Consider the following 54,899-nt stretch of genomic DNA (forward strand, 5'->3'; position numbering starts at 1 on the left):
CACTGCGCCTCCCCCTTGGAAAGGGGGCGCTCTACTACTGAGCTACACCCGCGCGACCATCCACCTGATCCACTTGCGTGGTCGGTAAACGGTGAGAGCGGGTGACAGGAATCGCACACTGCGCCTCCCCCTTGGAAAGGGGGCGCTCTACTACTGAGCTACACCCGCGCGTTCCGGGGAGTCCGGCCTCTTGGCCTCGCCCCTCGGCGTGCTCCAGACTCTAGCGGATCATGGGGGGTGCAACGCAAATCCGGTTCCGGCGGAGGCAGTCGGGAGGGACTGCCCCCGGCCGACTGCTCAGTTCGCGGCGCTGAACGCCTCGTACACCTTCTTGGGGATCCGGCCGCGCGGCGGCACGTCCATGCCGTGCGAACGGGCCCAGGCGCGAACCGCCGCCGGGTCGGGTGCCACGGCGGTACGGCGGTACGCCTTGCCGGAGCGGGACCGCTTGCGGCCCGCCTCCAGGTAAGGCGCGAGTACGGCCCGGAGTTTCTTGGCATTGACCGTGCTGAGGTCGATCTCGTACGACTTGCCGTCGATGCCGAAGGTGACGGTCTCCGCGGCCTCTCCGCCGTCGATGTCATCAAAGAGCGTGACCACTACGCGCTGCGCCACGGAAAGGGTCCTTTCAGCCTGCATCGCCGCGCTGACCTGCGGCGATGTAAGGGGTGCGATGGTTCTGGGGCAATGCTTATTCATTTGTACAACAAAGGGCATTGCATGGTGAAGCCCAGTTAATTCCGTCAGTGTGCCCCGGTGCAATCGGAACCGTGTGTTCTTCAGGTGTTTTTGCCGGGGATTTTCCGGCCGGGTTGCCGGTTGTTGCCCGATTCCGGGTGGGTGTCATGGCATGGCCGCCGGATATCTATGCGCGTAGATTTTTTGGGACGGTACGCTGGCGGCACCGCTTCAGCTCACGCACCACACCACCGGGAGTGCCAGTGGCACGCGTCGTAGTCGACGTCATGCTCAAGCCGGAGATCCTCGACCCGCAGGGCCAGGCGGTGCAGCGCGCACTGCCACGCCTGGGTTTCGAGGGGATCGCCGACGTCCGTCAGGGCAAGCGCTTTGAACTCGAGGTGGAGGGCCCGGTCGACGAAGCCGCCCTCGCCCGAATCCACGAGATGGCGGAAACGTTTCTCGCCAACACCGTGATCGAGGACTTCACCGTGCGAGTGGACTCGTGACGGTCCGCGTAGGAGTCATCACCTTCCCCGGCACCCTCGACGACCGCGACACCCAGCGCGCGGTCCGCATCGCCGGCCTCGAACCCGTGCCGCTGTGGCACCGGGACAAGGACCTCAAGCAGGTCGATGCCGTCGTACTGCCCGGCGGTTTCTCCTATGGCGACTATCTGCGGGCGGGCGCCATCTCCCGCTTCTCGCCGGTCATGGGGACCGTCATCGACCAGGCCAGGGGCGGGATGCCCGTCCTGGGCATCTGCAACGGCTTCCAGGTGCTCACCGAGACGCACCTCCTCCCCGGCGCGATGCTGCGCAACAACCACCTGCACTTCGTCTGCCGCGACCAGCGGCTGCGGGTGGAGAACGCGGAGACCGCCTGGACCTCCGACTACATGGCGGGCGAGGAGATCTCCATCCCGCTGAAGAACATCGACGGCCGGTATGTGGCCGACGAGCGCACCCTGGACGAGCTCGAGGCCGAGGGCCGCGTCGCCTTCCGCTACCTCGACGGCAACCCCAATGGCTCGCTCCGCGACATCGCGGGCATCACCAACGCGGCGGGCAATGTCGTCGGCCTGATGCCCCACCCCGAGCACGCGGTCGAGCCGCTGGTCGGCACCGGCCGCACGGACGGCCTCGGATTCTTCACCTCGATCCTCAAGAGGCTGGTCAACGCATGAGCCTGGACACGGTCAAGCACGCGGCCGAGACGCCCGACACCCCCCAGCCCTGGGCCGAACTCGGCCTCAAACAGGACGAGTACGAGCGCATCCGCGCCATCCTGGGCCGCCGCCCCACCGGCGCCGAGCTCGCCATGTACTCCGTGATGTGGTCCGAGCACTGCTCATACAAGAGCAGCAAGGTCCACCTCCGCCAGTTCGGCGAGAAGGCCCCGGAAAACGACGCGCTGCTGGTCGGCATCGGCGAGAACGCGGGCGTGGTCGACGTCGGCCAGGGCTATGCGGTGACCTTCAAGGTCGAGTCGCACAACCACCCCTCCTACATCGAGCCCTACCAGGGCGCGGCCACCGGCGTGGGCGGCATCGTCCGCGACATCCTCGCCATGGGCGCCCGCCCGGTCGCCGTGATGGACCCGCTGCGGTTCGGCGCCGCCGACCACCCCGACACCAAGCGGGTACTCCCCGGGGTGGTCGCGGGCATCGGCGGCTATGGCAACTGCCTGGGGCTGCCCAACATCGGCGGCGAGGTCGTCTTTGACCCCTGCTATCAGGGCAACCCGCTGGTCAACGCGCTGTGCGTGGGCGTGATGAAGCACCAGGACATCCACCTGGCGAAGGCCTCCGGGGCGGGCAACAAGGTCATCCTCTATGGCGCCCGTACCGGTGGCGACGGCATCGGCGGGGTCTCCGTCCTGGCCTCCGAGACCTTCGACGCTGACAGTCCCGACGGGGTCTCGGCCAATCGTCCGGCCGTCCAGGTCGGCGACCCCTTCCAGGAGAAGCTCCTCATCGAGTGCACCCTGGAGATCTTCCGCGAGGACCTGGTGGACGGCATCCAGGACCTCGGCGGCGCAGGCCTGTCCTGCGCCACCAGCGAGCTGGCCAGTGCTGGTTCCGGTGGCATGCGGGTGGAACTCGACACGGTCCCGCTGCGCGATGCGACCCTCTCGCCCGAGGAGATCCTCATGAGCGAGTCGCAGGAGCGCATGTGCGCGATCGTCGAGCCGGACAAGGTGGCACGCTTCCTGGAGATCTGCGAGAAGTGGGATGTGATCGCCACCGTCATCGGTGAAGTCACCGACGGCGAGCGGCTGGAGATCTTCTGGCACGGGGAACAGATCGTCGACGTGCCGCCGCGCACGGTCGCCCATGAGGGCCCGGTGTACGAGCGCCCGTACGCCCGCCCCGACTGGCAGGACGCCCTCCAGGCGGACGACGCGGCGAAGCTGCCCCGCCCGGCGACCCCGGACGAACTGCGCGCACAGGTCCTCAAGGTCATCGCCTCCCCCAACCAGGCGTCCAAGTCCTGGATCACCGACCAGTACGACCGTTTCGTCCAGGGCAATACCGTCCTCGCCCAGCCGGAGGACTCCGGCATGGTCCGCGTCGACGAGGACACCAACCTCGGTGTCGCCATCGCCACGGACGGCAACGGCCGTTACACCAAGCTGGACCCCTATGCGGGCGCGCGGCTCGCGCTGGCCGAGTCGTACCGCAATGTGGCCGCCTCCGGCGCCCGCCCGCTGGCCATCTCCAACTGCCTCAACTTCGGCTCGCCCGAAGACCCGGCCGTGATGTGGCAGTTCGCCGAGGCCACCCGCGGTCTGGCGGACGGCTGCCTGGAGTTGGGCACCCCGGTCACCGGCGGCAATGTCTCGCTCTACAACCAGACCGGCGAGACCGCCATCCACCCGACCCCCGTGGTCGCCGTGCTGGGCGTCATCGACGACGTCAACCGCCGTACGCCGATGGCCTTCTCGGAGGAGGGCCAGCTGCTCTATCTGCTGGGTGACACCCGTGCGGAGCTGGGCGGCTCGGCCTGGGCCCAGGTGATCCACGACCACCTGGGCGGGCTGCCGCCGGCCGTGGACCTGGAGCGCGAGAAGCTGCTCGGCGAGATCCTGATTGCGGCCTCCCGCGACGGCATGGTCGACGCCGCCCACGACCTGTCGGACGGCGGGCTGGTCCAGGCCCTGGCGGAGTCCTGCCTGCGCGGCGGACGGGGCGCGCGGATCGTCGTCCCGGACGGCCTCGACCCGTTTGTCTTCCTCTTCTCGGAGTCCGCGGGCCGCGCGGTGGTCGCGGTGCCGCGCAGCGAGGAGCTGAGGTTCGGCGACATGTGCGGGGCGCGGGGTCTCCCGGCGGTGCGGATCGGGGTCGTGGACGGTTCTGTGCTTGATTCAACTGCGGTCGTAGACATCCAGGGCCAGTTCACCCTCCCGCTGACCGAGCTGCGGGAGGCGTACGAAGCTACGCTCCCGGCGCTGTTCGGGTAGCCGGTTCACCTTGCCGGACGGGCCGACCAGCCGGCCCGTCCGGCTCCTCCGCGGCAGCGGCCGGCACCCGCAGCCGGAGCGCCAGCACCACCGCGATCACCATCGCCCCCGCCGCACAGGCGAACACCGTGTCCACCGAGGTCACGAACGCCCGTACCGCGTGGGCGTGTTCCGCACCCGCCAGCGCGGCGATCCCGCTGGTGGACCCGCCCGGTACCTTGGACTCGTACATCCGGCTCAGCACCGTGCCGAAGAGGGTGGTGCCCAACGCGCCGCCCAGGCTCTGGAAGAAGCGGATGCCGGTGGTCGCCACCCCCAGCTGGTGGCGCGGCGCCGTCTCCTGGGCCAGCCGGATGAGCTGTCCCAGCAGCTGCCCGAACCCCACGCCCAGCAGCAGCAGTTCGGCGCCGACGAGCCACAGTCCGGTGTGGACGCCCGTGGTGGCGAGCGCCCCCAGGGCGACGGTCACACAGCTCGTCCCGCTGATCACAAACGTCCGCGTCGACCAGCCGCGCCCGGCCAGCCGGCCGGAGAGCAGACCGACGATGGTGAGTCCCGCCGCCATGGGGATCATAAAGAGGCTGGCGGAGGTGGCCGCGATACCCCGGGCCACCTGCAGATAGAGGATGACATAGACGATCGACCCCAGCATGGCCACGCCCATGAGTCCTTGCAGGGCAAATGCCTTCACCAGCACCGGGTTGCGGAACATCGACAGCGGTAGCACGGGCTCGGCCGCCGTGGCCTGCCGCCAGACGAACAGGACCAGCAGCAGCACGGTCGCACCGATCAGCCCGAGGACGGCCGGTGAGCCCCAGGCGTACTCCTTGCCGCCCCACTCGGAGATCAGCAAGAGGGTGACGGCGAACGCGGCGGCGAGCCCGGCGCCGAGGAAGTCGATGCGGTGCCGGGTGCCCTGACGGGGGATCCTGATGAGCACGGCCGCCAGGGCGAGCACGGCCACGCCGATGGGCAGGTTGACGTAGAACACCCAGCGCCAGTCGGCGTGGTCGGCGAGCAGCCCGCCGAGTACCGGACCCAGTGCCATGCCCGCGCCCGCGATGATGCCGCCCATGGCGGTGCTGTTCCCTCTGCTTTCCCCGTCCGGCCTCGGCAGTTGAGCCATGACGACCATGGTGACGCTCATCAGCCCGCCGCCGCCGAGCCCCTGCACCGCGCGGAACACGATGAGTTGGTTCATGGACTGCGCGGCGCCGCACAGCGCCGAGCCGAGCAGAAACACGGCGATCGCCCCGAGGAAGACCCGTTTGGCACCCAGGGTGTCGCACAGCTTGCCGTACAGCGGCAGGGCGGCGGTCGCGGCCAGGGCGAAGGCACTGATCAGCCAGGGGATCCGGTCGATGCCGTGCTCGGGATCCAGCTCGCGGGCGATGGGGACGGTGGCGGCCGACACGATGTTCTGGTCGATCACCGCCAGCAGGATCGTGGCCATACAGACCAGAAGGGCGGCCCTGAACCGCCTCTGCTCACTTCGTTCGCTCATGGGTTCCCCCTTGAAAGACCGGCGGGCGGACGGGAATCGGCGCCCGGCACATCTTGCCCACCAAACATGTACTGAGTCAATTCTTGATCCGAGTAAGTTTAATATCTCGGTCAAAAAATCGCCTTGGTACAGTCGTGGCATGACCGATGGGCGGGGCCTCCGTGAACGCAAGAAGGAACAGACTCGGCGCGCCCTGTGGAGGGCCGCCAGGGAGCTGGCCCTCGAGCGCGGCTACGACAAGGTGTCCGTCGCCGAAATCGCCGCCGCGGCCCAGGTCTCAAAGATGACCGTCTTCAACTACGTATCCTCCAAAGAGGACTTGATCCTCGGCCCGATGGAGGAGCACCTCGAGGACGCCGCCCGCGCCGTACGCGACCGGCGGCCCGGAGAGTCGATGGTGGCCGCGGTTCGCAGGCAGTTCATTGCGGCCCTCGCCGCCCACGACCCCTCGGTGGCGCTGAGCGGCGCACCCGAAATCGCCGCGGTGCGCCGCTTGATCGAGGACACTCCCGCCCTGCGGGCCCGCGCCCTGCAATTCTCCGCGCGGGCCCAGAAGCTGCTCACCGAGGAGATCGCTGCGGCCGTCGGCCCCGAGGAAGCCGAGCTGGCACCGGTCGCCGCGGGGCTGTTGATGGGCACCCGCAATGCGCTGATGGCCTACAACCACCAACGGCTGCTGGCCGGGGACACCCCCGAAGAGGTCCACCCCGACGCGGTCGCCCTTGCCGAGCGGGCGTTCGCGATGCTGGAGTCCGGGCTCGGGACCTTTGGATCGGCGCCGCAGCCGGGTTCAGGCGCTCCGGATTAGTCTCGGCGGCATGACAGCCGCCCAACGCAAGCCCCGCGCCCGCACCTACGAGCCCGCCAGGACGAGGGCCGCCCTGGCGAGCCAACTCCGCGCCCTGCGCGAGACGGTGGACGGGCTCTGTGCCGCACCCGACGCCCCCGCGCGCCTCGCGGCCCCCACCCGGCTCGGGACCTGGACGGTCCGCGAACTGATCGTCCACATCGCCGCCACCCTGGAACAACTGCCGCTGCGCCTCGCCGAACCGCGCCCCGCCCCGGCCGAACCGAGGGTCGGCCTGCCCAACTACCCGGGCCTGCTGCGCGATTACGCGGAGGTCGTCGCGACCACGGTGACCTCGGCCGCGGCGGCCCTGGGCGGGGAACCGAGGGCCGTGGCGGCCCGCTTCGCCGCGGCCTCGGACACGGCGGTCGAGGCTGCGGACGGGACGGACCCGGCCACCGTGATCGCCACCCGGGTCGGCCCCATGACCGTGCTCGACTTCCTGGTGACCCGGCTGCTGGAAACCGTGGTGCACGGCGACGACCTGGCCGCCGCCACCGGACTGACCGTCTCCCATGACCGGCAGGCCCTGGCCGCCGTGACCCGGCTGCTGGCCGACGCGCTGGCCGCCAAGGCCCCCGGCGGCTCGGTCGAGGTCCGTATCCCGCCGTTCGCCGTGGTGCAGTGCGTGGCGGGCCCCCGGCACACCCGCGGCACCCCGCCGAACGTGGTCGAGACCGACCCCCTCACCTGGATCCGGCTGGCCACCGGCCGGACGGACTGGGCCTCCGCCGTCGACGACGCACGGGTCTCGGCCGGCGGTGAACGCGCGGACATTTCCCCGCAACTTCCGCTGCTCGGCTGAGCCGGGAACAGCCGCGCGGTGATTCGCTGTAGACACCAAGTGGCTGTGCGTGGTGTGAGACATCCCTGGTCGTCCCCGGTTCGGATGAACCTCGCGGCTGCCATAGACTCAAGGTGTGCCTCGTGGTGACGGACGACTCAACCACGACCTGCTCCCCGGCGAGAAGGGCCCCCAGGACGCTTGCGGCGTCTTCGGTGTCTGGGCGCCGGGCGAAGAGGTCGCCAAACTCACCTATTTCGGACTGTATGCGCTGCAGCACCGTGGACAGGAGTCCGCGGGCATCGCAGTGAGCAACGGCTCCCAGATCCTCGTTTTCAAGGACATGGGCCTGGTCTCCCAGGTCTTCGACGAGACCTCGCTCGGCTCGCTCCAGGGCCATATCGCGGTGGGCCATGCCCGCTACTCCACCACCGGTGCCTCGGTGTGGGAGAACGCCCAGCCCACCTTCCGGGCCACCGCCAACGGGTCCATCGCCCTGGGCCACAACGGCAACCTGGTCAACACGGCCGAGCTGGCCGAGCTGGTCGCCGCGCTCCCCAAGGAGAACGGCCGGGCCACCCAGGTCGCCGCGACCAATGACACCGACCTGGTCACCGCCCTGCTGGCCGGGCAGGCCGTCGACGGCAAGCCGCTGACCGTGGAAGAGGCGGCCACCAAGGTCCTGCCCGTGGTGCAGGGCGCCTTCTCGCTCGTCTTCATGGACGAGCACACCCTCTACGCCGCCCGTGACCCCCAGGGCATCCGCCCGCTGGTCCTCGGCCGGCTGGAGCGCGGCTGGGTCGTCGCCTCCGAGACCGCCGCCCTGGACATCGTCGGCGCCACCTTCGTCCGTGAGGTGGAGCCCGGCGAGCTGATCGCCATCGACGAGAACGGCGTCCGCAGCAGCAACTTCGCCGAGGCCCGCCCCAAGGGCTGTGTCTTCGAGTACGTCTACCTCGCCCGGCCCGACACCGACATCGCGGGCCGCAATGTCTACCTCTCCCGGGTGGAGATGGGCCGCCGCCTCGCCGCCGAGGCCCCGGCCGAGGCCGACCTGGTGATAGCGACTCCGGAGTCCGGCACCCCCGCCGCCGTGGGCTATGCCGAGGCCAGCGGAATCCCCTACAGCTCCGGGCTGGTCAAGAACAGCTATGTGGGCCGTACCTTCATCCAGCCCAGCCAGACCATCCGCCAGCTCGGCATCCGCCTCAAGCTCAACCCGCTCAAGGAGGTCATCCGGGGCAAGCGCCTGGTGGTCGTGGACGACTCCATCGTCCGCGGCAACACCCAGCGCGCCCTGGTGCGGATGCTGCGCGAGGCCGGCGCCGCCGAGGTGCACATCCGGATCTCCTCCCCGCCGATCAAGTGGCCCTGCTTCTTCGGCATCGACTTCGCCACCCGTGCGGAGCTGATAGCCAACGGGATGACCGTCGAGGAGATCGGCAAGTCCCTGGGCGCCGACTCCCTCGCCTATATCTCCATCGACGGCATGATCGAGGCGACCACGATCGCCAAGGGCAACCTCTGCCGTGCCTGCTTCGACGGCGAGTACCCGATGGAACTGCCCGACCCCGAGCTGCTCGGCAAGCACCTGCTGGAGACCGAGCTCGCAGGCGGCCCCGACGCCGCGGACGCCCTGCGCCGCCCGTAAGCAACCCGCCGCTCATCCACTACAGGGAAAGTTCTCAGGACCCATGTCATCCGAGACAACCGGTGCCAGCTACGCAGCCGCGGGCGTCGACATCGAAGCGGGCGACCGCGCCGTCGAACTCATGAAGGAATGGGTCAAGAAGGCGACCCGCCCCGAGGTGGTGGGCGGCCTCGGCGGCTTCGCCGGCCTCTTCGACGCAAGCGCCCTCAAGCGCTATGAGCGCCCGCTGCTCGCCTCCGCCACCGATGGCGTCGGCACCAAGGTCGACATCGCCCGCCGGCTGGGCGTCTACGACACCATCGGCCACGACCTGGTCGGCATGGTCGTCGACGACCTGGTGGTCTGCGGTGCCGAACCGCTGTTCATGACCGACTACATCTGCGTCGGCAAGGTCCACCCCGAGCGGGTCGCCGCCATCGTCAAGGGCATCGCCGAGGGGTGCGCGCTCGCGGGCTGCGCCCTGGTCGGCGGCGAGACCGCGGAGCACCCCGGGCTGCTCGGCGCCGATGAGTTCGATGTCGCCGGTGCCGGTACGGGCGTGGTCGAGGCCGACCGGGTGCTGGGCGCGGATCTCATTCGCACGGGTGATGCCGTCATCGCGATGGCCTCGTCCGGACTTCACTCGAACGGGTACTCGCTGGTTCGTCATGTGCTGTTCGACCGGGCCGGCTGGAAGCTGGACCGAGAGGTTCCGGAGTTCGGCCGCACCCTCGGCGAGGAGCTGCTCGAGCCCACCCGGATCTACTCGCTGGACTGCCTGGCCCTCACCCGCACGGCCAGGGTGCATGCCTTCTCGCACATCACCGGTGGCGGACTCGCCAACAATCTGGCACGAGTGATCCCGGATCACCTCCAGGCGAGCATCGACCGGTCGACCTGGGCACCGGGCGCGGTCTTCGACCTGGTCGGCCGACTCGGCGAGGTCGAGCGGCCGGAGCTGGAGAAGACCCTGAACATGGGCGTCGGCATGATCGCCGTCGTGCCGCCGGAATCCGTGGATGTGGCGCTGGCCACCTTCGCCGACCGGGGCGTGGACTCCTGGGTCGCGGGGGAGATCACCGAGCGCGGCGACCACCCCGAGCCGGTGACCCTGACCGGTGACCACTCAGCCTGAGTCGCTCCGGGCAGCACAGAACCCGGTCCGGGGCGAGGCCCCGGACCGGGTCGGTGAGAGTCTTCGCGTCAAGCGCGGCGACGGTATGCGGACTGATCGGACGCGGAGTGCTCGTCCTCGTCCTCATCGTCGTTGTAACGCGCCGCGTACTGAGCGTACGGGTCGTCGTCCAGCTCGTCGTCGAGCGGCTCGCTGTTCGGCGGCTGCTTCGTCGGCGATGTTGCGCCCAGCTCGTCGGCCAGACGTGAGAGGTCCGTCCCGCCGCTGCTGTACTTCAGCTGGCGGGCGACCTTTGTCTGCTTGGCCTTAGCCCGGCCGCGCCCCATGGCTCGACCCCCTCAATGACGGGGCTCGACGGCCCCAGAGTCTTGACACGCGTTCACGATCATGATCAGAGCGGACCCCTGCTTAGGGATCCGTCCTGTAGGACTTCAACGGTACCTGCTTCCGCCGTCATACGGTACGTCGCCCGCATGACGTGCCACGGAGCACAACCCGCGAGGCGCCCCGTCCCCGCTGGTCAGCTGCGATTTTAACCCGTCCTTCGCGGCGACCCGCCGAGGGGTGGTGAGCGATCTCTCGCTTGCCACCCCCCGGCGGCGTGTCTGTGGGGACCGCTGTGCGGGTCCCGTCCACCAGATCGGAGACCGCTTAGCGCCGGGTCTGCCGGGGCACGGCGGCCGAACGGGCCTCGGCCATGCGCTGTTCGGCGAGCCGGTCGGCTGCCGCGGCCGGCGGGATGCCGTCCAGCCGGGCCCGGTCGAATATGGCCAGAGTCGTGTCGAAGATCCTGGTCGCCTTCGCCTTCGCCCGGTCGAAGTCAAAACCGTGCAGCTCCTCCGCGACCTGGATCACGCCGCCGGAGTTCACCACATAGTCCGGGGCGTAGAGGATGCCGCGGTCGGCGAGGTCCTTCTCGACCCCGGGGTGGGCGAGCTGGTTGTTGGCCGCGCCGCACACCACGGTGGCGGTGAGGGCGGCCACGGTTTCGTCGTCCAGCGCGCCGCCGAGGGCGCAGGGGGCGTAGACGTCGAGCGGGGTGCGGACCAGCGCGGCTGCGTCCGGCACGGCGGTGACCTGCGGATGGCGGGCGGTGATCTGCTCCACGGCGGCCGCCCGCACATCGGTGACCACGACCTCGGCGCCATCCTCGATCAGATGCCCGACCAGGTGGTGGCCGACCTTCCCGATCCCCGCGACGCCCACCCGGCGGCCGCGCAGCGTCGGCTCGCCCCACTGGTTCTGCGCCGCCGCCCGCATGCCCTGGAAGACACCGAACGCGGTGAGCACCGAGGAGTCCCCGGCGCCGCCGTGCTCGGGCGAGCGCCCGGTGGTCCAGCGGCACTCGCGGGCGACGACGTCCATGTCCCGCACATAGGTGCCGACATCGCAGGCGGTGACATAACGGCCGCCGAGAGAGGCCACGAACCGACCGTAGGCGAGCAGGAGTTGCTCGGTCTTGATCTCGTCGGGATCACCTATGATCACGGCCTTCCCGCCGCCGTGGTCAAGGCCCGCCAGGGCGTTCTTGTAGGACATTCCGCGCGAGAGGTTGAGCGCATCCCGGACGGCCTCCTCCTCGGAGGCGTACGGGTAGAAACGCGTGCCGCCGAGGGCGGGGCCCAGGGCGGTGGAGTGGAGGGCGACGACGGCCTTGAGCCCGCTCTCGCGGTCCTGGCAGAGCACGACTTGCTCATGGCCGCCGAGGTCGGACCGGAAGAGGGTGTGCAGCACGCTCTCCGTGCCTGGGGGTACCCCCTGCACGGAGTGCTTGGGGGAGGTGGGACGTACGTCAGTCACGGTGGTGACTCCATATGTCTCGCGGAGGTCGCCCTCCGGGGGTGAGGGAGGGCCGGTTGGGACGAGCGTAGGGCCTGTGGGCCCGCCGCACCGGCCCGGTGCCGAGGATCACCCTCCCGGGCTCCGGCGTCATGGGACGATTTGGACGGTGGAACGGTCCGGAAGGGGAGGGCAGCGGCAACTCCCCGGTGGCCGCCAATGGCTTGAGGGAGCGAGCGTGGGTCTGGCGTCGTCGGTGACCGTCCCGTACGCGGCATATCTTCGGGTCTATGAACCGCTGGGTGCCTTCCCCGAGCCGGAACGTGCGCACTGGGCGGGCTATGCGCGCCGGGCGGATCTGCCGACGGCGCAGGACGAACTGCGGCGTTCGCTGGCCGACTTGCTGCCCACCCCGCCGGTGCCGGTGCCGGTGCACGAGAGCGCCGACGCCTTTGTGACGGTGGTGGACGGCGTCGTCTGCGTCTGCCCCTGGCGCACCCGGCTGCGCGGCTGGCTGGCGCTGGAGGAGCTCTCCGAGCGCTTCGCGGAGCCGGTGCTGGATGCGGTGCTGCCGCCGGTGGTGCGCCGCCAGGCCGAGGCCGACTATGTGCGCTGGCTGGAGTGCAACCCGGACGCCCGGCCGTGGATCCGGACCGCGACCTGGCAGGTGCCGCTGCGCTGGTTCGTCCTCTTCGCCGACGGGGAGCGCGAGTACGGCAAGGCCCCGGAGGGGGAGGGGCTCGTCCTGCGCTATCGCACCCCCATGGTGCAGGCCCGGCGGCGGGTCGCCCGGGGGCTGCGCACGCTCCGGGATGCCATCGAGGAGGGGCCGCTGATCGACGGCCTGGTGGATGTGGGGCGTTGGCTGGAGGAGTTCCACCCGCGCTCGCTGGTGGAGCTGGACTACGGCGGGCTGGTGCACATGGTGCCGGAGGCGCAGCTCGCCGACGACCGCTCCGCGGCCGACACGGCGGAGGGACTGGCCGCCCTGCGGGCCGGGGACGGAGCGCGGGCGAGCGAGGCGTATGAGCGGCTGACGGAGCGCTGGCGGGCGGTAAGGGACCGTCAGTTCGCCAACTGAGGCCTCGGGAGGCCACTCTGGGATGACGCGGGTTCGGGATAAGGGACCTAGGTCCCGATCCGGGCCATTGGAGCAACCGTGATCTAACGCACTTACGTTAGGTCTTGCGCCCATCGCCCACCCTCGTGGCAAAATAGGACAAGGAGTCCGGGAAGGACTCCTTCCGTCCGAGTAAGGGTGGATTGATCGGTATTGCACTCCTTGGCGGGTCTGATGACCCCTGATCCCACTGTGACTGATCGTCACGGTGACGTGACTGTCCGCTATGGCATGGTCCATCGGCTTCCGTTGAGGTTGAACACCTGAGAGGGCAATTCCGTCGGTTTGGCCGACGTGGCTGGACAGATGGTGTAGTTGTAGTGCCGAGGACAAGCCGTTCGTCCTATAACCGACTCGGCCCGCGTCTGCCATTTCGGGCAACGTGGGTCAAGGTGCAGAATTTAGAGGAAAGAACCGATCCTGAACTCGGTTCTCCCGAGGAGGCCGCTCATGACCGCTCGCACCCCTGATGCCGAGCCGCTGCTGACCCCGGCTGAGGTTGCCACGATGTTCCGCGTGGACCCGAAGACGGTCACGCGGTGGGCCAAGGCAGGCAAGCTCACGTCCATCCGTACGCTCGGAGGGCACCGCCGTTACCGCGAAGCGGAGGTCCGCGCACTGCTGGCGGGCATTCCGCAGCAGCGCAGCGAGGCCTGAACTACCGCATGACCGGGCATTTTCCGGGGCCCCCAACCCGGTGACCGCCCAACCCCCAAGCTCCACCTGATTCACCGGCGACGGATACCTGCCCCCAACGGGATCCATGCCCGTTTCCCGGGCACGTCGCCGGCCGGGTCGTCGATCGCGCTGGACTCCGCCGGGTCCAGCGCGATCTTTTTATGCCCGATTTCGGGCCGGGCGGCCGGCCGCAAGTCCCGGAGGGCCGGTCGGGGGTGGGGTGGTTCCGGCCGGGTTGAGAGCTTTGGGGGTTGGTTGAACGGTCGGTGCAATTGCACATATTAAATTGACCCATGAGGAGCGGAGTGCCAGTTCCCCCCGCTCGGAAACTCCTTCGGTGACTCCCGTCACAGCCCGGCGCGCTTGTCGCTCCGCGCGCCGCTGCGGTAGAGCGGGCGACAGAAGGACGTCCGCTGCCAGCCTGACAGCCGACTGCCGTGGCGGAGACCGCCGTTGGTCACCACGCGGCGGGACTTTCGTCCCGGCGTGTCTTCCGCGGGCCCTGGGCGCCCTCGGCCGCCAGAGCGGTGTCCAGGGTCCGCGGGGAAGGCACCGGGGCCTCCCCGGCCGCGGACTCCTGGACGAGCCGCAGCAGCCGGTGGCAGACCGGACAGTGTCTGGTCAGGTGCCGGTAGCCGACGGCGGCCGAGAGATGAGCACGCAGCAGTGCCCGCGTCTCGTGCCGGATGCCGTTTGCCCGTTCGGTGGTCGTCATCGAGCACAGCACCTCCTCTTGACTGGGTACCCCTGGCACGTGTCGCAGTCAAGGCGGGTGACGGGAAGGCCCGGCTCCCTCGAGGGAATCCGGGCCTTCAACTACTGCCGTTTTGAGGTGACTTGCCGAAGCCGGGCAACAGCAAGGCCCGCACCGGCGTACCGGGTGCGGGCCTCAATCTAGTGCGGTCCTGACGGGATTTGAACCCGCGGCCTCCACCTTGACAGGGTGGCGAGCACTCCAAACTGCTCCACAGGACCTTGCTTCGCGCTCCGCCTCCGCGGGGCTGCGAAGCAAGACTCTACAGCAGGTCAGGGGGTGCGGTCGAACCCGATCTCCAGGTCAGGGCGCGAGCCGGTCGATGGCCTTGACGATCCGCTTGTCCGAGACCGGATAGGCGGTGCCGAGGGCGTGCGCGAAGTAGCTCACCCGGAGCTCCTCGATCATCCAGCGGATGTCCCGTGCCTCCTGGGGAACCGGGCGGCCCGCGGGGAACTGCTCCAGCAGCCAGGCGTACTCGTCCCGCATCTCCTCGACCTTTGCCATCCGTGCCCGGTCCCGCTCGGCGTTGGTGGGCAGCTGGGTCAGCCGCCGGTCGACGGCCACCAGATAGCGCAGCAGATCGGGGAGCCGGTGCACCCCGTGAGCGGTCACAAAGCCGGGCTTGACCAGCTCCGCCAGCTGTTCCTTGACATCCGTGACGGACGTGAGCAGGACCGGGCTGGTGGTGGCCTTCAGCCGCCGCTCGCACGCCTGCCAGGCGGCCAGCACCTCCTGCACCTTGCGGATGGTGTCCAGCGTCACATCCGTGATGTCGGCCCGCACCTCGTCGAAGAGCTTGCGGAAGGACTCCTCGTCCCAGACCACCCCGCCGTGCACGGCGATCAGCTTGTCCGCCGCACCCGAGACACAGTCCTCGAAGAGCGCCTGGATCGAGCCGTGCGGATTGCGGGAGAGGGCGAGCTTCTGCGGGTTGCCGAGCTTGGACTGGGCGAATTTCGCGGGGTTGGAGGGCAGGTTGAGCAGGATCAGCCGACGGGTGCCGCGCCACATCGCCTCGCGCTGCTCCGGCTCGGTGTCAAAGAGCCGTACGGCCACCGAGGCGCCCTCGTCGACCAGTGCCGGGTAGGCCTTGACCGGCTGGCCCGCTCGCCGGGTTTCGAAGGTGCGCGGAAGCGCGCCGATCGTCCACCGGGTCAGTCCGGAGCGCTGCTCGGGGCCCGCGGCGGCGCCGGGGGAGGACTCGGCGGCCTTCTCGAAGGCCTTGGTGATCGCGGCCTGTGTCTTCGGCTTGAGCCGGATCCGCAGCGCCTCGAGGTCCTTGTCCTCGGCGATCTTCCGCTTGCGCTCGTCGACGACCCTGAAGGTGATCTTCAGATGGTCCGGGACCCTGGCGAGGTCGAAGTCCTCGGCCTCCATCCGTACGCCCGTCATCCGCTGCAGCTCGCGCGCCATGGCGGACGTCAGCGGCCCCTGGAGGGGCACCACGCCGTCGAGGAAACGCGCGGCGTAGTCCGGCGCCGGTACGCAGTTGCGGCGGATCGGCTTCGGCAGCGAGCGGATCAGCTCCGTCGCCAGGCCCTCGCGCAGGCCGGGGATCTGCCAGTCGAAGCCCTCGGACGTGACCTGGTTGAGCACCTGGAGCGGGATGTGGACGGTCACGCCGTCCGCGTCCGCACCCGGCTCGAACTGGTACGTCACCTTGAACTTCAGCCGGCCCTGCCGCCAGGAGTCCGGGTAGTCGGCCTTGGTGACCGCCTCCGCGTTCTCGTTGATGAGCATGGAGTGCTCGAAATTGAGCAACTCCGGCTCTTCGCGCCGCTTGTGCTTCCACCACGAGTCGAAGTGCGCACCTGAAACGACGTGTTCGGGCAGTCGCTGATCGTAGAAGTCGAACAGCGTCTCGTCGTCCACGAGGATGTCGCGGCGGCGGGCGCGGTGCTCCAACTCCTCGACCTCGCCGAGCAGTTTGCGATTGTCGTGGAAGAACTGGTGCTGCGTGCGCCAGTCGCCCTCGACCAGGGCGTTGCGGATGAAGAGCGCCCGGCTGGTCTCCGGGTCGATCCGCCCGTAATTGACCTTCCGTTGGGCCACGACCGGGATGCCATAGAGCGTCACCCGCTCATAGGCCATCACGGCCGCCTGCTTCTGCTCCCAGTGCGGCTCGCTGTAGTTCCGCTTGACCAGGTGCTGGGCGAGCGGTTCGATCCACTCCGGTTCGATACGGGCATTGACCCGCGCCCAGAGCCGGGAGGTCTCGACCAGCTCGGCGGACATGACCCAGCGGGGCTGCTTCTTGAAGAGCGCCGAGCCCGGGAAGACCGCGAATTTGGCGCTGCGGGCGCCGAGATACTCGTTCTTATCGGTGTCCTTCAGGCCAAGGTGCGAGAGCAACCCGGCGAGCAGCGACTGGTGCACCCGCTCCGGCGCCGCGTCCTCCTCGGAGAGGTGGATGCCCATGCCCTTGGCGACCGTGCGCAGCTGTGAATAGATGTCCTGCCATTCGCGTATGCGCAGATAGTTCAGGAACTCCGACCTGCACATGCGCCGGAACGCGGACGAGGACAGCGTCTTCTGCTGCTCGCGCACATAGCGCCAGAGGCCGAGGAAGCCGAGGAAGTCACTGGTCTCGTCCTTGAAGCGGGCGTGCTGCTGGTCGGCCTGCTGCTGCTTGTCCGCGGGCCGCTCGCGCGGATCCTGGATGGACAGCGCGGCCGCGATCACCATGACCTCGCGCACACAGCCGTTGCGGTCCGCCTCCAGCACCATCCGGGCCAGCCGGGGGTCCACCGGGAGCTGGGCGAGCTTGCGGCCGAGCTGGGTGAGCCGCTTCTTCGCGTCCTTCTGCTGCGGGTCGATCGCCCCGAGCTCCTGGAGCAGGTCGATGCCGTCCTTGATGTTGCGCCGGTCCGGCGGGTCGATAAAGGGGAACTTCTCGATGTCACCCAGCCCGGCGGCGGTCATCTGGAGAATGACGGAGGCCAGGTTCGTCCGGAGGATCTCCGCGTCGGTGAATTCCGGGCGGACCAGGAAATCGTCCTCCGAGTACAGCCGGATGCAGATGCCGTCGCTGGTACGGCCGCAGCGGCCCTTGCGCTGATTGGCACTGGCCTGGGAGATGGGCTCGATCGGCAGCCGCTGCACCTTGGTGCGATGGCTGTAGCGGGAGATGCGGGCGAAACCGGGGTCGATGACATACCGGATGCCGGGCACGGTCAGTGAGGTCTCCGCGACATTCGTGGCGAGCACGATGCGGCGGCCGGTGTGCCGCTGGAAGACCCGGTGCTGCTCGGCATGCGAAAGCCGCGCGTACAGCGGCAGGATTTCCGTCAGCCGGAGTTTCTTCTTCTCCAGCGCATCCGCCGTGTCCCGGATCTCCCGCTCGCCGGAGAGGAAGACCAGGATGTCGCCGTCGCCCTCGCGCTGCAGCTCGTCCACCGCATCGCAGATCGCGGTGACCTGGTCGCGGTCGGCGTCGGTGGAATCCCCCTCCAGCAGCGGCCGATAGCGCACCTCCACCGGATAGGTGCGCCCGCTGACCTCGACGATCGGTGCCTCGCCGAAATGCCGGGAGAAGCGTTCCGGGTCGATCGTCGCGGAGGTGATGACGACCTTGAGGTCGGGGCGGCGGGGGAGGAGCTGGGCGAGGTAGCCCAGGATGAAATCGATGTTGAGGCTGCGCTCATGGGCCTCGTCGATGATGATCGTGTCGTACTGGCGCAGCTCGCGGTCGGTCTGGATCTCGGCGAGCAGAATGCCGTCGGTCATCAGCTTGACCATGGTGTCACCGCCGACCTGGTCGGTGAAGCGGACCTTCCAGCCGACCGCCTCGCCCAGCGGCGTCCGCAGCTCCTCGGCGACCCGCTCCGCGACCGTGCGGGCGGCGATCCGGCGAGGCTGGGTGTGCCCGATCAGCCCCTTGATTCCCCGGCCGAGTTCCAGACAGATCTTGGGGATCTGGGTGGTCTTGCCGGAGCCGGTCTCGCCCGCGACGATCACCACCTGGTGGTCGCGTATCGCCGCCAGGATCTCGTCCTTCTTCTGGCTGACCGGCAGCTGCCCCGGGTAGCTGACCGCGGGGACGGCGGCCCGGCGGCCCTCGACGCGCAGTTCGGCCTCGGCGATCCCGTCGGTGATCTCGGCCAGGACGGCAGCGCGGGCTTCGGGCTTGCGGATACGGCGTGCACCGTCGAGCCTGTGCCCCAGCCGCTGCTGGTCGCGCAGCATCAGCTCGGGCAGGCGCTCGGCGAGGTCGGCGAAGGTGGCGAGGGCAGGCTGCGTAGACATACGGATTCCAGGATCGCACCAGCGGCCGCGAAGCGGCGAATGCATTTAGCGGCGACCAGGGGGCTGCCGCGATCGCGGGAAGTCACGGCGGCGCCGCGGTCCGGCGGTGCCGCCGTGGGCCGCACCCGGGACACAAAACAGCGCCCCCCATCGGAGATGGGGGGCGCACCGTGGCTGGGGCCGGGGTCGAACCGGCGACCTTCCGCTTTTCAGGCGGACGCTCGTACCAACTGAGCTACCCAGCCAGGCGATCCAAGAAAGATCGCGGCGGTCCTGACGGGATTTGAACCCGCGGCCTCCACCTTGACAGGGTGGCGAGCACTCCAAACTGCTCCACAGGACCTTGCAATGTGCGAGCACTAGTCTCGCACATGGTTAAGCGTGCCCCCAACGGGATTCGAACCCGTGCTACCGCCTTGAAAGGGCGGCGTCCTGGGCCACTAGACGATGAGGGCTGATGGCCCACCTGGGCGCTTTGCGGCGCCTCGGGGACGTGAGAAGCATATGGGATGCGGGGAGGTATCGCCAAAACGGTTTCCCGGACCGGTCCGGGCGGTCCCCGCGGCCCGGCGCGCGAGGGGCGCTTGCCGGACAATGGCCAGCGTGCTGGAGATGACGCGCGAGGAGTTCGAGGAACTGGTCGCCGAGGCCCTGGACCGGATCCCGCCGGAGCTGACGCGGCTGATGGACAACGTCGCGGTGTTCGTGGAGGACGAGCCCGCGGCGGACGATCCGGAGCTGCTCGGGCTCTATGAGGGGACACCGCTGACCGAGCGCGGCGAGTGGTACGCGGGCGTGCTGCCGGACCGGATCACCATCTACCGGGGGCCGACCCTGCGGATGTGCGCGACCAGGGAAGAGGTCGTGGCGGAGGCCGAGGTGACGGTGGTTCATGAAATCGCCCATCACTTCGGGATCGACGACCGGCGGCTGCATGAACTGGGTTATGGCTGAGCGGCTCGCGTCCCGCGGACCGGCGTTCGGCGGGACGCTCTCGCCGCGCCCGCGGCGGGCGCGTGTCCTGGGCGGGGCGGGGTCAGTTGGGCAGTGAGCTGTCCCCTGTGATCCAAGAAGGCGGTCCCCATGCGCGCGCTCCCCGTGCACCCCGCATCCCCCGTGCACTCGGCGGTTACCCGTTTTGCGGCCGTGGTCGTGGCGACCCTGGCGCTCGGCGGGTGCATGAGCGTCGGCGACCCCGGCCGTCCGGCGCCCTCCGCCTCGGGGAAGCAGCGGGAGGCCGGGACCGAGCCGGATGGCGGGGATCCGGTGCCCGGGGGGCGCCCGGGGCGCGCGGATGCCAAGGCGGGGCATGGAGCGAGCGGGAGCCCGTCGGCCAAGGGGGCGCGCACGGGGGCGTCGTCCGCCGCGCCGTCCGCCGATGCGTCGGATGATTCGCCGCCGCCTGCCCGGCCGGGCAGGCAGGGTACGCAGCCGAAGCCTCCGGGCGGTCCCGGCCCGGCCCCGAGCAGGGCGCCCGCCTCGTCCCCGGCGGCCTCCCGGCCGCCGAGCCCGCCGGCTCCGTCCCCGCCCGTCACGACACCGCCCGCCCCGCCCACCTCGCCCGCGCCCCGGCCCACGCCGCAGGCCGGACCGATGGCGTAGCGGCCCGTCATAGGCCGTCTGAGCTGGCGGGTTGCGCGGTTGGGTGGGAGGTGCGTATGGTGGTAGATCGTTTGATCCCATTTGCCCGGCGCCCTGACAGAAGCGCGCCGCGAGGCGCGTTCCTTACTTTGCCGTGGCTGACCGCATCGAGGCGGTCATTTGTGAAGCCGACACGGAGCTTGGGCGCGTGCCGAAACTCCGGAAGGTTTCGCATTTCGCATGTCTATTTCCACTGAACACACCACCCTGCCCGAGAACGACGAGGCCACCGAGGCCGTCGTCGAGGAGGCCGTCGTCGAGGAGGCCGCCGAGCCGACGATCACCTTCGGTGACCTCGGCCTGGACGAGGCCATCGTCCGCAAGCTCGCGCAGAACGGCGTCACCACCCCCTTCCCGATCCAGGCCGCGACCATCCCGGACGCCCTGGCCGGCAAGGACATCCTGGGCCGTGGCCGCACCGGCTCCGGCAAGACCCTCTCCTTCGGCCTGCCGCTGCTGTCCACGCTGGCCGGCGGTCACACCGAGAAGAAGCGCCCCCGCGGTCTGATCCTCACCCCGACCCGTGAGCTGGCGATGCAGGTCGCCGACGCCCTCCAGCCGTACGGCGATGTGCTCGGCCTGAAGATGAAGGTCGTCTGCGGCGGTACGTCCATGGGCAACCAGATCTACGCCCTGGAGCGCGGCGTCGACATCCTGGTCGCCACCCCGGGCCGGCTGCGGGACATCATCAACCGCGGTGCCGCCTCCCTCGACAAGGTCCAGGTCGCCGTCCTGGACGAGGCCGACCAGATGGCCGACATGGGCTTCCTGCCCGAGGTCACCGAGATCCTCGACCTGGTGCCGTCCGGCGGCCAGCGCCTGCTGTTCTCCGCGACGCTGGAGAACGAGATCGACACCCTGGTCAAGCGCTACCTGGTCGACCCGGTCACCCACGAGGTGGACGCTGCGCAGGGTGCGGTCACCACCATGACCCACCATGTGCTGGTCGTGAAGCCCAAGGACAAGGCCCCGGTCACCGCCGCCATCGCCGCCCGCAAGGGCCGCACCATCATCTTCGTCCGCACCCAGATGGGCGCCGACCGCGTCGCCGAGCAGCTGGTCGACGCCGGGGTGCGCGCCGACGCGCTGCACGGCGGCATGACCCAGGGCGCGCGCACCCGGGTGCTGGAGGACTTCAAGGCGGGCTATGTCAACTGCCTGGTGGCCACCGACGTCGCCGCGCGCGGCATCCATGTGGACGGCATCGACCTGGTCCTCAACGTCGACCCGGCCGGTGACCACAAGGACTACCTGCACCGCTCCGGCCGTACGGCCCGGGCCGGCCAGTCCGGCACGGTCGTCTCGCTGGCGCTGCCGCACCAGCGCCGCCAGATCTTCCGGCTGATGGAGGACGCGGGCGTGGACGCCTCGCGTCACATGGTCGCCGGGGCCGGTGCCTTCGACGAGGACGTCGCCAAGATCACCGGTGCCCGCTCGCTCACCGAGGTCCAGGCCGATTCCGCCGCCAACGCCGCCAAGCAGGCCGAGCGCGAGCTCGCCGACCTGGGCCGCCAGCTGGAGCGCGCCCAGCGCCGGGCGACCGAGCTGCGCGAGGAGGCCGACCGCCTGGTGGCGCGCGCCGCCCGTGAGCGCGGCGAGGACCCGGAGGCCGCCGTCGCGGCCGCCGCGGAGGAAACCGCGGCCGCGCAGGAGGAGGCCACCGCCGTCGCTGCGGCCGTGCCGGCGCAGACCGCGCCCGCGCACGAGCGCCGGGACGAGCGGGGCAACTTCGAGCGCCGCGGGGGTGGCTTCCGCCGCGATGAGCGTCGTGACGACCGCCGGGACGACCGTCGCGATGAGCGTCCGTTCAACCGGGACCGCCGGGACGACCGCCCGCAGGGCGGGTTCCGCCGTGATGACCGTCCGCAGGGTGGTTTCCGCCGGGACGACCGTCGCGATGACCGCCCGACCGGCGGCTTCCGCCGCGACGACCGTCCGTTCAACCGGGACCGCCGGGACGACCGCCCGCAGGGTGGCTTCCGCCGCGACGACCGCCGCGACGACCGTGGCGGCTTCCGCCGCGACGAGCGTCCGTTCCGCCGTGATGACCGTCCGCAGGGTGGTTTCCGCCGGGACGACCGTCGTGACGACCGCCCGACCGGCGGCTTCCGCCGCGATGACCGCCCCGCCGGCGGCTACCGCTCCGGCGGTGGCGACCGTCCGTTCAACCGCGACCGCCGCGATGACCGCCCCGCCGGCGGTCACCGCTCCGCGGGCGGCGACCGCCCGTACGGCCGTCGTGACGACCACCGCGGCGCGGGTGCCTCCTTCGACCGGCGCGCCGACAAGCCCCGCTGGAAGCGCAACGGCTGACGGCCGGCCGGAGAGCCCGTACGGTGCAGGCGCACCGTGCGGGCTCTCCGCGTCCGCGGCCCTCGGGGAAACCACTCGGGATCCCGGCGCCCGCCGGGCTATGCTGCGGGGTGCGGGCCGTTAGCTCAATTGGCAGAGCAGTGGACTTTTAATCCATTGGTTGTGGGTTCGAGTCCCACACGGCCCACAGTGCCAAGAGACCGCAGGCCACCACTTGGTGGCCTGCGGTCTCTTGGGGCTCTGGGGCGGCCCCGGCCCGCTCCGTAACGTCGTTGGCATGACTCAGGCAGCGGTGAGCTTCGCACAAGTGACGAAGAGTTACCGGAACATGGCCGGGATGGCAGGCTTCGGCGCCCTGGGAGCCGTGATATCCGCCTCCGGTGCCGTCTCGGAGGACAAGAAGGCGGGCCTGCTGCGGCAGTTGAGGCTCACCCCGCTGCCGCCCGGGACGGCGGTGGTCGGCCGGGGCATCAGCGCGATGTTCCTGGCACTGCCCCCATCGTGGCCGTCAGCCTGATCGGGGGTCTGGTGAACCATGTGCAGCTGAGCGCCGGTGAATGGGCCGGGTACGCCTGCCTGTTGTGGGTGGGCATCGTGCCGGTCACGATGCTGGCGCTGGGCTGCGGCACCGGTCAACCGGTACCAGGAGCTGGCGGCGGACCTGGCCCTCGGCCACTCGCCGAGCACCGCGGCGCTGGGCATCCTGCCGGCCTGGGGCCTGGTCCTGGCCCTGTTCGCCACCTTCGGCTACCGGCGGGGCGCAACGGCCTGAGCAGGCCGGGCCGGTCCCGGGACCGGCCCCGGGCTATGCTGCGGGGTGCGGGCCGTTAGCTCAATTGGCAGAGCAGTGGACTTTTAATCCATTGGTTGTGGGTTCGAGTCCCACACGGCCTACGGAGATGAGGAGGCCGCAGGTCACCGACGGGTGGCCTGCGGCCTTTGGGCATGCGGCCGGGGCCAACTCCGTGCCCCGAGGCGGCGGTCAGTCCTGTCGCCGTGCGGCCGCCCTGACCAGTCGCCGGATGTCGTCGAGGTCGGCCTCGAACTCGGCGGTGAGGTCAACGGGCAGGTCCAGCCATGGACCGAGTCTGCAGTGGCCGGGGAGTTCGCTGTCCGGGAGTTGGCCGCGGCGGCTGCGCGGGTCGAGGGCGCCGGGAGTGAAGCGGCCCGAGGCCTCGGAGGCGGCGAACCCGATCACAAAGGTGCTGACCAGGCGTTCCAGCCGGGGTACTTCGGGCTCGGGAACTCCGGCTTCGATGAGTGCGGTGTAGATGATGTCCACCGCGCGCACAGCGTCCGGTGTGACAGCCGGTCGTGAAAAGAGCAGGTGTGCGGCCCAGGGGTGCCGCTGGGTCACCTTTCGGCAGGCGTGCGCGAGGGCGTTGAGCCGTTCGTCCCAGGCTTGCTCCTTGGCGGTGTCCGACGGCAGGAGCGCGGCGAGCAGGCGTCCGACCATGCCGTCCAGCAGGGCGGCCTTGTCCTTGACATGCCGGTACAACGCCATCGGCGTGACGCCGATGCGGTCGGCCAGCGTGCGCATCGAGACGGCTTCGAGGCCGCGCTCGTCGGCGATGGCCAGTGCCGCGTCCAGTATCTCTTCCCGCCTGCCGCTCATGAGTCTACAGTGTAGACGTATACGGCGTAGACCTCATGGAGGCGGAATGCTCAGGGCAGAAGGATTGGTGAAGCACTACGGCCGACGTCGCGCGCTCGACGGCTTCGAACTAACGGTCGAGCCTGGCGAGATCGTGGGCCTGATCGGGCACAACGGTGCCGGAAAGACCACGTTCGTCGAGATCGTCACTGGTCTCGTGCGTCCTGATGCGGGCCGGGTACGCATCGGCTCGCAGGACGCGCTGCGGGCCGGCCGGGCCGCACGGCGGTTTCTCGGCGTGGCCCCGCAGGAGTTGGCCTTGTACGGCAGCGTCAGCGTGCGGGAGAACCTGCGGCTGTTCGCCGGACTGGCCGGGCTGCGTGGACGGGCACGAGATGCGGAGATCGCCCGGGTCCTGGCGGAGCTTCACCTGACCGCCGTCGCGGACCGGCCCGTAGGAGTCCTGTCCGGCGGCCAGCGCCGCCGCGCGCAGGCGGCCACCGCCATGGTCGGCGCTGCGCCGCTGCTGCTGCTGGACGAACCGACCGTCGGGGCCGACCCGGAAACCCGCTCGGCCCTGCTGGCCGCCGTCAAGGCCCGCGCCGAAGCCGGCGCCGCCGTCGTCTACACGACTCACTACCTGCCGGAACTCGTCGATCTCGACGCCACGTTGGCGCTCGCCCGGGCCGGACGCGTCATCGCGCGGGGCACGCAGGAGGAGCTCACCCGCCACCTGCCGGGCGAGCTCCGGGTCACCTTCGCCGACCCGGCCGAGCCCGAACTGCGTCTGCCGACCGCGGATCCCGGCGCCGACCTGGCAGCCCTGCTCGCCTCCGGCCGCACGCCCGTGTCCGTCGACATGCGCCGCCCCGGCCTGGACGACCTCTACCACTCCCTGGAGGCCGCAGCGACCGAGGAGAAGACGGAGCCCCGTGATGTCGCCGCGTGAATCCGCCACCCGCCTGAGCGTCCTGGTGCGCCACAACGTGCTGCTGATGCTGCGCGAACCCGGCCCGCTCCTGAGCCGGATGATTCTTCCGCTCTTCTTCATCACCCTGCTGCGCCCGCTCTACCTGGCCGCGCAAGGCCGGACGGCCGGCACCGAACAGGCGGTCGTCGGCACGCTGGTCACCTTCTCGCTCCTCGCGCTCAGCATCTCCGGCAGCGCGATCCTCGCCGAACGGCTGGGCCACACCTGGGACCGCCTGCGCGGTACGCCCCTGCATCCCGCGGAGATGCTCGTCGGCAAGGCCGTTCCCGTCTTCGCGGCCCTGCTCGCGCAGCAACTTCTGATCGTCGGCTTCGGTGCGTGCGTTTTCGGGCTGCGGGTGCCGCATCCGTTCCTGCTGCTGGGCGTCCTGCTGAGCTGGAGCTGCACCCTGCTCGGCCTTGGCGCGCTGCTCGGTGTGCTGGTCCGCAGCATGGGCGAGCTCTCGGCCTGCTACGACATCGGTGGCATGCTGCTCAGCAGCGTCGGTGGCGCGCTCGTCCCGCTCGGCGTCCTGCCGGCCTGGGTTGCGGACCTGGCTCCGGCCTCTCCCGGCTACTGGGCTGCCCGGGGTCTGCGTGCCGCCCTCGACGGTGATGCGCACACTGCGGTGGCGGCCTGCGGCACGCTCGTCGGCGTGGCACTGATCTGCGGCACCCTGGCCTCGATCCGCCTGCAAGGCGTCGCGGCCGTGAACGCCGGGCCGGCTGGCGTGAATTGACGGTGCTGGTGGGTGCCGGAGAGGTGTAGGAATGCCCCGGTAATCGTTGGCCGAACGGTCGAGGAGGGACGATGAGGACTTCGAAGTCGCTTGCGGTGGGTGTGGTGTTGATGGCCGCCGTGGCGGTGCTGGCACCGGTGTCGGGGTCGGCGTTCGCGGCGCCGAGCGTTCATCGGCCGGCGGTGATGGCGATCACGCTCTCGAACGAGGACAACGGGCGGGTGCTGGGCGCGCAGGCCGGGGACACGTTCCGGGTGATCCTCAAGGGCTCCCAGGGCGGTGGGGCGACCTGGGCGTGGAGCGTGCCGAAGGCCGACGCGGCCGGGGTGCTCAACCGGACGCTGGGGAGCGTGTTGCCGAACGGGGATGCGCTCGGGGAGTTCGAGGCGGGGGCCTCGGGGGTCTCGGACATCAGCTCCCTGCAGAGATGCATTCCCGATCCCGGGTATCTGTGCCCGCAGGTCGTGATTCCGTGGAAGGTCACGGTGGTGGTGCGGTAGGGGTTCTCGCCGCGGGGCCGGGACGAAGACTCCCGCCAACCCTTGGCCAACGCAACCCATGCGAGTGATCGCGAGCCAGGTACGCGGGCATATGCCGGAGATGGCCGTCAAGCCCCGCCCTAGGGTGGCGGACCCGCCCCCGTAACACCTGGAGACCCACCCGTCATGGGGTATATACGGCTGCTCCGCCACCGGCCGCTGCGTGTGCTGTGGCTGTCGATGACCCTCTCGGTGCTGGGCGACCGGCTGTATGCGCTGGCCACCATGTGGGTGGTGTACCAGGCGACGGGCTCGGCCTCGCTCATGGGGCTGGTCGCGGTGGCCGAGTCCGTGCCGTATGTGGTCCTCGGCGGAGCCGGATCGGTCATCGCCCGCTTTGCGCGCTGGCGCCGGCTGGCCCGGGTGGACGCGGCCCGGGCCGCGATCGCGGTGGCCGTACCGCTGCTGTGGTCGCCGGACCTGACTGGCTTTGTCACGCTCCTGGCCCTGGTGCTGCTGCTCGGCACCCTGGGCGCGGTCTTCGACCCCAACCTCGGCGCGCTCCTCCCGCGCCTCGCGGGCGAGGCGGACGTCCAGCGGCTGAGCGGCCTGTTCGACCTCACTGCGCGGATCGCCGCCGTGGTGGGCCAAGGGAGCGTCGGCGCACTGCTGTTGCTGGTCCCGGAGATCCAGCTGTTCGCCATCGACGGGCTCACCTTCGCCGTGTCGGCCGCCGCGCTCGGCTGGCTGGGCCGCCGTTGTCCGGTGGCCCGGCCGGCGGAGCCGCCCGCGTCCCCGCGCTCCCGGCCGCTGTCGAGGGAGCACCGGAAGGCGGTGGCCGCCATCGCCGTGCACGCGGTGGCGCAGTTCGTCGGGACGGTGTCCACCGTGGGCCTGCCACCCCTGCTGGCGACCCGGCTGGGCCAGGGCGCCGCGGGTTACGGCCTGACGCTGGCCGCGACGGCCGCCGGTGCGCTGCTGGGCAATCTGCTGACCGTCGGCCTCTCGGCCAACTGGCCGTGGCTGGGCGTCTATTGCGCGGCCTGGGCGGCCTCCGGGCTGTTCCTGGCCGGGCTCGGGGTGGCCGCCTCGCTGACCGCCGTGGTCGCCCTGTGCGCGGCCGGCGGGCTGTTGTTCCCGGTGACCGCGGTCACCCTCCGCGCACATCTGTCGCGCTTCGATCCGGCCGTCCGGCTGCACCTGTTGACGGTGGAGCAGACGGCCGTCCGCACGGCGGGCCTGGCGGGGATGCTGCTGTTGCCGGTGGCCGTGGAAGCGGCCCCCGCGATGGCGTTCGTGGGAGCCGGTGTACTGCTGTCCGCCGGGGCGCTGGCGGGGTGGTGGGCCGGGGCGGCCCTGCCGGAGGGGGAGGGCGCCGTCGCGGAGACGGGGTGATCAGAAGGAGTTGCGCGGCTCCAGGAACTCCAGCCGGTTGCCCAGCTTGTCGAAGGCGTGGAAGCGGTTGAAGCCGGGGAAGTTGTCGTCCCAGGTCACCTCGTGGCCGGCCGCCTCCAGCCGCTCGCCGAGGTCGTGCAGCGAGTGCACCAGAATGCCCGGGTGGGCCTTGCGGGCGGGGGCGAAGTCCGGCTGCACCCCCAGGTGGACCTCCAGATTGCCGCCCCGGAACCAGCAGCCGCCACGGGCCGCCAGCTCGGCGGGCTTCGTCAGCTCCGTCATGCCCAGCACACCTCCCCAGAACTCGCGGCACAGCTGCTCGCCGCCCGGGGGGATCGCCAACTGGACGTGATGCAGCCCTGCGAAGCTGAACTCGGTGCTCATTTCTCTTCTCCGGTCGGTCGGTTCGGCTGGGGGTGTCCGGTGGATCAGGCGACGGCCTTCCATGGATCGTCCACCCGCCAGCGCAGTTCGCGCACCCCGTTGTCGTGTGAAAGCTGGGAGACCAGCTCCTCCAGCGGCCCCGAGGAGGGGCCGTCCAGCGCGAGGGTCAGCCGCATCAGTACGGTGCCGTCGCCCTGCGGGTTGCTGTCGAAGGCGAGGAGGTGTGCGCCGGTCGTGGTGAGGGTGAGGATGCACAGGGCGCGCACCTTGGCCTCCGCGGCGGCCTCGCAGCGGGCGTGCAAGGTGGCGTGCGCGGGCGGGGCTTCGGCCTTCCTGGCCCGGACAGCCCGCACGCGGGAGAGGGGTACGAAGCGCATGACGGACCTCCTTGACGGGGTGGCTCAGGCGGCGGCCCTGGCCGGGTCGTAGGCGTATCCGACCTGCCGTACGGTCGTGATGACATTGCGGTACTCCGGCCCGAGCTTGCTGCGCAGCCGGGCTATGTGGACGTCCACGGTGCGCCCGCCGCCCACCGAGGTGGGCCCCCACACGGAGGCCAGCAGCTGGCGCCGGGTGTGCACCTGGAGCGGGCGGGAGACCAGGTGGGAGAGGAGCTCGAACTCCATGAAGGTGAGCCTGAGTTCGCGGTCGCCCGCCGCGGCGTGGCGGCGCTCGTGGTCGATGACGAGCCCTCTGGGAGCGGGTTCGGGGGTCCGGGCAGTTTCGGGGGTCCGGGCGGGCGGTGCGGTCCGGACGGGCGTGGAGAGCGAAGGGGCCTGCGGATCGGCCGGGTTGGGGCAGTGCCTGCGGATGGCCCGCGGGTAGTGCAGGGTCATATCGGGGCTCCTTGTCGTGCGGAGGGGCGTGCCGAGGTGGTGCCGGGGCGTGCCGGGGGTGGTGCCGGGGCGGTCAGATCTCCGGGTGCCAGGCCGCTTCGAGGTGCCGCCGCCCGTCCTCGCCGATGGCGGCCTGCCAGTGGGCGCGGGGGCGGGCGGCCGCCGCCGGGGGTACCGGCCGCGTCCGTACGGCCCTGACCGGCGGCTCGGGGCGCACCGGTGCGGGGGCGCCGAGCGAGCGCAGGACGGGGCTGTCGACGGCACCGTCGGCGATGCGCCCGGTGACCCGGGAGGCACCGGTGAAGAGGGCGCGTATGGCGCCGCGCAGGGAGCCGTGCGCATCGGCCGGGGTGTAGCGGACGTGGTGGTGCAGGGTGAAGACGGACATGCGAAATCACCTCCGTGAAGGGTGGATCGGTGCGGAGCGAGGAGAGCGGGACGGGCGGCGCCGGGCCCTAAGGGTGTGCGGCGGCCTCGGTGATGCGCTGCGCGGCGGGCAGCGGGAGATCGGCGAAGTCGGCCAGCCAGCGCGCGTCATGGCCCTGTTGGGCCAGCACATAGGCGAGGTGGACGCGCTGGTCGTAGGCGGCGGTGTGCCGGTCGATGTCGCGCGGGCAGGTGCGCGGGTCGTGCAGCAGATAGGTGCGTTCGGTGCCGTCGTGCAGGGCGAGGCGTACGCGGGGGCAGGCGGTCGCGGCGGCGGGGGACGGGGCCGCGAGGCGGCCGGTGCGGGCGGTGGCGGGCCGGCTGAGGCGGTGTGCGAGGCGCATGGTCGGGGCCTCCTTCGCGTTCGTCGGAACGTCCGGTGGGATTCCGGTTGTTGAGGGGCGGGACGGCGGGCGACCCTCCGCACCGTCCCGCCCCGGCTGATCAGCCCTGGCCCCGGGCCAGCTGGACGACGTGGATGATCACCAGGACCATGGCGGCGACCAGGTAGACGCGCAGGGCGGACATGCCGATCTTGCGGCCGGTGGACATGACCGGCGTGGACAGTTCGTCGAGCGGCGGCATCCGCCAGGTCTCCTTGCCCGTGCGGTCGACCGGGGCGGCGAGGGCCCAGCCCTTGCGCCGGCGGCGGACCTCCGCGTAGCCGATGGCCAGGAGGCCTGCGACCCCGCAGATGGCCATGATGTCGAGGATGGCGCCGGAGGTGATGTCGGGGAAGGCCACCGAGGCGGTCAGGATGATGGACAGGGCGACCAGGACGCCGACGACCAGCGAGGTGAAGGCGTTGGTCCAGCGGCCGTTGACCCAGGGGCCGAGGACGGCCTTGTCGTTGCAGAGCAGCAGCAGGAAGACGGTCGCGGAGGGCAGCAGCACTCCGGCGAGGGTCTGTACGCCGGTGGTGATCAGGCCGAGCGGGGAGCCCGGGATGATCACGATGACCGCGGCGGTCAGGATGACCCCGGCGAAGATCGCGTAGAAGCCCTTGGCGCCGCGCACCCCGCGGTGCAGGGAGTGCTTGAGGCCGAGTACGTCACCGAGCGCATAGGCGGTGGACAGTGAGACGGCCGAGGCGCCGATGATCGAGGCGTCCAGCAGGGCGATGGCGAACAGGACGCCGGCCAGCTTGCCCGCGTGGGCCTCCAGGCCCTTGGCGATGCCCGACGCATCATCGAAGTTGCCGAAGCCGTCGGTGCCGGAGAAGGTCGCCGCGGTGAAGCCGATCATGGCGGCGGCGCCGAGGATCACCACCACGATGCCGATCCACAGGTCGGCCTTCTCGTACTTCATGAAGCGCGGGGTGATGCGCTTGTCGATGACATACGACTGCTGGAAGAAGAGCTGCCAGGGGGCCACGGTGGTGCCGACGATCGCGATGATCAGCAGCATGACATCGGAGAGCTTGGAGTCGTGTGGCATGCCGGGGACGACGAAGTCCTGGGCCATCGTCCCGGTGCTCGGGTGGATCATGAAGTAGATCGGGATGAGCAACAGCGAGCCCGCGCACAGCAGTACCGCGGTGCGCTCGAAGCGCCGGAACGATCCGGTGGTCGCGGCCATGATGACCACTCCCGCCGCCACCAGCACGCTCAGCGTCTTGGGCAGTCCGAGGTAGCCGACGGCAAGGGTGACGCCGATGAACTCGGTAATGATCGTAAGGGCGTTGAGCAGGAAGAGGTCGATCACGGAGAACGCGCCCCAGAACTTCCCGAACCGCTCCAGGATCAGCCGGGCGTGCCCCACGCCGGTGACCGCGCCCAGCCGCAGCACCATCTCCTGGTTGACATACAGCACGGGGACGAGCAGCAGCAGCGTCCACAGCAGGCTGGTGCCGTAGTTCTGGCCGGCCTGGCCATAGGTGTCGAAGGCGCCGGCGTCGTTGTCGCCGACCATCACGATCAGGCCGGGGCCGATGATCGCGAGCAGCGTCTTGAACTTGGCGGAGAGCCCCTTGCGCGGGGCGTTGTCGCCCAGCTTGATGGTGCCGAGCGCGCCGCGGATGTCTCCGACATGCGCGTCGTCCAGCACGGCGGCGCGCGGCGCCGGGCCCATGCTGGGGGTGGTGATCGTGTCGGTCATGACAAGCCTCCCGGGTCCCCCGTCGGGGGAGGTGTGGGGCACGCAGCAGCTATCCCCCCTGCGTGCGTGCAGCCCAAGGGCCCGGGGCGGCATGAGGCCGCACGGGTGCCAGGTCTGTGACGCGAAGAGCGCGCAGGGAAGGTGGTTACCGCGTACCGGAGGTCAACGAGGACATTCGGATGCGGGGCCGACTGTGGCCCGGACTACTGCAGCTGCCATCCATATCTCTCGCCTCCTCCCGGCCGGGGCGCACGCGGGCGCCGAACGACACGGCAAGGAGCGGACCGACCCCTGGGACCGGTTCACCCCTACTCGTCAGAGCTTTGGCACTCCACGGCGTAATCCCCTTCTCGGGGAAGCCACTTGGGGTCACCCCTTAGGCCGGGGAGACCTGTCCTGAACCTGGGCGTCTCTCGACGTCGTGGGGTCAGTGGCCTGTGTCCGTGCAGACGCCTCACCGAACGAGGTGCCTCCTGATTTTCGAACCACCTGCAGCATAGACCTGTACTTGCATAATGACGCAACTACTTGACCCAACCTTGACGCCTTTGCGCCGGGTTCTCCGAACGGACATCCGCCGTACGGCCGGACGTATCCGCAGGTCCACGAGGGATGCCGGGGCCCGGATCGCCTGTCCGGTATCGGCCAACACGATTTCTCCGGATGCATACATCGGGGCTTCCCGGGCGGCCGGAATTACGGTGCCTGTCCCACATCCATCCGGGTGACCTTCCCGCCGCTGATCTGGAAGTGCCAGAAGGCGGCCGGCAGGTCCCCCCGGTCCGAGTGGAACCGGCCGAGCAGATACCGGCCGTTCTGCCGCTCCTCGCGGATCTCCAGCCGGCCGTGCGCGGTGAACACCTCGCACTCCGCCCAGGTCCGCAGGTCCCGCAGGCTGCCGTCGTCGGAGAGCGCGGCACCCTCCGCGAAGGCGCCGTAGAAGGCGTCGCGGTCGCCGTCCCGCATGGCGGTGACGACGGTACGAGCGGTGGGGTCGGTGAGTTCTTCGGGAGACAAGGGGGACAAGGGGGATGTGGCGGACAAGGCGGTCTCCTCCGGTCAATACCGATGAACCGAGCACACGCCTTCGACTGTAGGTCCGGGGCCCGCCGCCCGCGCGTTCACCGGAAACCGGGCCTTCACGCCAGTTGGTGGAAACCCCACCCCTGCCCGGTGTTCGCGCCGCTACGGTAAGTGCGCGGGGAGGGTGTGGCGAAGGCCGGGAGGTCGAGGGGCATGGAGCAGATGCAGACGGGTGGGGGCGAGAGCAGTGGCGGAGCACCGGGCCGGGGTGACCCGACGCCCGCCGAACAGGTCGCGGAGCTGCTGAAACGGGCCCAGAACGGGTTCGAGATCGACGAGCCGGTGCTCGACCGGCTGCGCACCGCGCTGATGCACCAGTCGGAGCTCCGCTCGTACCGCCAGCGCAATGACGAGGCGCGGCCGCTGAAGTGCAACACCTACCGGCACATCTTCCTGCTCGCCGACGGCAGCAGCCTGCTGCTGTACGAGCTGGAGCACGACACCGGCCCGCGTGAGCGCTTCCTCTATGAGCTGTACGCACACGAGGATGCGCTGGACGAGGCCGAGCGCCGGGTCCATGAGCGGATCGGCGGTGGCATCGGCCCCGGCAGCGAGGACGAGGAGCTGCCCGCCTGGCTCGCCGAGGAGCTGCTGCTCGCGATGGGGCCCACCCGTCCCCGCCGGGAGTACGTCTCCGAGGCCTCGCCCGACCACGCCCGGCGGCTGCTGCGCCGGGCGGAGAACCAGGACGGGCCGGGCGAGGTGGTCAGCGAACTCCTCCAGAGTGCGCTGGGCCACCACATCGCGCTGATCACCAAGCCCCGGCGGCGCGGCCCTGGACGGGACGCCACCTGGTGCCGCTTCTATGAGCACGCGTTCCTGCTGGCGGGCGGCGGCGAGGTCAGTCTCTGGGAGCTGGAGCACAACATGACCGCCGATGGGCGGCTGGTCTGCGAGGTCTATCTCGACGAGGCCGACGCCGAGGTCGCGGCGGACCGGCACGCCCGGGCGCTGGGCGTCGAGTTATAGCCGGGTGTCGGGTCACGGGGGAGCTTCAGGGGAAGTGACACAGGTCACCGGGCGAGCGGGTCGGCGGGGGTTACGGGGGGCCGCCGAACCGTGTTACGGTCGTGCAAGTTGCAGTTGTGGTACCCATGAACTCGTGTGCGCCTCGGTTATGTAGCCGAAGGCGCATTTTTGTTTTTAGCCGGTCTGTTCCGGTATGGGGCCCATCCCATTAAGGAGATATAGACATGGCTACTGGCACCGTTAAGTGGTTCAACTCGGAAAAGGGCTTCGGCTTCATCGAGCAGGACGGCGGCGGCCCCGACGTCTTCGCCCACTACTCGAACATCGCCTCCAACGGCTTCCGTGAGCTGCTCGAGGGCCAGAAGGTTTCCTTCGATGTCACCCAGGGCCAGAAGGGCCTGCAGGCGGAGAACATCGTCGGTATCTGACGAACCTCGCGGCCTCGCGGCCGCACCGGCAATGGGGCGCGCACCTGAGGTGCGTGCCCCATTGCTGCCCCCGCACTGCGCGCCCAGGCTCACCCGGATCGTCGGAGCCTCCCCATCGGGCGTGCCACCCCTTGAGGGAAGGTCCCCGAATGACTCGCTCCACCCGTCCCACCCGTCCCACCCGCTCCCGTGGCGCCCAGCCGTCGGGCCGCCGTCCCGCACCCGTCCAGGGTGAGTTCGAGACGCCCGTCGCCACCACCCCTGCCCTTCCGCCGACCGACTCCTTCGCCGCGCTGGACATGCCGGACGCCCTGCTGGCCACCCTGACCCGGGAGGGCGTCACCGAGCCCTTCCCGATCCAGGCCGCGACCCTGCCCAACTCGCTGGCCGGCCGGGACGTCCTCGGCCGCGGCCGCACCGGCTCCGGCAAGACCCTGGCCTTCGGCCTGGCGCTGCTCGCCCGCACCGCGGGCCGCCGCGCGGAGCCCCGGCGGCCGCTCGCGCTGGTCCTGGTCCCCACCCGGGAGCTGGCCCAGCAGGTCACCGACTCGCTCACCCCGTACGCGACCGGGGTGCGGCTGCGCATGACCACCGTGGTCGGCGGCATGTCCATCGGCCGCCAGGCCAACGCGCTCGCCCGGGGCGCGGAGGTGCTGGTCGCCACGCCCGGCCGGCTCGCCGACCTCATCCAGCGCGGCGACTGCGCGCTCGGCGACGTGGCGATCACCGTCCTCGACGAGGCCGACCAGATGGCCGACATGGGCTTCCTGCCGCAGGTCACCCGGCTGCTGGACCAGGTCGCCCCGAAGGGCCAGCGGATGCTGTTCTCGGCGACCCTGGACCGCAACGTCGACCGCCTGGTGCGCCGCTTCCTCACCGACCCGGTGACCCACTCGGTGGACGCGTCCGTCGGCGCGGTCGCCACCATGGACCACCACCTGATCCATGTCATGGACGACAGCTCCAAGCGGGCCGCGGTGACCCGGATCGCGGCCCGCGAGGGACGCGTGATCATGTTCGTCGACACCAAGCGCGGCGCGGACCGGCTGGCCAAGCGGCTGCTGTCGGAGGGCGTCCGGGCCGCCGCACTGCACGGCGGCAAGAGCCAGCCGCAGCGCAACCGCACCCTGGAGCAGTTCCGCACCGATCAGGTCACCGCACTCATCGCGACCAATGTCGCGGCGCGCGGGATCCATATCGACGGCCTCGACCTGGTGGTCAACATCGACCCGCCGGTGGACCACAAGGACTACCTGCACCGTGGTGGCCGCACCGCCCGCGCGGGCGAGTCCGGCACGGTCGTCACGCTCGTACTCCCCGAGCAGCGGCGGGAGATGACCCGGATGATGGCCACGGCGAAGATCACCCCCAATGTCGCCCGGGTCAAGCCGGAGGACGCGGAGCTCGCCCGCATCACGGGCGCGCGCGAGCCGAGCGGGGTGCCGGTGGTCATCGCCCCGCCCGCGCCCCGCCCCGCCCCGGCGGCCACCCGCACCCGGACGTCCGCCAACGGCCCGTCGCGCGGCCGGGGTTCGAGCGGCAGGCGCCCCCGGCCCCGTCGGCGGTCCGCGGCCCCCAGCCCGTCCGCCGACTAGGAGTGTCCGGATGGGCCGGCACCGGCCCATCGGGACACCCCCGGGGCCACCGTCCTGCGCCTGGCCAACCGAGGCCATCCGCCACCCCTGTTGCTCCACCCGGACGGCTCCGCCGGCGAGGCGCGGCCGTGCTCGCCCGCGCCGCCGCTCGGCCTGGGGGAGTTGGGGGAGCGGCCGGACCAGGTGGAGGAATGAGACTTCCCGCCGGGGACCACCCTGCTCCTCTGCGCCGACGGGGTCACCGAGGCCCGGGACGCCCGGGGTGTCTTCTACCAGCCCCAGGAACGGCTGGGCGGGCGGCAGTTCAAGAGTCCGGACACGCTCCTCGACCGCCTGACGGCGGACGTCGCCCTCATGCGGGCGGTCGGACGGCGGATGACATGGCCGTGTTGGCGATCCGGCGCGGCGACGGTCCGCACTTGATCAAAAGGTAGCCGGGGCCGAAAAGCGGCCGGCGAGCACCTGATGGGCAATCAAGCGGAATCGTTCCAAGGACTTGCCAAGTGGCCGATGGATTCACGCTTTCGGCTTGGAATCCACCCTGCCTGTCTATTAACGTTCGATAACGTAGTGCGGTCGTCAACCGTCGCAAGAGACGGCACCGCATTGCCGTCGCCGAATCCCGCCACACGACACGCAAGGGAACCGGGGAACCACCAACCCTGGGGTGCATCGGGCCGTCCGGCCCGTAGGAGACCTTCCTGCTCCGAACCCGTCAGCTAACCCGGTAGGCGAGAAGGAAGGAAAGGAGAGCGCCTCCGTGGCGTCCAACAGGTCTATCTCCGTTGACAGTTCACCTGACAGTTCATCTGATGCGCCCTACCGGGGTGAGCCGTGGGGTGAGGGCGACCCCGAGGCGGACGCCGAGGGGCCCTCGGTTCGCGGCAGGCACCGGGTTCCCAAGCAGCGCGGCGGCTCGATGGCCCGCAGCGGCGCGGTGCTCGGCGTCGGGATGATCGCGGCGGTCGGCGCGGGCGGCCTGGCGAGTGCCCAGGAACGCCCGGCGGCGGCGATATCCGTGCCGGACCCGACCGGAGAGTCCCCTTCCGACGACGCCGACGACGCGGCCGCCCCCGCCGAGGAGGCCGTCCAGGACGCTCAGGATGCCCGGGACGCCGGGGAGGCGCTGCGCGCCCGCATCCTCCAACAGGCCGAGTTCCAGCGGACATCCGCCCTGGACGCCACCGATGCCGCCGACGCCGCCGGGCACCGGGCGCAGGAGCGGGCGGCGGCGGACGCCCGGCGGATGGCGGCCGCCGCGCAGACCGCGGCACAGCAGGCCGCCACGCAGCAGGCCGCCCACCCGGCCAAGCCGAAGCCCCACCACCCGCACCCCACCACCCAGCCCAAGCAGCACGCGACGCATTCGACACACTCGACGCACTCGACGCACTCGACAAAGAGTTCGAGCAAGCAGCATCACCACGGCAGGTACACCCTCCCCGTCGCCTCCTACACCCTCACCGCCGGCTTCGGCCAGTCGGGACACCGCTGGGTGCACCGCCACACCGGCGAGGACTTCGCCGCCCCGACCGGCACCCCGGTCCGGGCCGTGGGCGGCGGCCGGGTCACCCACGCCGGGTGGGCGGGCGCCTATGGCTACCGCATAGTGCTGCGCCTGGACGACGGCACCGAACTGTGGTTCTGCCACCTGTCGTCGATGGTCGTCACCTCCGGCAAGGTCGCCGCCGGCACCGTCATCGGCCGCGTCGGGGCCACCGGCAATGTCACGGGCCCGCACCTGCACCTGGAGGTCCGACCGGGTGGCGGCCACCCGATCGATCCACTGCCCTGGCTGCGAGCGCGGGGGCTCCGCCCGTAGTACGCGGGAGGGCGGGGGCTCGCGGCGCCAACCGCGCGCCGCGCCCTCCGCCCGCACCCCCATTCCGGAAATTTGCCGCGAATGTTCCGAGCGCGATCGGGAACTCAGACAATGTGACGACCGCGACCATCAGCACCTCCGTGCCCGCGCGCCTGGACCGGCTGCCGTGGTCACGCTGGCATTGGACCGTGGTGATCGGGCTCGGCACGGTCTGGATCCTGGACGGCCTGGAAGTCACGGTGGTCGGCAACATCGCCGGCCGCCTCTCCGAGCGGGGCAGCGGTCTGGTCATCACCGGCGCCCAGGTCACCGGCCTGGCGGCGGCGCTCTATGTCGCGGGCGCCTGCACGGGCGCCCTCTTCTTCGGCAGGCTGACCGACCGCTTCGGCCGCAAGCGGCTCTTCATGGTCACCCTCGCCGTCTATCTGAGTGCCACCGCGCTGACCGCGCTCTCGTTCTCCTCCTGGTGGTTCTTCGCCTTCCGCTTCCTCACCGGCTTCGGCATCGGCGGCGAGTACGCGGCCATCAACTCGGCCGTCGACGAGCTGATCCCGGCCCGCTACCGGGGCCGGGTCGACCTGATCATCAACGGCAGCTTCTGGATCGGCGCCATCGCGGGTTCGCTGCTGTCGATACTCCTGCTCGACACCGCCATCTTTCCGGAGAACCTCGGCTGGCGGCTGACCTTCGGGCTGGGCGTGATCCTCGGGCTGGTCATCCTGCTGGTGCGCCGCCAGGTGCCGGAGAGCCCGCGCTGGCTCTTCATCCACGGCCGGGACGAGGAGGCCGAAGAGCTGGTCGACCAGATCGAGGAGCGCATCGAGGCCGAGAAGGGCACCGCCCTGCCGCCCGCCCAGGGCAGGATCACCATCCGCCAGCGCAAGAGCACCGGCTTCCGCGACATCGCCCGTACCGTCTTCACCGACTACCGGCGGCGGGCGGTCCTGGGGCTCGCCCTCTTCATCGGCCAGGCGTTCCTCTACAACGCGATCACCTTTGGCTTCGGGGAGATCCTGCACAAGTTCTACGGTGTCTCGACCTCCCACACCGGCTACTTCTTCGCGGTCATAGCGGTGGGCAACTTCCTCGGCCCCCTCTTTCTCGGAAAGTTGTTCGACACGGTGGGCCGGCGCATCATGATCTCCTCGACCTTCCTGCTGTCGGGCGTCCTGCTGTTTGTGACCGCCGGGCTCTTCGGCGGGCACCATCTGAACGCCACCACCCTGACCGCCTGCTGGGCCGTGGTCCTCTTCTTCGCCTCGGCCGGCGCGAGCAGCGCGTACCTCACGGTCTCCGAGGTGTTCCCCACCGAGACCCGGGCCATGGCCATTGCCTTCTTCTACGCCATCGGCACGGCGGCGGGCGGGATCAGCGGTCCGCTGCTCTTCTCCGACCTGACCAGCAGCGGCGTCGTCGGCGACACGGTCCTGGCCTTCCAGATCGGCGCCACCCTGATGTGCCTGGCCGGAGTGGTCGCCGCCTTCCTGGCCGTCCGGGCCGAGGGCCGCTCCCTGGAGGACATCGCCGCACCACTGTCCGTCCACCCGGACCCACTGCCCGCCCCGGCCCCGATCCCGCCCTCCAGCCCGTCCGGTGTGTGAGGGCGGCGCGACGCCGATATCGACTGGCGGCTCCGGCGTACGCGATCAACCATGGGAGCCATGACCGACAAGTACCGCAAGATCGGCGCCCTGTCCGTCCACCCGCTCGCCCTCGGCGGCAATGTCTTCGGCTGGACCGCCGACGAACCGCAGTCCTTCGCCGTCCTCGACGCCTATGCGGAAGCCGGCGGCAACTTCATAGACACCGCGGACGTCTACGCCGCCTGGGTCCCCGGCAATTCCGGCGGCGAGTCCGAGACCGTCATCGGCAACTGGTGCGCGGCCCGCGGCAATCGCGCCGAGGTCGTCATCGCCACCAAGGTCGGAGCGGGCTTCCCGGAGAAGCGCGGCCTGTCCGCCCAGGCCATCCGAACCGGGCTCGAGGACTCCCTGCGCCGCCTGCGCACCGACTACATCGACCTCTACTACACCCACTACGACGACCCGTCGGTGCCGGTCGAGGAGTACATCGCCACCCTCGACACCCTGGTGAAGGAGGGCAAGGTCCGCGAGATCGGCGCCTCCAATGTCCCGGCCGAACGCCTCGCCCGGGCCCTGGAGTTCTCCGACTCCGCGGGCCTCGCCAAGTACGTCGCCATCCAGCCCCACTACAACCTGGTGTCCCGCGACACCTATGAGGGCGAGCTCGCCGCCGTCGCCGCCCGGCACGGCCTCGCCGCCGTCCCGTACTGGGCCCTGGCCTCGGGCTTCCTCACCGGCAAGTACCGCCCGGGCACGGCCGTGGACAGCGCCCGCGCCGAGGGCGCGGGCAAATACCTGGAGACGGACCGCGGCCGCCGGGTGCTGCAGGCGCTCGACGAGGTGGCCGCCGCACACTCCGCGGAGCTCGCCACCGTCGCCCTGGCCTGGCTCGCCGCACAGCCCACGGTGGCCACCCCGCTCGCCAGCGCGCGCACGGTGGAACAGCTGCCGCCGCTGCTCGCGGTGGCCGGCCTCGAGCTGACCGGCGCCGAACTGACGCGCCTCACCGAGGCGTCGGAGTAACGACCGGGTCGTACGCGGACCGATGGGTACGTCCGTCCGCGTACGCACCCACCGGCACGGGTCAGGCCTTGCGCTCCACGGCCCACGAGGCGAGCGCGACCGTACCGGCCACGGCGAACACCGACGGCCAGGGGCCCAGCTTCTTGGCCAACGGGTGCGACCCGGCGAACGCCGCCACATACAGCCCGGTCAGCGCCGCCGCCCTCCCGGTCCCCGCCTTCGCCGCCCACTGCCGCGCCGCCACCGTCCCGGCGGCCGCCAGCGCCACCCCGCCCAGCGGCCGCCTCTTGGTCCACCGCGCCACGCCATATCCGCCGACGAGCCCGCCGGCGGCCACCATGGATGCCGGAATCTCCGTCACTTTCGCCATTGCAGCAACCTCCGCATCAAGAGACACGCTGTCTCCGAGGCTACTGAGGCTAACGCGACCGCCCGCGCGGCGCGGGCGCCCCCAACGCCCCCGTCGGTGCGAGGAGTTCACCCGCCGACCCGGGGAGCCAAGCCCGGGACCCCGCCTTCACGCTAGACTCACTCGACCATCGATCCTCTCGACTACCGACATAATCGACATCTGCGGCCTGGAGGCGACACCATGAACGACCGGGACCCCGCGCTCCGGCTGGTGCATCTGCTGCGAGCGATCATGATGGAGCTCGACATCTTCGGCGCCGAGTTCGCCGACGACAACGGCCTGCATCCCACCGACGTACGCGCCCTGATCAACCTCCTGGACGCCGGCCGGGCCGGCATCGAGGCCACCCCCGGCTGGCTCGGCCGGGAACTCGGCCTGAACTCGGCCTCCACCACCGCCCTGGTCGACCGGCTGGAGCGGCTCCGCCTGGTCCGCCGGGAGCGTGACACCATCGACCGGCGCCGAGTGCTGCTGACCGTCGAGGACCGGGCGATCGACATGGGCTGGGCGTACTTCAAGCCGCTGGTCGATGAAATGCTGGACGCCATGGGCGCCTTCGACGACGCCGAGCTGGCGACCGTACGCCGCTTCCTGCTGAGCATGAGCGATGTGGTCACCGCGGGGCGGGAAGCCCGCCGGGGGGACGCCCGGTAGGCCCGTGCTACCCGGCGTTCGCCACAATCGGCGGCTCCCCCTTGACCCATGCGATGTTCAACACCATCCGCCGCATCCGCCACCCCGCCCCGGTCCGGACGAACTCGGCCTCGGCATAACCGCCGGAGACGAACACCCGGTCCCCGCCGCCCTCCTTGCGCTGGTGCGTGCTCAGCTGGTTCCAGCGCACGGAAGCGCGGTCGCCCCCCGGTAGGTCGACCATGACATTGGACCCGAAGTGCACGGTCCGCACAAAGGGCGCCATGCCCCAGCGAGTTGAGCTGAGCTGTGCCTCGGCCCCTTCGAACTCCCCGACCGGCGTCCTGCTCGATGCGTCCTCGGTGAAGAAGGAGCGGGCCCAGCCGTCATCGCTCTCGAACCGTCGCTCGTCGAGTGAGCGGAGGTAGTCATTGACGAGGTGCTCGATGTCGGCCCGATCGGTGAGCGCACGAAGCCGCTCGTCCGTCTGCCACGATTGCTGTTGCCGCTGCTGTGAGGTCATGCGAACAGCATGAAACGTCAAGTAATATTGAGGTCAAGCCCTTGACCCGCCAACCTGCCACCCACCACCTCGCAGAGGACGACCCAAGTGCCGCACGCCAAAAGCACCGACGGAACCCGCATCGCCTACCAGCCCCGGGGGAACGGCGGCACCCCGCTCGTCCTGCTGGCGGGCCAGGCGAACACCCACCACTGGTGGGACCACATCCGCGACGACTTCCACCCCGCCCACCGCACCATCACGCTCGACTACCGGGGCACCGGCGACAGCGACAAGCCCGACGAGCCCCACAGCACCGAAGGCTTCGCCCAGGACGTGATCGCGGTGCTCGACGACCTCGGCATCGACCGGGCCCATGTCTACGGCACCTCCATGGGCGGACGAGTCGCCCAGTGCCTCGCCGCCCACCACCCGCACCGAGTCCGTGCCCTGGTGCTCGGCTGCACCTCGCCCGGCGGCCGGCACGGCATCGAACGCGACGACTCCATACGCAGATCACTGGCCCGGCCCGGCCCCGAGTCCAGGCAAGCCCTGCTGGCCCTGATGTACACCCCCGCCTGGTCGGCCACCCACCCCGGCCCCCATCACACCCTCGGCGACCCCGCCATGCCGCCCCACTCCCGCCGCCACCACCTGATCGCCAGCAACCAACACGACGGCTGGGACCTCCTGCCCCGCATCCAGGCCCCCACCCTGGTCCTGCACGGCACCGACGACCACCTCAACCCCACCGCGAACGCACCCCTGCTGGCCGGCCGAATCCCGGGCGCCAGACTGGAGTTGATCCCCGGGGCCCGGCATGCCTACTTCGAGGAGTTCCGCGCGGTGGCGAGCCCGCTCGTCCTGGACTTCCTCCGGGAGCACGACGGCAACGGCCCGGGCTGACGGTCAGTGCCCACGTACACACGCGGTTTACGCTGCGGTGACGGGGGTGTCCCAGTCGATGTGGTGGTTGAACAGCCAGTCCACCGAACTCATGGCGCCGGGGCGGGCCATGCGTTTCATCACCACCGGCAGGATGGCGTCACGGATGGCGCGGCCGACGGGGCCGACCTGTTTGGAGTCGGAGCCGCGATTGCCGTAGGCGACCACCTTCTGGACCCGCTCGCGTCGCAGCAGCTCATAGGCCGCGAACGCCCGGGGTGTGGTGGGCAGATCGCGCAGGCACTTGGCCAGGGTGACGGCGTCCTCGCAGGCCATGGACGCACCCTGGCCGGAGGAAGGCGCCACTGCATGGGCGGCGTCCCCGACGATGACCATCGGGCCGCGATGCCATACCGGCACGGTGGGCAGGTCGTACTGGTTGAAGACCTTGAACGGCTCGCTGGCGGCCACGATCTTGGCGGCCGGTGAGTTGTCGCCCTTGTACAGACCGAGCAGCTTTGCCCGCCATTGATCCGGTGTGGTGGCCTTCAGTTCCTCACGGGAGATCTCCTCCTTGCGGGGCGGGTTGCCAAACCACCACACCTGCCCATCGGGGGCGATCGTGTAGCCGAAGAAGCACTTCTTGCCGAAGACCATGTGGTAAGCGCCGGGCTTTCCCTGGACTCCGTCGACCCGCGCGAAGCCGCCGGTGTTGCCCAGCCCGGTGTAGCGCGGGCCGGGGGCGGCTGCGTCGATGAGCTTGCGGACGACCGAGTGGATGCCGTCGGCACCGATCAGCAGGTCGGCTGCGACGGTGGTGCCGTCGGAGAAGACGGCGAGCACCCCGCCCGACGGTGCGGGGGTGGCATCGACGAGACGCTTGCCGTGCAGGGTGCGGATCCCGCGGCGGGCGGCCTCGTCCGTGACTGCGTTGTACAGGTCGGAGCGCAGCAGGGTGCGGGTGACGGTGCCGTCCGGCAGCGCCTTGCCGTTGGGGACCGTGGCCAGGTGCTTGCCGGTTCCCGAGGCGAACTCGATCTTCCCGGTGGCGAAGCCGTGGGCCGTCACCGTGTGTTCGGCGCCGATGGCGCGCAGCGCGGCGATGCCGTTGACGGCGACCGTCAGGTAGACACCGTGGGAAAGGCCCGCGCTGTGCTCGTGGGCTTCGTAGATCGTGGCGTCGATGCCCGCGCGCTGCAGGGCCATGGCGGTGACCGGGCCGGCAATGCCGCTTCCGATCACCAGGGCGGTGCGAGTGGTGCTCATGGGAGGTCCAACTCCTTACGCAGGATGCGGGAGGCGTTTGCCGGAACGGGGTGTCACGCGACGCCGAGAGCGTTGGTGATCTTGCCGATCATGTCGGCCTGGGCGAGGTTGACGCCCCCGCGGGTGGAGGCGGCGGCCTGCTGCACCGCGGTGGTCACCACCCGCCGGAACTCGTCGGTTTCGGCTGGGGCCTTGGCGGCCAGGGCGGTCACGGTGCTCCTCAGCGCGGCCAGGACCTCATCGGCGATGTCGGCGGTGGTCTTCCCGCCGATGTCGAACTTGTCCTTGCCCGCCAGGATCCGGCCGACGATGCCGGTCGCTCCGGTGAGCACCTTGGCGCCGACGATGTTCTCCTTCGCCGAGGACCAGGCGCCCGGGTAGGCGAGGGACACCAGGGTCACGGCACCGTAGGCGGCCTTCTTCAGGGCGGTCTGCTCGTCGCTGGTCAGCGGGATGTATGTCTCGGACATGGTGGTACCTGCCTCGTGCTGGATGCGGGTGAGTGGGTACGCGCGCGGCTATCACGCTCGTCTTCCAAGCTGCTCGACACCGAGGTATCTTGATTGCCGAGCGACTGAAACTAGTTTGGAAGGGGAGTAACTCGAATGTCAAGCGATTCTCCGCCGGTCATCAGGAAACTCGGCAGGGCGATCAGCAGCTACCAGGCAGCCGTGGACGACTTCGACCGGGAAGTGGCACGGCTGATGGGGGTCAACGAAACCGATCTGCGCTGCTTGGAGATCCTTCTGAACGAGGTCGAGGAGGCGGCTCCGAGCCTGCTGGCCGCCAGACTCGGGCTGACCACCGGCAGCACCACCACGATGCTCGACCGGCTGGAGAAGGCCGGTTGCCTCACTCGCTCCCCCCACCCCACCGACCGGCGCAAAACGATCGTGCGCGCCACCCCGGAGGCCGCCCGGCGCGCGTATGAGCTGATCGGCCCGCTCATCGACGAGGGCAACCAGGACCTTTTGACCCGCTACAGCGTCGAGCAGATCGAGTTGATCACCGAATTCCTCGGCCGCACCGGCGAGTTGCAGGAGCGCCACATCCGGCGCCTACGTGCCCTCCCCACACCCGCCGGGAGCCGGACCCGGGCCCGCAGCTGACCTCGGGGCACCCATGACCCTCCCGCCCCGCCGCCCTCGGCCCGGCCCATACGACACCCCTCACCCGGGCAGGGCGGCCAGATACTCCGCGAACGTGCCCCGTCCGGCACCGGGTTCCGTCGTCAACAGGCCCCCCTCACGCATGGCTCGCCCCGCCTTGCCCGGCAGCCTCAGCCGCAGCATGGGACGGCGGTGGCCGTCCGTCTCCAGACACGCACGCACCAGCTCGGCGAACGGCCTGACCTGCGGACCGCCCAAGTCGGCCACCCGGCCCGCGGGTTCGCCCACGGCGAGTCCGGCCAGCCGGGCGGCGACCTCCCCGACGGCGACCGGCTGCACCGGCATGCCCGCCGGGACGACCGCCAGCGGACCCCTGCCGAGCTTGCGCGCCAGGTCGTGGACGAACTCATGGAACTGGGTGGCCCGCAAATTGCTGAAGGGCAGCCCCGACTCCTCGATGAGCTCCTCGACACCGACCTTGGCCCGGTAGTAGCGGTTGGCCACCCGGTCGGCACCCACGATGGAGACATTGACCAAATGGGGGGTGCCCGCACGGCGGGCAGCCTCAAGGAGCCGGGCCGTACCGTCGATGTCCTCGCGCGGCGCACGCGGGTTGCTCGCGCAGTGGACGACCACGGCTTCCCCCGCCAGCGCCCGGTCCAGGCCGGTGCCGTCCAGCAGATCGCCCGTCACCCAATCGACCCCGGCCGGGGCGTGCTCCGGACGCGGCCGGCGACTCAGCACGCGCACCCCGCGGCCGTCGTCGAGCAGCTGCCGGACGACGGCCCGGCCCAGCGTGCCCGTACCACCGGTGACCAGGATCGGCTTCATCACAGGCTCCTCTCCTCGGGGGATCTCACACAGCGTGGACACCACGGCCGTCACGGATGTGACATCCGGCTCCGGAAGGTGGCACGGCTCACCCGAGGTGCTCGCCCCAGCCGGGCGGCTGGTCTTTCGGCCCAGGAGCCGCGGCAGCGGCCGCATACCCTGCCCAGCGCTCGGCGTCCACTCGCCGACATGCCACACCGCCATGGGCGGCGCATCATGGGGTCAGTGCCCTGCGCGATGCCCGCGCCGGTGTTCGCGCCGGTGTTCGCGTTCACCCGGCCTACTGCGCGCCGACCGTGTGCCGACTGCGTCCAGCAGTGAAGCTACCGTTGGGACATGACCGGCCGGCTCGGCCGGCGACACCACCCGCCACCAATGCACGCGGAGAAAGATGACCTCGCAAGCCCACCACATGGATCACGAGCTCATCCAGGCCGCGACCCATGTCGCACGGACTCGCTGCCAGGGCGACAACCACACCATGGCCGCCGCGGCCCGCACCCGGGACGGCCGCATCATCACCGGGGTGAACGTCTACCACTTCACCGGAGGCCCCTGCGCCGAACTGGTCACCATCGGTGCGGCAGCCACCGAGGGCGCCTACGACCTGGACACGATCGTCGCGGTGGGAGACCGCGAACGCGGGGTCGTCCCCCCATGCGGCCGGTGCCGCCAGGTCCTTCTCGACTACTTCCCCGCCATCAACGTCATCGTCGGCGCGGAGGACAACCTCCGGACCGTCCCCATAACCGACTTGCTCGCCGAGAGCTACGTATGGGCGGACCACCAATCCGACGCCGAGTGAGCTGCGTTGCCCGACACCCGACCACCCGAACTCCTGCCACCGAGGTGGCTGATTTACGTCGGCCGACGTTCAAGGCCCCAGCCCTAGGGTGAAGCGCATGGCATCCCTCGTACGACACATCACCATCGACTGCACCGACGCCCACCGCCTGGCCTCCTTCTGGGCCAGGGCCCTTGACGGCTCCCTCGCCCCCGACGACAACCCGGGCGACCCGGAGGCGACGGTCACATCTGCGGGCGCGGCCCTGCTGTTCATCACCGTGCCCGAGCCCAAGGGCCCAAAGAACCGCGTGCACTTGGACCTCCAGCCCCAGGACCGCACCCGCGACGATGAGGTGGCACGCCTGCTCGGCCTGGGTGCGACGCTGGTGGCCGACCACCGCCGCGCTGATGGAACAGGGTGGGCAACGCTGGCCGACCTCGAGGGGAACGAATTCTGCGTGGAGCGGAGCGCGGCCGAGCGGGCGGGGTGACCGGCATCCTTGTCGGCCGGGCACACTGCCCGCGACGAACGGTCTCTTTGGTCAACTTGGTCAACCGCCGCTGCGCAGTTCGAACCACAGGCTCTTGCCGATCACATTCAGTCCGTCCCAGACCAGGTTCAGGCCGGATGCGGAGGTCAGGGTTCTGAGGAGCATGAGCCCACGTCCGCTTTCGGCGTCGTCACTCGCGAAGCGGAGGTGTGGACGTCGCGCGGGGTTGTCGTCGCGTACGGCGATGAGCACATGATCCCCGTGGTCGGTCACCTGGACGGCGACGGTGGTGGCGCGCGCGTGCTGCACGACATTGGCGACCACGTCGGAGACGCAGACGCGGGCGTCGTCGATGAGGTTGAGGTGATCGGTGGCGATGAGTACGGCCGTGACGAACTCCCTGGCCACCCGGACGGTGGCGGGGGCTGCGGGGGCGAGGAGTTGGTAGGGGTGAGTGGCCTCGTGCAGTTCGCTGATGCCGAGGGTTGCGGCGCTCATGGGGCGGCTCCTGGGGCGATGTTGGGCTTGGGCGTCACTGCCGTCCGTGGCCTGGCCATCTCCTCACTGCCTGCAACTGGCAGGCAGATGGCTGCACTTCGGGTCTTCCCGGCGGTGCTGACGCGGTGATGGCAGGACCATAGGGGTATACATCCCCCGGGGCAAGGTTCCCGCAGAGCTTTACGCAGCGAGTGGACCGGTGGGACGGACGAGCGGCAGACTCTGAGTCACACGAGGAGGTGACATGCCACCGAGGGACATCCCCACGGCTCGACAGGCCCGACTGGGAGCCGAGTTGCGAAAGCTGCGCGAGGGGGCGGGTAAAACGGCGCGTGCGGCGGGCGAACTACTCGGGACGGACCAAGCCAAGATCAGCATGATCGAGGCGGGTCGGCGCGGAATCAGCGAGGACCGCATTCGCAAACTCGCGACCTTCTACTCGTGCGAAGACGCCGCACTCATCGATGCGTTGTGTGCGATTGCGCGTGAACACCGTGGGCAGTACTGGTGGGATGAGTATCGAGGCGTATTGTCTCCTGCATTCTTGGACGTTGCGGAGCTGGAGTACCATGCGGCGTACGTTCGTACGGTCCAGATGCTCGTAGTGCCAGGCGTATTCCAGACCTGTGACTATGCCCGTGCCATCTTTGGCAACAGCGTTCCGCCGGATGAAGTCGAAGCGCGAGTGAACTTTCGGACTCGACGACGCCAGATCTTTGAAAGAGGCGAGTCAACTTCCTACAAGGCAATCATCCATGAGGCTGCCCTACGGATGCGCTATGGAGGTCGGCACGTAGCGAAGGCCCAGTTGGAGAGCTTGCTGGAAGTGACCGACTGGCCGTCAGTCACCCTGTGTGTGATTCCCTTCGAGGTCGAAGAGATCACGGGCCATGCCCAGTCCGTGTTCTATGCAGGCAGCAGAGTCCCGAAGTTGGACACCGTCCACATCGATACGCCCTTCGGAGGCGGGTTTCTGGACGCCGAGTCTCGACTTGATCAATATCGAGATCTCATTGACGTCATTGAGGGCGTGGCGTTGGATCCCATCAAGTCAAGAGACTTCATCTGTCAAGTTGCGCGCGAAATGTGAGACTCATCAGCATGACCACACGTTACAGATGGCAGAAATCTACATTCTCGAGCAGTGGCGCTGAGTGCCTTGAGATAGCCGGAGTTGAGTCTGATGGTCTTGCGATACGTGAAAGTGATGCACCGAGTGTTGTCCTCGGTACGAGTCGCGTCAAGTTGGAGGCGCTGCTTGGAAAAGTCAGGGCAGGTTCCCTTGGCGACCTGAACGATTGAACACCATGGAGCGATGCGCATAGCGCCTCATGCCGTCCGAGGCTTACGAGCGCAGAGCCGGATGACCTTGCAAAAAACCCCGTTGACCAGGAACTCATCCAAGCCGCGACCCATGTCGCAAGGACTCGCTGACGGGGCGACAACCACACCATGGCCGCCGCGGTCCGAGCCCAACGACTGCACTGCAGGATCAACCGGTGTGTCGGGCCAGCAAGGATTTCGGGATACTCGACAAGATGGCGGGCTCTTGGGGGCCGCGGTGAGCGAAGTGCAGATCCTCGCGGGCACGAGTGCACAGCACGAAGAAGCGAAGACGTGCCTCAACACTGGTCGGATCCTCTGTGTATGCGTCCAGGTCCGGCACGAAGACGCTGTCGAACTCCAAGCCCTTCATGCTGACCGTGCTCACAAGCCGGATGGGCCGCGTTGAGAAGTCGACAATGTTTCGGTAGCGATCGTCGTGCACATAGGCCTGCGTGTACTTTGCGAGCTTGAGGTTCGTGAGTTCGCTCTGGATGTTCCGCAGCAACTGGGTCGACCTGCAGATGATTCCGATACTCCGCTCTGGATGCGCGTTGAAGTATTGGGAAATTCCAGCGAGGAAAAACTCCAGAGAGGGAACTTTCAGGACAGTGGGCGTATGGCCGACGCGTGTCGGCAAGGGAGCCTCACCCCTGGCCTCCATACGAAACTCGTTCGCCAGCATCGAGATCTGCCGATTGCTTCGATGGTTCTCGCGGAGCACGATCGGGTCGGACCGCGTGCCGAGGGCTCGACATATCTCGGACACGGTGCTCTGATCGTTGTCGATCCGCTGGTTCTCGTCTGCGCATACGGTGACGTCAACGCCGAGGATTCGGCATAACTGATAGAAGCCTACTGGCAGGTTCTGACCCTCGTCGATCACCAGATGTGCAGTTGACTCGACCCTTTGGAGGATGCACGCCCGCTGCATCTCGATCCAGTCGTAGCACCAGCCTTCTTCGTCGACCTGCGGCGGACCGGTCCGAAAATTCCGGCGCCAGAAATCCCTGATCCACCGATGGTAGGTGGTGACGTTGAGAGCTTCCGTCAGGTGCGGTGCCATTTGTGCGAGGTACTGGTGCATCAGATTGGAGCGCGTGAAGAGGGTGGCATGGCGACCAATGGTCGCCAGTGCCCAGGCTCGGTAGACGGCCATCACGGTCTTTCCGGCGCCAGGTTCTCCGGTGATGACGTGACTTCCGTGGAACGGAAGATCGATGACAGCCTGCTGCTCGATCTCGAGGTCGAGGAGGGAAGGGATCTTCATGGCAGATCGACGGCACCGGCCGACTCCTCGAGCGCAGCCTGGACTACTCCCCTGAAGAATCCCGGGACCTCGCCGTCACCGATCAACAGTGTCCTGTCCAACAAGGAGTTGTCGATCTCGCAGCATGTCTCGGGAAGGAGCGTGCACGCGTGGCAGGCGGCACGGTTGAGGTTTGCCAGAGACCTACCGGTCGAGTCGGCGCACAGAGGGTCCTGTGAGCACCACAGTGCCGATTCGAGCAGCCGGATCAAAGTCTCCGCAAGGTTTGGTGGTTGCCCCTGGCGAACGAGTCCACCCAGTGTCCCTTCTGCATCCCCGGCAGCTGTGTAGATGAACACGCCGGCCTGGGGCGGAAGATCTCTGTCCGGGTAGTGACTTCGGGCATAAACGCGTTCCCGTAGTGAGGCTGCATTGTAACCACAGTCGTACGAGAGTTGGCGGATGAAGTGGTGGGCCAAGGTGTGCAGCATCACGAATCGTGGGAGGAGCGTCGAACCCGTTTTCCCGCTGAGGCGGTCGGCCTTGAAAGAAGCGTCCATATTACGCTCGATGCGTCGTGTCCATTCGTGTACCGACGGAAATTTCTCCCACGCTCTCAGACGTTCCTCGTCCACCGCGATGAAGATTCCCTCGCCGTATGTCTCTATAGCGGGCAGCCATCCGGTCCGACCCTGTTTGTTGACCGAAACGACACGGCCGCCTTCATCCTCTTCGTCGTCGCCTGAGCCGGGCTCGTATCGGGTGAATCCTTCGAGCGCGCGTACCTCGCGCACCCGGTCCGCGATGACGATACCCGAAATGCGGGCAGCCAGCCGATGCATGGACTCAGGGGCGTCATGGCGGATCCCGAGATAGGTCCGACGCACGGAGAACGTCTTTGAATTGGCCACGGAGCCTGAGTCGGAAAAGGCCGCCCACTCGGCGATGCTGAGGTCGTCGTCCGAGTCGGCCGTGGACGGCATTGATGCAGCTTCGTCTGTATGGCGACGTCGCAGATTTTCCACGAACTCTTCAGAGGCCTTGCACTGATCGGCGATCATGGATCTGAGGACATCGGAACTCGGGCCGCCGTCCGCACTGTTGAAGTATGGCCACAAATGGTGGTCGACGACCTTCTGGGACATTTCGTCGTCCTCGGAAATTCCCGCAGGTGCGGGGATGTCGAGTGCCGAGTGCGTGATCGGGAAATACACGTTGGAGGCGCCGCGCTGTACTGCATGTGAAGTTTCCTCGCAGGGATCCGCCTCTTCGGTCTCGGGCTGCCAGGGGTGGGTTCCGGGACACCGCATGCCTGTCTGTTTGAGGATGTTCTTCTGGCTGATGCCCGCCAGGCTGCGTCCGGCTCGGCAGACGGCACAGACGACGCGCAGGGCTTCCAACCCGGAGGATTCAGGGCTGGCGACGAACCGAAGCCGCCGGGCCTGGCATTGCCGCTGATCATGTCCTTCGCTCTTGGAATGGGCCCATAGATGCCAGTTGATGTCCGCCATATGGCCTGCCCTGCATACCCGGATGAAGCGCATCGGGGCCAGTTGAGGCCTTCCCGGGCAACGCGCGCAGGTCGGTTGCTTGTCCCGTACCTCATGATCCGGGTCCCATAGCCGCATTTCTCTGCACTGAGGGCAGAAAAGCCATTTGGGGAATCGTACGTACGAGGGTCCGATGCGGGTCGCGTATGCAGCCTTTCCGGACGGGATGACAGGAGCTGAGCGGAACCCAGCAACCCTCAACTTTGCTGCAAGCCTTGGCGATTCCACCGGCTCGGCACTCGCCCCCCAACCCCGGGTATCGGCGGCTACGAATGATTCGCCTCGGAGATCGATGATCCCGCCGACGCCGAAGGGGACGATGGTCTGTGCTCTGCGGACTTTGCGGCGGATGTCCTTCACTGCTCTCACGTTCCTTTCACGTGGACGAGGCACTCACGGTCGACGTTGCGCATCGATTGGGGCGTCTCCCACAGGCCGCCTTGGTTGCCGAAGTCGGTGAGGAGCGCAAAGTACTTCCGTCCTTGAGGCTGGTAGTAGAGAGGGGTGCCGTCGGCACGTGCGGTCGCGGCCTCCTGTTGCCAGGCTGCGATCAGCGAGTCCAACTGTTTGGTCGCGGCTTCGACCTCGTCCGGATCGGCCCGCCGCACGTGAGCCACCACGAGGTCACGGATCCGGGCGACTTCGGCCGTGTGATCGAGGATGTCCCTGGCCTTGTTCTCCGCGTTCAGGCCGATTCCATGTCGGACCAGGATGGTGAGCACGGCGTGCAGGGCTCGGTTGCGAGAGGGCATGGACCATGGTGTGACGCTGGTTGGTTCGACGTGCCGATAGAGCGAGCGGTGGTAGACACCGAACGACTCGTAATGGGACCGGTCGCGCGGTTTGGTCGAGCGGAACAGCGTGACGATCAACCCCGGTACATGCCGACGGCCGACGCGGCTGGTGGCCTGGATGTATTCCGATGTCGTCTTGGGCTGCCCGTTCATGAGCATGAAGCCGAGCCGCGGGACGTCGACACCCACGGAGAGCATGTTGGTCGTGGCGAGGAAGGAGACGCTGTCGCGTTCCTTGAAGTTCTTGCCCAGGCGTTCGAGGAGTCGTGGTTGGGCTGTGCGTGGGATGTTGCTGGTGAGTTCGACCACCGAGTCGTCGTTCAGCTTGCGCCGCAGGTTGTCGTCCTTCGTCAGATGCTCGAGCCGCGCGGGGATGTCGTCTCTCGCGATCGTGACGGTTCGCCCGAGTTCCCGCAGGCTGTTGTGATATGCGACCACAGTCCAGTACGCGTCGCGGAGGGCGTCGTCATCACTGATTTCCTTCGGGGCCTGCAAAGCGGCGGCACCCACGTGAACGGTCGAGGTCGAGGCGGTGTGTCCCTGTGCCATGACGCCCACGTACAGGCGTCCAGGCTTGTCCTTGTCGGGAGAGGCGAAGTAGGAGTGACCGGCTTTGATCCCCGCGGGGGGAAAGAGCTGTGCGGGGCGACCGTAGAGGCTGCAGATCTGGTCCTGTGAGCGTCGGATTGTCGCCGTCGATGCGATGACCTTCGGTGAGGTGCCGCCCCAGGCGCACAGCTCGAGGATGGCCGATTCGTACAGGCCGACCGTTGTTCCCAATGGGCCGGCCAGCAGGTGCAACTCGTCCTGAATCACCAGCGAGGGCGCACGCTTGCCGTTTCTGCCGAAGAGGTTCCCGGCCTCAGGCTCCCACGCCAGCCGTGCGAATTTGTCCACGGTGCCGAGCACGAAGGTCGGGGGTTCTTTGTAGATCTGTTCGTCCACGACGGACACCGGAAGCCACTCGTGGAAGACACAGGTGTCGCGCGGACAGAAGAACGAGGTGGTGACGCCGTCCGCCCGGATGCCGAAGTCCCGGTCCTTCCCATGTCGTTTCGGGACGATCTCGGTGCCGCACCAAGGGCAGCGCTCAAGCAGGAAGCGATCATCGGGTTCGTTCATCTGCTTCAGGACGCCGAGCTCATCCTGCGCCATGGAGATCTTGTTCGGTGTGGTTTCCTGGCCCACCCAGAGTCCGATGGAGATGGGCTCCTGTCCCAGATCGTGGGGTATCGGCCCGTCGTGTCCCTTCCTGATGTACTCCAGGGCACAGATGGCCGTCGCCGTGCGCTGGAACTGCTGTGTGGTGAGCAGACTCAGCGTGTATCGGCTCAAGACGGCCGTGCCGCCCCCGGCCGCACCGAACTGCAGCCGGCGCCAAAGGATCTCGAAGGAGGCGGTGAGGAGGTATGCCTCCGTCTTTCCTCCTCCTGTGGGGAACCAGATGAGGTCGACCGTCTTACGGTCCTCGTGCTCGGGGTTCATCAGGCCCTCGACCACGAGCAGGAAGTACGCGAGTTGGAACGGATGCCACGCGTAGTCACCATCAGGCTCGGACAGTTCGAGTGTTTCGCTGTTCCTGCGGCGGCGGCTGCCCGCCAGTTCCGGGCGGCTGTGGAGCATCTGGAGCGCCATGGCTCGATTGGCCAGGCGAAAGGCCTCACGTGCCTTGGCTCCCGAGGGGGTTGATGCGATGAGGGCTTCCACCCCCGACGTCATGCGGTCGAGTGCGGTCTTGATGCGGCTGAGGATGCATGCGGCGGGTTTCGCGGCCCATTGTCGCAAGGACTTCGCCTCGGACTGCTGGGCTTCGAACCACTTGCGATAGCCCAGGACGAAGGAATTCAGTCCGGCCCTGAGGCCGTCAACGTCGAGTTCGGGGCGGGAAAGGTACGCAAGGTTGAGTACGGGCAGATCCTTGGGCCCGTCGGGTTTGATGCGCTCGACCACCTGCTGAGGCATGACCTGTGCTCGCACGGTGGTGACCTGGTCGGATTCGTCGTCCCACTCGACGGCACATCCGTGTCCCACGGCTCTGGTCACGATGTGCCGGTACTGAACGCGGAGTTCCTGCTCCTCCTCGTCGCGGCTGTTGAGACGAGTGCTCGGATATTCGAGGATCGTGCCTCCGAGTGTCGTCGCCTGAAGTTCGGCCTGGAAGAGCATCAGATCGCGGTCCTTGTGCGTGCTCTCCTCCTCGTCGTGCGCGTTCGCCAGTACGCACGTGACGAGATGTCCGGCGCCAAAAGGCCGCCACCGGACATGGAGACGACCGTGACCATCCAGAACGGTGATCGGATTCGCCGGTTCCACAGTGACGGTCTTCGTTGTGGAGAGCCGCGGTTGCCTTTGCCAGCTGCGACGCCCGCCATCGCGGGATGTCAGGTAGCGGGATGCCTCACAAGTCACCTCAAGTTCACGAGCGTTGGTGAAGAAGGAGAAGCCGAGCGATGAAGGAAGCCATGCGTTCGCCTCGGCCACCGGATCGTCGGCAAAACTGTCCTCCTCGCCGTTTCCAGCCGCTGTCTCGGTGAAATCCTGTTCGCCGTCCTCCTGCGAATGCTTCAGCAAGGA

The 54,899-nt window shown here is 69.1% G+C and carries 53 protein-coding genes, 7 tRNA genes, 1 pseudogene and 2 riboswitches (1 of these 63 running past the window's edge); of the genes and pseudogenes, 33 read left to right on the top strand and 28 right to left on the bottom strand.

The window, feature by feature from the left end; all coding sequences use genetic code 11:
• Positions 1–96: 96 nt before the first annotated feature.
• Together ABCR83_RS16020 and ABCR83_RS16025 are read right to left on the bottom strand one after the other, a co-directional pair.
• Positions 97–168: transfer RNA gene (locus tag ABCR83_RS16020), tRNA-Gly, on the bottom strand.
• Positions 169–297: 129 nt separating this feature from the next.
• Entirely contained in the window at positions 298–615 is a 318-nt protein-coding gene (locus ABCR83_RS16025; RefSeq protein ID WP_462695687.1) for a histone-like nucleoid-structuring protein Lsr2, read from the bottom strand.
• A 326-nt stretch (positions 616–941) separates the two neighbouring features.
• On the opposite strand from ABCR83_RS16025, the gene purS reads away from it, so the two are divergent.
• The 3 genes from purS to purL are packed head-to-tail and all read left to right on the top strand — an operon-like array spanning position 942 to position 4,140.
• On the top strand, positions 942–1,187 hold the full coding sequence (gene purS / locus ABCR83_RS16030; protein WP_042151546.1) for a phosphoribosylformylglycinamidine synthase subunit PurS: 246 nt from the start codon (positions 942–944) through the stop codon (positions 1,185–1,187).
• The gene (gene purQ, locus ABCR83_RS16035) at positions 1,184–1,864 is read left to right on the top strand and encodes a phosphoribosylformylglycinamidine synthase subunit PurQ (protein WP_462695688.1); all 681 of its coding nucleotides are present in this window, start codon (positions 1,184–1,186) and stop codon (positions 1,862–1,864) included. Before purS ends, purQ begins: the two co-directional genes overlap by 4 nt.
• A complete protein-coding gene (purL, locus tag ABCR83_RS16040) occupies positions 1,861–4,140 on the top strand; it encodes a phosphoribosylformylglycinamidine synthase subunit PurL (protein ID WP_462695689.1) in 2,280 nt (759 codons plus the stop codon). The genes purQ and purL overlap by 4 nt, the downstream gene beginning before the upstream one ends.
• On the opposite strand, the gene ABCR83_RS16045 is transcribed toward purL, so the two are convergent.
• Entirely contained in the window at positions 4,115–5,644 is a 1,530-nt protein-coding gene (locus ABCR83_RS16045; protein WP_462695690.1) for an MFS transporter, read from the bottom strand. The genes purL and ABCR83_RS16045 overlap by 26 nt on opposite strands.
• A 139-nt stretch (positions 5,645–5,783) precedes the next feature.
• Between ABCR83_RS16045 and ABCR83_RS16050 the strand changes: the two genes are divergently transcribed.
• The 4 genes from ABCR83_RS16050 to purM all read left to right on the top strand — a co-directional run bounded on the left by ABCR83_RS16050 (position 5,784) and on the right by purM (position 10,040).
• Positions 5,784–6,452 (top strand): TetR/AcrR family transcriptional regulator, encoded by a 669-nt coding sequence (locus ABCR83_RS16050; protein ID WP_462695691.1) that lies wholly within the window; start codon positions 5,784–5,786, stop codon positions 6,450–6,452.
• Positions 6,453–6,462: 10 nt separating this feature from the next.
• Positions 6,463–7,296: a sterol carrier family protein gene (locus tag ABCR83_RS16055; RefSeq protein WP_462695692.1), complete on the top strand. Its 834-nt coding sequence runs from the start codon at positions 6,463–6,465 to the stop codon at positions 7,294–7,296.
• Positions 7,297–7,411: 115 nt separating this feature from the next.
• Positions 7,412–8,926, top strand: a complete 1,515-nt coding sequence (gene purF, locus ABCR83_RS16060; RefSeq protein ID WP_462695693.1) for an amidophosphoribosyltransferase — start codon at positions 7,412–7,414, stop codon at positions 8,924–8,926.
• Positions 8,927–8,969: 43 nt separating this feature from the next.
• The gene (gene purM, locus ABCR83_RS16065) at positions 8,970–10,040 is read left to right on the top strand and encodes a phosphoribosylformylglycinamidine cyclo-ligase (RefSeq protein ID WP_462695694.1); all 1,071 of its coding nucleotides are present in this window, start codon (positions 8,970–8,972) and stop codon (positions 10,038–10,040) included.
• Positions 10,041–10,108: 68 nt separating this feature from the next.
• Here purM and ABCR83_RS16070 read toward each other — a convergent pair whose 3' ends face one another.
• Both ABCR83_RS16070 and ABCR83_RS16075 read right to left on the bottom strand, forming a co-directional pair.
• Complete coding sequence (locus tag ABCR83_RS16070; RefSeq protein ID WP_462695695.1) at positions 10,109–10,366, bottom strand: DUF3073 domain-containing protein; 258 nt, start codon at positions 10,364–10,366, stop codon at positions 10,109–10,111.
• 325 nt (positions 10,367–10,691) lie between these two features.
• Positions 10,692–11,804, bottom strand: a complete 1,113-nt coding sequence (locus ABCR83_RS16075) for a Leu/Phe/Val dehydrogenase (protein WP_462695754.1) — start codon at positions 11,802–11,804, stop codon at positions 10,692–10,694.
• 253 nt (positions 11,805–12,057) lie between these two features.
• Between ABCR83_RS16075 and ABCR83_RS16080 the strand changes: the two genes are divergently transcribed.
• Together ABCR83_RS16080 and bldC are read left to right on the top strand one after the other, a co-directional pair.
• Positions 12,058–12,900 carry a hypothetical protein gene (locus ABCR83_RS16080; protein ID WP_462695696.1) on the top strand — a complete coding sequence of 281 codons (843 nt, stop codon included), beginning with the start codon at positions 12,058–12,060 and terminating at the stop codon, positions 12,898–12,900.
• 489 nt (positions 12,901–13,389) lie between these two features.
• Positions 13,390–13,596 (top strand): developmental transcriptional regulator BldC, encoded by a 207-nt coding sequence (bldC, locus tag ABCR83_RS16085; RefSeq protein WP_003949541.1) that lies wholly within the window; start codon positions 13,390–13,392, stop codon positions 13,594–13,596.
• Positions 13,597–14,074: 478 nt separating this feature from the next.
• Here the strand turns inward: bldC and ABCR83_RS16090 are convergent, their stop codons facing one another.
• The 6 genes from ABCR83_RS16090 to ABCR83_RS16115 form a co-directional block, all read right to left on the bottom strand.
• Positions 14,075–14,332, bottom strand: a complete 258-nt coding sequence (locus ABCR83_RS16090; RefSeq protein WP_462695697.1) for a DUF6274 family protein — start codon at positions 14,330–14,332, stop codon at positions 14,075–14,077.
• Positions 14,333–14,517: 185 nt separating this feature from the next.
• Positions 14,518–14,592, bottom strand: a tRNA-Asp gene (locus tag ABCR83_RS16095).
• An 82-nt stretch (positions 14,593–14,674) separates the two neighbouring features.
• A complete protein-coding gene (gene hrpA / locus ABCR83_RS16100) occupies positions 14,675–18,619 on the bottom strand; it encodes an ATP-dependent RNA helicase HrpA (protein WP_462695698.1) in 3,945 nt (1,314 codons plus the stop codon).
• Positions 18,620–18,790: 171 nt separating this feature from the next.
• Positions 18,791–18,864 (bottom strand) — tRNA-Phe (locus ABCR83_RS16105).
• Between the two features lie 23 nt (positions 18,865–18,887).
• Positions 18,888–18,962, bottom strand: a tRNA-Asp gene (locus ABCR83_RS16110).
• A gap of 39 nt (positions 18,963–19,001) precedes the next feature.
• A tRNA-Glu gene (locus ABCR83_RS16115) sits at positions 19,002–19,074 on the bottom strand.
• Positions 19,075–19,222: 148 nt separating this feature from the next.
• Between ABCR83_RS16115 and ABCR83_RS16120 the strand changes: the two genes are divergently transcribed.
• From ABCR83_RS16120 to ABCR83_RS16145, 6 genes are all read left to right on the top strand, one after another.
• Positions 19,223–19,573: a metallopeptidase family protein gene (locus tag ABCR83_RS16120; RefSeq protein ID WP_462695699.1), complete on the top strand. Its 351-nt coding sequence runs from the start codon at positions 19,223–19,225 to the stop codon at positions 19,571–19,573.
• Between the two features lie 867 nt (positions 19,574–20,440).
• Positions 20,441–22,573, top strand: coding sequence for a DEAD/DEAH box helicase (locus tag ABCR83_RS16125; RefSeq protein WP_462695700.1), 2,133 nt, complete (start codon positions 20,441–20,443; stop codon positions 22,571–22,573).
• A 114-nt stretch (positions 22,574–22,687) separates the two neighbouring features.
• A tRNA-Lys gene (locus ABCR83_RS16130) sits at positions 22,688–22,760 on the top strand.
• A gap of 90 nt (positions 22,761–22,850) precedes the next feature.
• Positions 22,851–23,090 (top strand): hypothetical protein, encoded by a 240-nt coding sequence (locus ABCR83_RS16135; RefSeq protein WP_462695701.1) that lies wholly within the window; start codon positions 22,851–22,853, stop codon positions 23,088–23,090.
• A gap of 36 nt (positions 23,091–23,126) precedes the next feature.
• Positions 23,127–23,345 (top strand): hypothetical protein, encoded by a 219-nt coding sequence (locus ABCR83_RS16140; protein ID WP_462695702.1) that lies wholly within the window; start codon positions 23,127–23,129, stop codon positions 23,343–23,345.
• A gap of 49 nt (positions 23,346–23,394) precedes the next feature.
• A tRNA-Lys gene (locus ABCR83_RS16145) sits at positions 23,395–23,467 on the top strand.
• Positions 23,468–23,555: 88 nt separating this feature from the next.
• Here the strand turns inward: ABCR83_RS16145 and ABCR83_RS16150 are convergent.
• Complete coding sequence (locus ABCR83_RS16150) at positions 23,556–24,188, bottom strand: TetR/AcrR family transcriptional regulator (RefSeq protein ID WP_462695703.1); 633 nt, start codon at positions 24,186–24,188, stop codon at positions 23,556–23,558.
• Between the two features lie 46 nt (positions 24,189–24,234).
• Between ABCR83_RS16150 and ABCR83_RS16155 the strand changes: the two genes are divergently transcribed.
• The 4 genes from ABCR83_RS16155 (at position 24,235) to ABCR83_RS16170 (ending at position 27,750) form a co-directional block, all read left to right on the top strand.
• On the top strand, positions 24,235–25,116 hold the full coding sequence (locus tag ABCR83_RS16155; protein ID WP_462695704.1) for an ABC transporter ATP-binding protein: 882 nt from the start codon (positions 24,235–24,237) through the stop codon (positions 25,114–25,116).
• Positions 25,103–25,876 carry an ABC transporter permease gene (locus tag ABCR83_RS16160; RefSeq protein ID WP_462695706.1) on the top strand — a complete coding sequence of 258 codons (774 nt, stop codon included), beginning with the start codon at positions 25,103–25,105 and terminating at the stop codon, positions 25,874–25,876. The genes ABCR83_RS16155 and ABCR83_RS16160 overlap by 14 nt, the downstream gene beginning before the upstream one ends.
• A gap of 71 nt (positions 25,877–25,947) precedes the next feature.
• Complete coding sequence (locus ABCR83_RS16165; protein ID WP_462695707.1) at positions 25,948–26,376, top strand: hypothetical protein; 429 nt, start codon at positions 25,948–25,950, stop codon at positions 26,374–26,376.
• Positions 26,377–26,541: 165 nt separating this feature from the next.
• Positions 26,542–27,750 (top strand): MFS transporter, encoded by a 1,209-nt coding sequence (locus tag ABCR83_RS16170; RefSeq protein ID WP_462695708.1) that lies wholly within the window; start codon positions 26,542–26,544, stop codon positions 27,748–27,750.
• Here the strand turns inward: ABCR83_RS16170 and ABCR83_RS16175 are convergent, their stop codons facing one another.
• From ABCR83_RS16175 to ABCR83_RS16205, 7 genes are all read right to left on the bottom strand, one after another.
• Entirely contained in the window at positions 27,751–28,134 is a 384-nt protein-coding gene (locus ABCR83_RS16175; RefSeq protein ID WP_462695709.1) for a VOC family protein, read from the bottom strand. It abuts the gene before it with no gap.
• 44 nt (positions 28,135–28,178) lie between these two features.
• Positions 28,179–28,511 (bottom strand): hypothetical protein, encoded by a 333-nt coding sequence (locus ABCR83_RS16180; RefSeq protein WP_462695710.1) that lies wholly within the window; start codon positions 28,509–28,511, stop codon positions 28,179–28,181.
• Between the two features lie 24 nt (positions 28,512–28,535).
• The gene (locus tag ABCR83_RS16185; protein WP_462695711.1) at positions 28,536–28,970 is read right to left on the bottom strand and encodes a winged helix-turn-helix domain-containing protein; all 435 of its coding nucleotides are present in this window, start codon (positions 28,968–28,970) and stop codon (positions 28,536–28,538) included.
• Between the two features lie 73 nt (positions 28,971–29,043).
• Entirely contained in the window at positions 29,044–29,358 is a 315-nt protein-coding gene (locus ABCR83_RS16190; RefSeq protein WP_462695712.1) for a hypothetical protein, read from the bottom strand.
• A 67-nt stretch (positions 29,359–29,425) separates the two neighbouring features.
• Positions 29,426–29,740, bottom strand: coding sequence for a hypothetical protein (locus tag ABCR83_RS16195; protein WP_462695713.1), 315 nt, complete (start codon positions 29,738–29,740; stop codon positions 29,426–29,428).
• Positions 29,741–29,840: 100 nt separating this feature from the next.
• Complete coding sequence (locus ABCR83_RS16200; protein ID WP_462695714.1) at positions 29,841–31,493, bottom strand: NRAMP family divalent metal transporter; 1,653 nt, start codon at positions 31,491–31,493, stop codon at positions 29,841–29,843.
• Between the two features lie 299 nt (positions 31,494–31,792).
• A riboswitch (M-box (ykoK) riboswitch) is annotated at positions 31,793–31,966 on the bottom strand.
• A 223-nt stretch (positions 31,967–32,189) separates the two neighbouring features.
• Positions 32,190–32,537, bottom strand: coding sequence for a nuclear transport factor 2 family protein (locus ABCR83_RS16205; protein ID WP_462695715.1), 348 nt, complete (start codon positions 32,535–32,537; stop codon positions 32,190–32,192).
• Positions 32,538–32,729: 192 nt separating this feature from the next.
• On the opposite strand from ABCR83_RS16205, the gene ABCR83_RS16210 reads away from it, so the two are divergent.
• The 7 genes and pseudogenes from ABCR83_RS16210 (at position 32,730) to ABCR83_RS16240 (ending at position 39,996) form a co-directional block, all read left to right on the top strand.
• On the top strand, positions 32,730–33,545 hold the full coding sequence (locus ABCR83_RS16210) for a DUF6227 family protein (protein WP_462695716.1): 816 nt from the start codon (positions 32,730–32,732) through the stop codon (positions 33,543–33,545).
• Between the two features lie 224 nt (positions 33,546–33,769).
• Positions 33,770–33,973, top strand: a complete 204-nt coding sequence (locus ABCR83_RS16215; RefSeq protein ID WP_362076175.1) for a cold-shock protein — start codon at positions 33,770–33,772, stop codon at positions 33,971–33,973.
• Between the two features lie 149 nt (positions 33,974–34,122).
• Positions 34,123–35,568 (top strand): DEAD/DEAH box helicase, encoded by a 1,446-nt coding sequence (locus tag ABCR83_RS16220; protein WP_462695717.1) that lies wholly within the window; start codon positions 34,123–34,125, stop codon positions 35,566–35,568.
• Between the two features lie 90 nt (positions 35,569–35,658).
• Positions 35,659–35,991 (top strand): annotated as a pseudogene (locus ABCR83_RS16225) (SpoIIE family protein phosphatase).
• Between the two features lie 180 nt (positions 35,992–36,171).
• Positions 36,172–36,317, top strand: a riboswitch (cyclic di-AMP (ydaO/yuaA leader).
• Positions 36,318–36,328: 11 nt separating this feature from the next.
• On the top strand, positions 36,329–37,390 hold the full coding sequence (locus tag ABCR83_RS16230; protein ID WP_462695718.1) for a M23 family metallopeptidase: 1,062 nt from the start codon (positions 36,329–36,331) through the stop codon (positions 37,388–37,390).
• A gap of 113 nt (positions 37,391–37,503) precedes the next feature.
• Complete coding sequence (locus tag ABCR83_RS16235; protein ID WP_462695719.1) at positions 37,504–38,991, top strand: MFS transporter; 1,488 nt, start codon at positions 37,504–37,506, stop codon at positions 38,989–38,991.
• A gap of 60 nt (positions 38,992–39,051) precedes the next feature.
• Positions 39,052–39,996: an aldo/keto reductase gene (locus tag ABCR83_RS16240; RefSeq protein WP_462695720.1), complete on the top strand. Its 945-nt coding sequence runs from the start codon at positions 39,052–39,054 to the stop codon at positions 39,994–39,996.
• 61 nt (positions 39,997–40,057) lie between these two features.
• Here ABCR83_RS16240 and ABCR83_RS16245 read toward each other — a convergent pair whose 3' ends face one another.
• Positions 40,058–40,366, bottom strand: a complete 309-nt coding sequence (locus ABCR83_RS16245) for a hypothetical protein (RefSeq protein ID WP_462695721.1) — start codon at positions 40,364–40,366, stop codon at positions 40,058–40,060.
• Between the two features lie 222 nt (positions 40,367–40,588).
• Between ABCR83_RS16245 and ABCR83_RS16250 the strand changes: the two genes are divergently transcribed.
• Positions 40,589–41,062, top strand: coding sequence for a MarR family transcriptional regulator (locus ABCR83_RS16250; protein ID WP_462695722.1), 474 nt, complete (start codon positions 40,589–40,591; stop codon positions 41,060–41,062).
• 7 nt (positions 41,063–41,069) lie between these two features.
• Here the strand turns inward: ABCR83_RS16250 and ABCR83_RS16255 are convergent, their stop codons facing one another.
• Positions 41,070–41,564 carry a nuclear transport factor 2 family protein gene (locus ABCR83_RS16255; protein WP_462695723.1) on the bottom strand — a complete coding sequence of 165 codons (495 nt, stop codon included), beginning with the start codon at positions 41,562–41,564 and terminating at the stop codon, positions 41,070–41,072.
• An 87-nt stretch (positions 41,565–41,651) separates the two neighbouring features.
• Between ABCR83_RS16255 and ABCR83_RS16260 the strand changes: the two genes are divergently transcribed.
• Complete coding sequence (locus ABCR83_RS16260) at positions 41,652–42,449, top strand: alpha/beta fold hydrolase (protein WP_462695724.1); 798 nt, start codon at positions 41,652–41,654, stop codon at positions 42,447–42,449.
• Positions 42,450–42,476: 27 nt separating this feature from the next.
• On the opposite strand, the gene ABCR83_RS16265 is transcribed toward ABCR83_RS16260, so the two are convergent.
• Together ABCR83_RS16265 and ABCR83_RS16270 are read right to left on the bottom strand one after the other, a co-directional pair.
• A complete protein-coding gene (locus ABCR83_RS16265; protein WP_462695725.1) occupies positions 42,477–43,694 on the bottom strand; it encodes an FAD-dependent oxidoreductase in 1,218 nt (405 codons plus the stop codon).
• A gap of 53 nt (positions 43,695–43,747) precedes the next feature.
• Entirely contained in the window at positions 43,748–44,164 is a 417-nt protein-coding gene (locus tag ABCR83_RS16270; RefSeq protein WP_462695726.1) for a hypothetical protein, read from the bottom strand.
• Between the two features lie 135 nt (positions 44,165–44,299).
• On the opposite strand from ABCR83_RS16270, the gene ABCR83_RS16275 reads away from it, so the two are divergent.
• Positions 44,300–44,803: a MarR family winged helix-turn-helix transcriptional regulator gene (locus ABCR83_RS16275; protein ID WP_462695727.1), complete on the top strand. Its 504-nt coding sequence runs from the start codon at positions 44,300–44,302 to the stop codon at positions 44,801–44,803.
• A 60-nt stretch (positions 44,804–44,863) separates the two neighbouring features.
• Here ABCR83_RS16275 and ABCR83_RS16280 read toward each other — a convergent pair whose 3' ends face one another.
• On the bottom strand, positions 44,864–45,634 hold the full coding sequence (locus ABCR83_RS16280) for an SDR family oxidoreductase (protein WP_462695728.1): 771 nt from the start codon (positions 45,632–45,634) through the stop codon (positions 44,864–44,866).
• A gap of 391 nt (positions 45,635–46,025) precedes the next feature.
• Here ABCR83_RS16280 and ABCR83_RS16285 point away from each other — a divergent pair, with 391 nt between their 5' ends.
• Both ABCR83_RS16285 and ABCR83_RS16290 read left to right on the top strand, forming a co-directional pair.
• Positions 46,026–46,439 carry a cytidine/deoxycytidylate deaminase family protein gene (locus tag ABCR83_RS16285; RefSeq protein ID WP_462695729.1) on the top strand — a complete coding sequence of 138 codons (414 nt, stop codon included), beginning with the start codon at positions 46,026–46,028 and terminating at the stop codon, positions 46,437–46,439.
• 97 nt (positions 46,440–46,536) lie between these two features.
• A complete protein-coding gene (locus tag ABCR83_RS16290; protein ID WP_462695730.1) occupies positions 46,537–46,911 on the top strand; it encodes a VOC family protein in 375 nt (124 codons plus the stop codon).
• A gap of 60 nt (positions 46,912–46,971) precedes the next feature.
• Here the strand turns inward: ABCR83_RS16290 and ABCR83_RS16295 are convergent, their stop codons facing one another.
• Positions 46,972–47,409: an ATP-binding protein gene (locus ABCR83_RS16295; protein WP_462695731.1), complete on the bottom strand. Its 438-nt coding sequence runs from the start codon at positions 47,407–47,409 to the stop codon at positions 46,972–46,974.
• Positions 47,410–47,653: 244 nt separating this feature from the next.
• On the opposite strand from ABCR83_RS16295, the gene ABCR83_RS16300 reads away from it, so the two are divergent.
• Together ABCR83_RS16300 and ABCR83_RS16305 are read left to right on the top strand one after the other, a co-directional pair.
• Positions 47,654–48,499 carry a helix-turn-helix domain-containing protein gene (locus tag ABCR83_RS16300; protein WP_462695732.1) on the top strand — a complete coding sequence of 282 codons (846 nt, stop codon included), beginning with the start codon at positions 47,654–47,656 and terminating at the stop codon, positions 48,497–48,499.
• Between the two features lie 11 nt (positions 48,500–48,510).
• Positions 48,511–48,711, top strand: coding sequence for a DUF397 domain-containing protein (locus tag ABCR83_RS16305; RefSeq protein WP_462695733.1), 201 nt, complete (start codon positions 48,511–48,513; stop codon positions 48,709–48,711).
• Positions 48,712–48,901: 190 nt separating this feature from the next.
• Here ABCR83_RS16305 and ABCR83_RS16310 read toward each other — a convergent pair whose 3' ends face one another.
• The 3 genes in view from ABCR83_RS16310 to ABCR83_RS16320 are tightly spaced (each overlapping or abutting the next) and all read right to left on the bottom strand, a layout consistent with a single transcriptional unit that may run on beyond the window.
• Positions 48,902–50,002 (bottom strand): DEAD/DEAH box helicase, encoded by a 1,101-nt coding sequence (locus ABCR83_RS16310; protein ID WP_462695734.1) that lies wholly within the window; start codon positions 50,000–50,002, stop codon positions 48,902–48,904.
• Positions 49,999–51,924 carry a DrmB family protein gene (gene drmB / locus ABCR83_RS16315; protein WP_462695735.1) on the bottom strand — a complete coding sequence of 642 codons (1,926 nt, stop codon included), beginning with the start codon at positions 51,922–51,924 and terminating at the stop codon, positions 49,999–50,001. The genes ABCR83_RS16310 and drmB overlap by 4 nt, the downstream gene beginning before the upstream one ends.
• A protein-coding gene (locus ABCR83_RS16320; protein WP_462695736.1) for a helicase-related protein crosses the window boundary here: on the bottom strand, positions 51,897–54,899 show its 3' portion. The gene runs 156 nt beyond the window's last position; 3,003 of the gene's 3,159 nt are visible here — the last part of the coding sequence; the start codon falls outside the window, past its right edge; it ends in the stop codon at positions 51,897–51,899. The genes drmB and ABCR83_RS16320 overlap by 28 nt, the downstream gene beginning before the upstream one ends.

Source organism: Streptomyces xingningensis (genome assembly GCF_054957865.1).

Bases quoted from the DNA above. Each gene is read 5' to 3' on its own strand.
- purL (WP_462695689.1), top strand. From the start codon at position 1,861: ATGAGCCTGGACACGGTCAAGCACGCGGCCGAGACGCCCGACACCCCC.
- ABCR83_RS16045 (WP_462695690.1), bottom strand. From the start codon at position 5,644: ATGAGCGAACGAAGTGAGCAGAGGCGGTTCAGGGCCGCCCTTCTGGTC.
- ABCR83_RS16050 (WP_462695691.1), top strand. From the start codon at position 5,784: ATGACCGATGGGCGGGGCCTCCGTGAACGCAAGAAGGAACAGACTCGG.
- ABCR83_RS16055 (WP_462695692.1), top strand. From the start codon at position 6,463: ATGACAGCCGCCCAACGCAAGCCCCGCGCCCGCACCTACGAGCCCGCC.
- purM (WP_462695694.1), top strand. From the start codon at position 8,970: ATGTCATCCGAGACAACCGGTGCCAGCTACGCAGCCGCGGGCGTCGAC.
- ABCR83_RS16070 (WP_462695695.1), bottom strand. From the start codon at position 10,366: ATGGGGCGCGGCCGGGCTAAGGCCAAGCAGACAAAGGTCGCCCGCCAG.
- bldC (WP_003949541.1), top strand. From the start codon at position 13,390: ATGACCGCTCGCACCCCTGATGCCGAGCCGCTGCTGACCCCGGCTGAG.
- ABCR83_RS16090 (WP_462695697.1), bottom strand. From the start codon at position 14,332: ATGACGACCACCGAACGGGCAAACGGCATCCGGCACGAGACGCGGGCA.
- hrpA (WP_462695698.1), bottom strand. From the start codon at position 18,619: ATGTCTACGCAGCCTGCCCTCGCCACCTTCGCCGACCTCGCCGAGCGC.
- ABCR83_RS16125 (WP_462695700.1), top strand. From the start codon at position 20,441: ATGTCTATTTCCACTGAACACACCACCCTGCCCGAGAACGACGAGGCC.
- ABCR83_RS16135 (WP_462695701.1), top strand. From the start codon at position 22,851: ATGACTCAGGCAGCGGTGAGCTTCGCACAAGTGACGAAGAGTTACCGG.
- ABCR83_RS16150 (WP_462695703.1), bottom strand. From the start codon at position 24,188: ATGAGCGGCAGGCGGGAAGAGATACTGGACGCGGCACTGGCCATCGCC.
- ABCR83_RS16155 (WP_462695704.1), top strand. From the start codon at position 24,235: ATGCTCAGGGCAGAAGGATTGGTGAAGCACTACGGCCGACGTCGCGCG.
- ABCR83_RS16160 (WP_462695706.1), top strand. From the start codon at position 25,103: ATGTCGCCGCGTGAATCCGCCACCCGCCTGAGCGTCCTGGTGCGCCAC.
- ABCR83_RS16165 (WP_462695707.1), top strand. From the start codon at position 25,948: ATGAGGACTTCGAAGTCGCTTGCGGTGGGTGTGGTGTTGATGGCCGCC.
- ABCR83_RS16170 (WP_462695708.1), top strand. From the start codon at position 26,542: ATGGGGTATATACGGCTGCTCCGCCACCGGCCGCTGCGTGTGCTGTGG.
- ABCR83_RS16175 (WP_462695709.1), bottom strand. From the start codon at position 28,134: ATGAGCACCGAGTTCAGCTTCGCAGGGCTGCATCACGTCCAGTTGGCG.
- ABCR83_RS16180 (WP_462695710.1), bottom strand. From the start codon at position 28,511: ATGCGCTTCGTACCCCTCTCCCGCGTGCGGGCTGTCCGGGCCAGGAAG.
- ABCR83_RS16185 (WP_462695711.1), bottom strand. From the start codon at position 28,970: ATGACCCTGCACTACCCGCGGGCCATCCGCAGGCACTGCCCCAACCCG.
- ABCR83_RS16190 (WP_462695712.1), bottom strand. From the start codon at position 29,358: ATGTCCGTCTTCACCCTGCACCACCACGTCCGCTACACCCCGGCCGAT.
- ABCR83_RS16195 (WP_462695713.1), bottom strand. From the start codon at position 29,740: ATGCGCCTCGCACACCGCCTCAGCCGGCCCGCCACCGCCCGCACCGGC.
- ABCR83_RS16200 (WP_462695714.1), bottom strand. From the start codon at position 31,493: ATGACCGACACGATCACCACCCCCAGCATGGGCCCGGCGCCGCGCGCC.
- ABCR83_RS16210 (WP_462695716.1), top strand. From the start codon at position 32,730: ATGGAGCAGATGCAGACGGGTGGGGGCGAGAGCAGTGGCGGAGCACCG.
- ABCR83_RS16215 (WP_362076175.1), top strand. From the start codon at position 33,770: ATGGCTACTGGCACCGTTAAGTGGTTCAACTCGGAAAAGGGCTTCGGC.
- ABCR83_RS16220 (WP_462695717.1), top strand. From the start codon at position 34,123: ATGACTCGCTCCACCCGTCCCACCCGTCCCACCCGCTCCCGTGGCGCC.
- ABCR83_RS16240 (WP_462695720.1), top strand. From the start codon at position 39,052: ATGACCGACAAGTACCGCAAGATCGGCGCCCTGTCCGTCCACCCGCTC.
- ABCR83_RS16245 (WP_462695721.1), bottom strand. From the start codon at position 40,366: ATGGCGAAAGTGACGGAGATTCCGGCATCCATGGTGGCCGCCGGCGGG.
- ABCR83_RS16250 (WP_462695722.1), top strand. From the start codon at position 40,589: ATGAACGACCGGGACCCCGCGCTCCGGCTGGTGCATCTGCTGCGAGCG.
- ABCR83_RS16255 (WP_462695723.1), bottom strand. From the start codon at position 41,564: ATGACCTCACAGCAGCGGCAACAGCAATCGTGGCAGACGGACGAGCGG.
- ABCR83_RS16265 (WP_462695725.1), bottom strand. From the start codon at position 43,694: ATGAGCACCACTCGCACCGCCCTGGTGATCGGAAGCGGCATTGCCGGC.
- ABCR83_RS16270 (WP_462695726.1), bottom strand. From the start codon at position 44,164: ATGTCCGAGACATACATCCCGCTGACCAGCGACGAGCAGACCGCCCTG.
- ABCR83_RS16275 (WP_462695727.1), top strand. From the start codon at position 44,300: ATGTCAAGCGATTCTCCGCCGGTCATCAGGAAACTCGGCAGGGCGATC.
- ABCR83_RS16280 (WP_462695728.1), bottom strand. From the start codon at position 45,634: ATGAAGCCGATCCTGGTCACCGGTGGTACGGGCACGCTGGGCCGGGCC.
- ABCR83_RS16285 (WP_462695729.1), top strand. From the start codon at position 46,026: ATGACCTCGCAAGCCCACCACATGGATCACGAGCTCATCCAGGCCGCG.
- ABCR83_RS16290 (WP_462695730.1), top strand. From the start codon at position 46,537: ATGGCATCCCTCGTACGACACATCACCATCGACTGCACCGACGCCCAC.
- ABCR83_RS16295 (WP_462695731.1), bottom strand. From the start codon at position 47,409: ATGAGCGCCGCAACCCTCGGCATCAGCGAACTGCACGAGGCCACTCAC.
- ABCR83_RS16300 (WP_462695732.1), top strand. From the start codon at position 47,654: ATGCCACCGAGGGACATCCCCACGGCTCGACAGGCCCGACTGGGAGCC.
- ABCR83_RS16305 (WP_462695733.1), top strand. From the start codon at position 48,511: ATGACCACACGTTACAGATGGCAGAAATCTACATTCTCGAGCAGTGGC.
- ABCR83_RS16310 (WP_462695734.1), bottom strand. From the start codon at position 50,002: ATGAAGATCCCTTCCCTCCTCGACCTCGAGATCGAGCAGCAGGCTGTC.